General features: G+C 70.4%; 58 protein-coding genes, 2 pseudogenes and 3 riboswitches (1 of these 63 cut by a window edge). Of the genes and pseudogenes, 31 read left to right on the top strand and 29 right to left on the bottom strand.

The genetic code is table 11. The features are described 5' to 3' along the window. The 15 genes and pseudogenes from NUM_RS03655 to NUM_RS03585 form a co-directional block, all read left to right on the top strand. Positions 1-87: the end of a hypothetical protein gene (locus NUM_RS03655; protein WP_207123099.1), read on the top strand. Its footprint begins 306 nt before the window's first position; the window shows 87 of its 393 coding nt (coding positions 307-393); its start codon lies beyond the left edge, outside the window; the stop codon is at positions 85-87. Then, entirely contained in the window at positions 84-410 is a 327-nt protein-coding gene (locus NUM_RS03650; RefSeq protein WP_207123098.1) for a hypothetical protein, read from the top strand. Before NUM_RS03655 ends, NUM_RS03650 begins: the two co-directional genes overlap by 4 nt. A 594-nt stretch (positions 411-1,004) precedes the next feature. Next, positions 1,005-1,790: a hypothetical protein gene (locus tag NUM_RS03645; RefSeq protein WP_207123097.1), complete on the top strand. Its 786-nt coding sequence runs from the start codon at positions 1,005-1,007 to the stop codon at positions 1,788-1,790. A gap of 257 nt (positions 1,791-2,047) precedes the next feature. Beyond that, positions 2,048-2,827, top strand: coding sequence for a hypothetical protein (locus NUM_RS03640; RefSeq protein WP_207123096.1), 780 nt, complete (start codon positions 2,048-2,050; stop codon positions 2,825-2,827). Positions 2,828-3,023: 196 nt separating this feature from the next. After that, a complete protein-coding gene (locus tag NUM_RS03635) occupies positions 3,024-4,034 on the top strand; it encodes a DUF4192 domain-containing protein (RefSeq protein WP_207123095.1) in 1,011 nt (336 codons plus the stop codon). A gap of 362 nt (positions 4,035-4,396) precedes the next feature. Beyond that, the gene (locus NUM_RS03630; RefSeq protein ID WP_207123094.1) at positions 4,397-5,044 is read left to right on the top strand and encodes a hypothetical protein; all 648 of its coding nucleotides are present in this window, start codon (positions 4,397-4,399) and stop codon (positions 5,042-5,044) included. 158 nt (positions 5,045-5,202) lie between these two features. Further along, a complete protein-coding gene (locus tag NUM_RS03625) occupies positions 5,203-6,240 on the top strand; it encodes a DUF4192 domain-containing protein (protein ID WP_207123093.1) in 1,038 nt (345 codons plus the stop codon). A gap of 339 nt (positions 6,241-6,579) precedes the next feature. Next, on the top strand, positions 6,580-7,242 hold the full coding sequence (locus NUM_RS03620) for a hypothetical protein (RefSeq protein WP_207123092.1): 663 nt from the start codon (positions 6,580-6,582) through the stop codon (positions 7,240-7,242). A gap of 187 nt (positions 7,243-7,429) precedes the next feature. Beyond that, positions 7,430-8,047, top strand: a complete 618-nt coding sequence (locus NUM_RS03615; RefSeq protein WP_207123091.1) for a hypothetical protein — start codon at positions 7,430-7,432, stop codon at positions 8,045-8,047. Positions 8,048-8,125: 78 nt separating this feature from the next. Then, entirely contained in the window at positions 8,126-8,980 is an 855-nt protein-coding gene (locus NUM_RS03610; RefSeq protein WP_207123090.1) for a hypothetical protein, read from the top strand. A 41-nt stretch (positions 8,981-9,021) separates the two neighbouring features. Continuing rightward, complete coding sequence (locus NUM_RS03605; RefSeq protein WP_207123089.1) at positions 9,022-9,384, top strand: DUF5983 family protein; 363 nt, start codon at positions 9,022-9,024, stop codon at positions 9,382-9,384. Between the two features lie 148 nt (positions 9,385-9,532). After that, positions 9,533-10,323: pseudogene (locus NUM_RS03600) on the top strand (GP88 family protein). Next, positions 10,320-10,877, top strand: coding sequence for a tRNA lysidine(34) synthetase (locus NUM_RS03595; RefSeq protein WP_207123087.1), 558 nt, complete (start codon positions 10,320-10,322; stop codon positions 10,875-10,877). Before NUM_RS03600 ends, NUM_RS03595 begins: the two are co-directional and overlap by 4 nt. Next, complete coding sequence (locus NUM_RS03590; protein ID WP_207123086.1) at positions 10,870-11,769, top strand: helix-turn-helix domain-containing protein; 900 nt, start codon at positions 10,870-10,872, stop codon at positions 11,767-11,769. The genes NUM_RS03595 and NUM_RS03590 overlap by 8 nt, the downstream gene beginning before the upstream one ends. Positions 11,770-12,272: 503 nt before the next feature. Continuing rightward, positions 12,273-12,488: a hypothetical protein gene (locus NUM_RS03585; protein ID WP_207123085.1), complete on the top strand. Its 216-nt coding sequence runs from the start codon at positions 12,273-12,275 to the stop codon at positions 12,486-12,488. A 1,197-nt stretch (positions 12,489-13,685) separates the two neighbouring features. On the opposite strand, the gene NUM_RS03580 is transcribed toward NUM_RS03585, so the two are convergent. Then, on the bottom strand, positions 13,686-14,396 hold the full coding sequence (locus tag NUM_RS03580) for a hypothetical protein (protein WP_207123084.1): 711 nt from the start codon (positions 14,394-14,396) through the stop codon (positions 13,686-13,688). Between the two features lie 435 nt (positions 14,397-14,831). Further along, positions 14,832-15,149, bottom strand: coding sequence for a hypothetical protein (locus tag NUM_RS03575; RefSeq protein WP_207123083.1), 318 nt, complete (start codon positions 15,147-15,149; stop codon positions 14,832-14,834). 482 nt (positions 15,150-15,631) lie between these two features. Here NUM_RS03575 and NUM_RS03570 point away from each other — a divergent pair, with 482 nt between their 5' ends. Beyond that, positions 15,632-15,823 (top strand): hypothetical protein, encoded by a 192-nt coding sequence (locus NUM_RS03570; protein WP_207123082.1) that lies wholly within the window; start codon positions 15,632-15,634, stop codon positions 15,821-15,823. Positions 15,824-16,085: 262 nt separating this feature from the next. Here the strand turns inward: NUM_RS03570 and NUM_RS03565 are convergent, their stop codons facing one another. Together NUM_RS03565 and NUM_RS03560 are read right to left on the bottom strand one after the other, a co-directional pair. Then, a complete protein-coding gene (locus NUM_RS03565) occupies positions 16,086-16,373 on the bottom strand; it encodes a hypothetical protein (RefSeq protein ID WP_207123081.1) in 288 nt (95 codons plus the stop codon). Positions 16,374-16,467: 94 nt separating this feature from the next. After that, a complete protein-coding gene (locus NUM_RS03560) occupies positions 16,468-16,665 on the bottom strand; it encodes a hypothetical protein (protein WP_207123080.1) in 198 nt (65 codons plus the stop codon). Positions 16,666-16,873: 208 nt separating this feature from the next. On the opposite strand from NUM_RS03560, the gene NUM_RS03555 reads away from it, so the two are divergent. Further along, a complete protein-coding gene (locus NUM_RS03555) occupies positions 16,874-17,233 on the top strand; it encodes a DUF6283 family protein (RefSeq protein ID WP_225918305.1) in 360 nt (119 codons plus the stop codon). 685 nt (positions 17,234-17,918) lie between these two features. On the opposite strand, the gene NUM_RS03550 is transcribed toward NUM_RS03555, so the two are convergent. Together NUM_RS03550 and NUM_RS03545 are read right to left on the bottom strand one after the other, a co-directional pair. Then, on the bottom strand, positions 17,919-18,602 hold the full coding sequence (locus tag NUM_RS03550) for a hypothetical protein (RefSeq protein ID WP_207123078.1): 684 nt from the start codon (positions 18,600-18,602) through the stop codon (positions 17,919-17,921). A 183-nt stretch (positions 18,603-18,785) separates the two neighbouring features. Then, positions 18,786-19,742 carry a hypothetical protein gene (locus tag NUM_RS03545; protein WP_207123077.1) on the bottom strand — a complete coding sequence of 319 codons (957 nt, stop codon included), beginning with the start codon at positions 19,740-19,742 and terminating at the stop codon, positions 18,786-18,788. A gap of 400 nt (positions 19,743-20,142) precedes the next feature. Here NUM_RS03545 and NUM_RS03540 point away from each other — a divergent pair, with 400 nt between their 5' ends. Then, a complete protein-coding gene (locus NUM_RS03540) occupies positions 20,143-20,388 on the top strand; it encodes a hypothetical protein (RefSeq protein ID WP_207123076.1) in 246 nt (81 codons plus the stop codon). Positions 20,389-21,262: 874 nt separating this feature from the next. Here NUM_RS03540 and NUM_RS03535 read toward each other — a convergent pair. The 3 genes from NUM_RS03535 to NUM_RS03525 form a co-directional block, all read right to left on the bottom strand. After that, positions 21,263-22,090, bottom strand: coding sequence for an MBL fold metallo-hydrolase (locus NUM_RS03535; RefSeq protein WP_207123075.1), 828 nt, complete (start codon positions 22,088-22,090; stop codon positions 21,263-21,265). Positions 22,091-22,519: 429 nt separating this feature from the next. Then, positions 22,520-22,984: an HAD hydrolase family protein gene (locus tag NUM_RS03530; protein WP_207123074.1), complete on the bottom strand. Its 465-nt coding sequence runs from the start codon at positions 22,982-22,984 to the stop codon at positions 22,520-22,522. Between the two features lie 17 nt (positions 22,985-23,001). Continuing rightward, positions 23,002-24,186 (bottom strand): MFS transporter, encoded by a 1,185-nt coding sequence (locus NUM_RS03525; RefSeq protein WP_207123073.1) that lies wholly within the window; start codon positions 24,184-24,186, stop codon positions 23,002-23,004. Between the two features lie 110 nt (positions 24,187-24,296). Between NUM_RS03525 and NUM_RS03520 the strand changes: the two genes are divergently transcribed. Then, on the top strand, positions 24,297-25,040 hold the full coding sequence (locus NUM_RS03520; RefSeq protein WP_207123072.1) for a hypothetical protein: 744 nt from the start codon (positions 24,297-24,299) through the stop codon (positions 25,038-25,040). Positions 25,041-25,048: 8 nt separating this feature from the next. Here NUM_RS03520 and NUM_RS03515 read toward each other — a convergent pair whose 3' ends face one another. The 3 genes from NUM_RS03515 to NUM_RS03505 all read right to left on the bottom strand — a co-directional run bounded on the left by NUM_RS03515 (position 25,049) and on the right by NUM_RS03505 (position 28,623). Continuing rightward, positions 25,049-26,566: a MutS-related protein gene (locus NUM_RS03515; protein WP_207123071.1), complete on the bottom strand. Its 1,518-nt coding sequence runs from the start codon at positions 26,564-26,566 to the stop codon at positions 25,049-25,051. Next, positions 26,563-28,170, bottom strand: coding sequence for a MutS-related protein (locus NUM_RS03510; protein ID WP_207123070.1), 1,608 nt, complete (start codon positions 28,168-28,170; stop codon positions 26,563-26,565). The genes NUM_RS03515 and NUM_RS03510 overlap by 4 nt, the downstream gene beginning before the upstream one ends. 108 nt (positions 28,171-28,278) lie before the next feature. Next, a complete protein-coding gene (locus NUM_RS03505) occupies positions 28,279-28,623 on the bottom strand; it encodes a hypothetical protein (protein WP_207123069.1) in 345 nt (114 codons plus the stop codon). 252 nt (positions 28,624-28,875) lie between these two features. Here NUM_RS03505 and NUM_RS03500 point away from each other — a divergent pair, with 252 nt between their 5' ends. Genes NUM_RS03500 through NUM_RS03480 form a run of 5 tightly spaced genes read left to right on the top strand, consistent with a single transcriptional unit; the run spans position 28,876 to position 34,351 of the window. Then, positions 28,876-29,415, top strand: a complete 540-nt coding sequence (locus NUM_RS03500) for an NUDIX hydrolase (protein WP_207123068.1) — start codon at positions 28,876-28,878, stop codon at positions 29,413-29,415. After that, complete coding sequence (gene eno, locus NUM_RS03495) at positions 29,412-30,677, top strand: phosphopyruvate hydratase (protein WP_207123067.1); 1,266 nt, start codon at positions 29,412-29,414, stop codon at positions 30,675-30,677. Before NUM_RS03500 ends, eno begins: the two co-directional genes overlap by 4 nt. A 3-nt stretch (positions 30,678-30,680) precedes the next feature. Then, positions 30,681-32,327 (top strand): energy-dependent translational throttle protein EttA, encoded by a 1,647-nt coding sequence (gene ettA, locus NUM_RS03490; RefSeq protein ID WP_207123066.1) that lies wholly within the window; start codon positions 30,681-30,683, stop codon positions 32,325-32,327. A gap of 13 nt (positions 32,328-32,340) precedes the next feature. Then, positions 32,341-34,107, top strand: coding sequence for a dynamin family protein (locus tag NUM_RS03485; RefSeq protein WP_207123065.1), 1,767 nt, complete (start codon positions 32,341-32,343; stop codon positions 34,105-34,107). Continuing rightward, complete coding sequence (locus NUM_RS03480) at positions 34,085-34,351, top strand: hypothetical protein (RefSeq protein ID WP_207123064.1); 267 nt, start codon at positions 34,085-34,087, stop codon at positions 34,349-34,351. The genes NUM_RS03485 and NUM_RS03480 overlap by 23 nt, the downstream gene beginning before the upstream one ends. 95 nt (positions 34,352-34,446) lie before the next feature. Here NUM_RS03480 and NUM_RS03475 read toward each other — a convergent pair whose 3' ends face one another. The 7 genes from NUM_RS03475 to NUM_RS03445 all read right to left on the bottom strand — a co-directional run bounded on the left by NUM_RS03475 (position 34,447) and on the right by NUM_RS03445 (position 40,174). Next, on the bottom strand, positions 34,447-34,902 hold the full coding sequence (locus tag NUM_RS03475; protein WP_207123063.1) for a hypothetical protein: 456 nt from the start codon (positions 34,900-34,902) through the stop codon (positions 34,447-34,449). Between the two features lie 20 nt (positions 34,903-34,922). Continuing rightward, positions 34,923-36,152 (bottom strand): DUF58 domain-containing protein, encoded by a 1,230-nt coding sequence (locus NUM_RS03470; RefSeq protein WP_207123062.1) that lies wholly within the window; start codon positions 36,150-36,152, stop codon positions 34,923-34,925. A gap of 185 nt (positions 36,153-36,337) precedes the next feature. Then, positions 36,338-37,318: an AAA family ATPase gene (locus NUM_RS03465; RefSeq protein ID WP_370466920.1), complete on the bottom strand. Its 981-nt coding sequence runs from the start codon at positions 37,316-37,318 to the stop codon at positions 36,338-36,340. Then, positions 37,306-37,758 carry a hypothetical protein gene (locus NUM_RS03460; protein WP_207123061.1) on the bottom strand — a complete coding sequence of 151 codons (453 nt, stop codon included), beginning with the start codon at positions 37,756-37,758 and terminating at the stop codon, positions 37,306-37,308. The genes NUM_RS03465 and NUM_RS03460 overlap by 13 nt, the downstream gene beginning before the upstream one ends. Next, the gene (locus NUM_RS03455) at positions 37,748-38,626 is read right to left on the bottom strand and encodes a DUF4129 domain-containing protein (protein WP_207123060.1); all 879 of its coding nucleotides are present in this window, start codon (positions 38,624-38,626) and stop codon (positions 37,748-37,750) included. Before NUM_RS03455 ends, NUM_RS03460 begins: the two co-directional genes overlap by 11 nt. Next, positions 38,610-38,828, bottom strand: coding sequence for a hypothetical protein (locus NUM_RS03450; RefSeq protein WP_207123059.1), 219 nt, complete (start codon positions 38,826-38,828; stop codon positions 38,610-38,612). The genes NUM_RS03455 and NUM_RS03450 overlap by 17 nt, the downstream gene beginning before the upstream one ends. Beyond that, entirely contained in the window at positions 38,828-40,174 is a 1,347-nt protein-coding gene (locus NUM_RS03445) for a hypothetical protein (protein ID WP_207123058.1), read from the bottom strand. Before NUM_RS03445 ends, NUM_RS03450 begins: the two co-directional genes overlap by 1 nt. Positions 40,175-40,485: 311 nt before the next feature. Then, positions 40,486-40,548, top strand: a riboswitch (Fluoride riboswitch). Between the two features lie 96 nt (positions 40,549-40,644). Between NUM_RS03445 and NUM_RS03440 the strand changes: the two genes are divergently transcribed. The 7 genes from NUM_RS03440 (at position 40,645) to NUM_RS03410 (ending at position 48,479) form a co-directional block, all read left to right on the top strand. Beyond that, positions 40,645-41,607 (top strand): respiratory chain complex I subunit 1 family protein, encoded by a 963-nt coding sequence (locus NUM_RS03440; protein WP_207123057.1) that lies wholly within the window; start codon positions 40,645-40,647, stop codon positions 41,605-41,607. Then, on the top strand, positions 41,607-42,272 hold the full coding sequence (locus NUM_RS03435) for a hypothetical protein (RefSeq protein WP_207123056.1): 666 nt from the start codon (positions 41,607-41,609) through the stop codon (positions 42,270-42,272). Before NUM_RS03440 ends, NUM_RS03435 begins: the two co-directional genes overlap by 1 nt. A gap of 4 nt (positions 42,273-42,276) precedes the next feature. After that, on the top strand, positions 42,277-43,740 hold the full coding sequence (locus tag NUM_RS03430; protein ID WP_207123055.1) for a proton-conducting transporter transmembrane domain-containing protein: 1,464 nt from the start codon (positions 42,277-42,279) through the stop codon (positions 43,738-43,740). Next, positions 43,737-45,233 (top strand): hydrogenase large subunit, encoded by a 1,497-nt coding sequence (locus tag NUM_RS03425; RefSeq protein ID WP_207123054.1) that lies wholly within the window; start codon positions 43,737-43,739, stop codon positions 45,231-45,233. Before NUM_RS03430 ends, NUM_RS03425 begins: the two co-directional genes overlap by 4 nt. After that, positions 45,233-46,012: an NADH-quinone oxidoreductase subunit B family protein gene (locus NUM_RS03420; protein ID WP_207123053.1), complete on the top strand. Its 780-nt coding sequence runs from the start codon at positions 45,233-45,235 to the stop codon at positions 46,010-46,012. The genes NUM_RS03425 and NUM_RS03420 overlap by 1 nt, the downstream gene beginning before the upstream one ends. Next, positions 46,009-48,042 (top strand): proton-conducting transporter transmembrane domain-containing protein, encoded by a 2,034-nt coding sequence (locus NUM_RS03415; protein WP_207123052.1) that lies wholly within the window; start codon positions 46,009-46,011, stop codon positions 48,040-48,042. The genes NUM_RS03420 and NUM_RS03415 overlap by 4 nt, the downstream gene beginning before the upstream one ends. Positions 48,043-48,143: 101 nt before the next feature. Next, complete coding sequence (locus tag NUM_RS03410) at positions 48,144-48,479, top strand: DUF190 domain-containing protein (protein WP_207123051.1); 336 nt, start codon at positions 48,144-48,146, stop codon at positions 48,477-48,479. Positions 48,480-48,539: 60 nt separating this feature from the next. On the opposite strand, the gene NUM_RS03405 is transcribed toward NUM_RS03410, so the two are convergent. From NUM_RS03405 to NUM_RS03360, 10 genes and pseudogenes are all read right to left on the bottom strand, one after another. Further along, positions 48,540-49,073, bottom strand: a complete 534-nt coding sequence (locus tag NUM_RS03405; RefSeq protein WP_207123050.1) for a hypothetical protein — start codon at positions 49,071-49,073, stop codon at positions 48,540-48,542. Then, positions 49,070-49,354 (bottom strand): DUF211 domain-containing protein, encoded by a 285-nt coding sequence (locus NUM_RS03400; RefSeq protein ID WP_207123049.1) that lies wholly within the window; start codon positions 49,352-49,354, stop codon positions 49,070-49,072. Before NUM_RS03400 ends, NUM_RS03405 begins: the two co-directional genes overlap by 4 nt. Before the next feature lie 82 nt (positions 49,355-49,436). Continuing rightward, positions 49,437-49,901: an NUDIX hydrolase gene (locus NUM_RS03395; RefSeq protein ID WP_207123048.1), complete on the bottom strand. Its 465-nt coding sequence runs from the start codon at positions 49,899-49,901 to the stop codon at positions 49,437-49,439. Between the two features lie 19 nt (positions 49,902-49,920). After that, a riboswitch (Fluoride riboswitch) is annotated at positions 49,921-49,981 on the bottom strand. 386 nt (positions 49,982-50,367) lie between these two features. Beyond that, the gene (locus NUM_RS03390) at positions 50,368-50,859 is read right to left on the bottom strand and encodes an NUDIX domain-containing protein (RefSeq protein WP_207123047.1); all 492 of its coding nucleotides are present in this window, start codon (positions 50,857-50,859) and stop codon (positions 50,368-50,370) included. 67 nt (positions 50,860-50,926) lie between these two features. Beyond that, positions 50,927-52,892: pseudogene (gene acs, locus NUM_RS03385) on the bottom strand (acetate--CoA ligase). A 50-nt stretch (positions 52,893-52,942) separates the two neighbouring features. Then, positions 52,943-53,116, bottom strand: a complete 174-nt coding sequence (locus NUM_RS03380; protein ID WP_207123046.1) for a hypothetical protein — start codon at positions 53,114-53,116, stop codon at positions 52,943-52,945. 104 nt (positions 53,117-53,220) lie between these two features. Beyond that, positions 53,221-53,284: riboswitch (Fluoride riboswitch) on the bottom strand. Positions 53,285-53,406: 122 nt separating this feature from the next. Next, a complete protein-coding gene (locus tag NUM_RS03375) occupies positions 53,407-53,928 on the bottom strand; it encodes an ABC transporter ATP-binding protein (protein WP_207123045.1) in 522 nt (173 codons plus the stop codon). Between the two features lie 42 nt (positions 53,929-53,970). Then, a complete protein-coding gene (locus tag NUM_RS03370; protein WP_207123044.1) occupies positions 53,971-54,534 on the bottom strand; it encodes a cysteine hydrolase family protein in 564 nt (187 codons plus the stop codon). 11 nt (positions 54,535-54,545) lie between these two features. Beyond that, positions 54,546-55,118: an NADPH-dependent FMN reductase gene (locus NUM_RS03365; protein ID WP_207123043.1), complete on the bottom strand. Its 573-nt coding sequence runs from the start codon at positions 55,116-55,118 to the stop codon at positions 54,546-54,548. A gap of 732 nt (positions 55,119-55,850) precedes the next feature. Then, on the bottom strand, positions 55,851-56,489 hold the full coding sequence (locus tag NUM_RS03360; protein WP_207123042.1) for a TetR/AcrR family transcriptional regulator: 639 nt from the start codon (positions 56,487-56,489) through the stop codon (positions 55,851-55,853). Positions 56,490-56,548: the final 59 nt, after the last annotated feature.

Here is a 56,548-nt window from a genome sequence, read left to right as displayed (position 1 = left end):
GCCGAGGCGGCCCGCCTCGACTCGACCATCCCGCACACCCACCAGGCCGTCGACGACGGCCGGGGCAGAAAGGAGAGCCACCGGTGAACAGCTGTACACCGAGCGGCATCTACTACCGGAGCGGCTTCGAAGACGACTGCTCCACCGATGCCATCCCTGACAAGTACCCCCTCACGATCAACAGCCCGGACGGCGAAGAGTTGGCCGTCGACGTGCACCGCACCTGCGGCGGCCGGTACCCGCTCGGCGGGCCGACAGCAGAGTACAACCGCCACCACGCCGCCATGATCCGCGACGCGCTCAACCGGCGCCCAGGCACAGCCACCGCCTGCCCGCCACACGACGCTGCCAGCCTGGCCGGTGCGGCGCTCCACACATCTCCCGCGATCAACGTTGACAGGCGGCGGTAGCCATGCATGTCGACGGCACCCCCCTGCGGCACAACGAGTATCCACACCAGGCGGGAACGCTCTATGGCTGTCTCCTGTGTGAGATCAACTGCTACTGCGATGCGCTGAATCGAGGACACGCAGAGCGTGCCCCTCGCGTCGTGTGCGTGCACTGTGCCGAGAACCACGCCCGTCGCAACGACCCATGACCAGAGCCGCGGCGTAGGCCGCAGCAGAAGGGCCTGGGCTCTGAGGTCGAACTCGCCAAGGAGACCGCACCAGCACCCCACACTGCGAGCCCGACCAACGACCCGATCCACCACCGTCCACACGCGGGTGATCGCGCCGACCTGGCTGATCGATCAGAAATCGCTACGCCTCATTGCCAGTCGCACAACGGATCTGCCGCCTCGCGCAGACAACCGTGCAAAGCCGCGACGTGGAAGCCGAAGGCGTCCAGCTTGCCGAGCATCCGTCGCGGACTGTTCGCCATACCCGGCTCCAGCACACGACCTGCGCTGTGTCGCCCCGTTGTGCGCTAGCTGAACCCAGAGACAGTCCTCAATGGACGGATGCTGCGCGCAAATCAATCCGGCCCTTCGCGGAGGGAAATCCATGCCCATCTTCATGCGCTGCTGCGCCCGGCCACGAGCCCCGCCCAGCAGACCGCGCAGCCATCACAGCCGGCGCCGTCCGGCGCCGGAACCTCAATCCCAGAAGTCTTCAACGCAAAGGACACCCTTGATGGACAACATCAGCACGTCTGAGTCTGCCAGCACTGCGAGCGTCGAGCGCCCAGTACCCGCGGCGGTGCAGGTCGCCGTCGGCGACTGCGCCGCGGGATGTGTCGCCGTACTCGACGGCGAGCAGATCGTGGTGGTCGGCTCGCCCGACAACGGCCAGGTTCCCGTGGTCACCGCCGGCAGCCTGCAGCAGCTCGCCGCAGCCACCCTGGTCTACACCGATCGCAACCAGGACCAGAACCCGTCGCACGCCACGGCGATCGCGCAGCTCTACGACCTGGTCCGGTCCGACCGCGGGCGTCAGGCGCGGCTGTCTGAGCAGCTGAGCGACTTGCGTGACGAGTTCGCCCGCTACCAGCGACGCAGCGAGGCGAACCTCGACTCGATCCGGCAGGCCGCCATCGACCACTACAAAACTGGCGACTCGATCTGCACCGAGGGACTGCAGGAGTTCCTGCGTGACCACGGCATGCAGCCGATACGACACCGGGTGAGGTTCACCGTGGTCGGCAGCTACCTGGTGGAAGGCGACGCCGACGCAGACAGCATCCAAGACGACGCCGTCTACGTGGAGATCGATCTGTCCAACGTCGACGACGTCGTCGACAACAGCCTCACCATCGACGATCGCACCATCAGCGTCACCGATGACGCCTAGCAGTAGATCCGCCTCGCCGGCAGCCAGACGAGGCACAGCCAGTCGGCTCACAACCTGTCGCCGCCACTGCTGATGGCCTCACCACGCCGCGCGAACGGGTTCATCCGCGAGCGGCGCGTGGCGGCTCAGCTTCTCGCGATGGCCGGGGCCCGCACGGGCGTCCCGGCCATCGCCGTCTTCCCCTCTCGCTCCACCGATCGGTGGGCGAGCCAACGCAGCCCGTCGCCCGGCGGGCGCTCCAGAAAGGAATGACACGCATGACCGACCAGCCCCGTATCAACGGGCATGCCAGCGCTGCGATCCCCGAGGACACCCTGATCGCAGTCGCGCTGCTCGAACAGTTCCAGATCACCCCCAACGACGATCGTCTCCAGATCGGGATCTTCACCACCACCACCGGCTCACTGGAGCTCAGGAGCCGGCGGCTTCGGCTGCCCGACCTCGACCTGGCTGCCGGCCAGCGGCTGGCCCGCATCATCAACACGGTCACCGACGACGGCCACACCATCCGCGAACAGGCTCAGCAGGAAGCGGAAGCACCGGTGCTGGCCTGGTGGATGGCGGGCGGCTACGCAGACCGCCCGCGGCTGGTGGTGGCCGTCACGCCCACCGGGGTCTGGTACGACGCTGCCGCAGACCACGCAGACGGCGATCCGACCATCTGCCGCTACAACGGCGGCGAACCGTCCGGCATTGACGCGATTGTCGAGTGCCTGCGGGAGCTGGCCTTCCCGGTCACGCTGCAGCACCAGACCACGGATGCCTGGGTGGCGTCGGAGACCCGCATGTGTAGCTGCTGGCATCCCTTCGCCGCTCACCGACTTGACGGCCCCGAGCACGGCTGCGACCAGGACTGCGACTGCCGCAGGTTCGCCTCCACCGAGGACCATCTGCCGGGCCGGTGGGTCCTGGACACCCCCGAGATGCTGGCCACGCTGAAGCTTGCCGACAGCTGCGCCACGGCCGCCCACCACACGAGCCCGGACGGCCAGCACTGGCACTGGGTGCCCGACTTCCTCACCCGACTCGACGTCTGACAACGGCGCCACACCGATGACCGGGCGCCGTGACACCCACGCCAGCCGGTCCTGTCCCGGCGCGGGGCCCGTCTTGACACCGGGTATCGCGCGCTGCCTGAACCCCACTGACTAGAACCGACAGACGACCCTGCGAACGCGGGCACCAGCCACCATGCGGCCGGTGCCCGCGTTCGCGTCGTCAGGAAGGACGGCCATGACCGACCACGACCGCCAACGCCCCCAGCCAGTGCGTCTGAGCACTCCGGATGCGCTGCTTACGGCGATCCCCTACCTGCTCGGCTACCACCCCTGCGAACGGCTGGTCGCCCTGCTGCTCAAGGACAACCACGTCGAGCTGATCCTCTCCTACCAGCTCGATACGCCCGACATTGCCACTCACCTGGTCGAGTGCGCACGACGCCATCACGCCTCGGCCGTGGCCCTGGCGCTGTTCAGCGACCTGGACTCGGCGACCACCCTGCTGCGCTGGACCGCGCACGCGGCACGCGCCGCGGGCATCCGGCCGCTGGGGCAGCTGCAGATCCAGAACGGCCGCTACCAGGTCCTCGACCCCCACGACGGCGAAGACTGCGGCTGGCAGCACTTCGGGCCCGACACCGCGATCCAAGCCACGATGGTCACCCACGGCCTCGTCGCACACGCCCACCGCGCCGACCTGGACACGCAGTTCACCGCCGTGACCGGCGCCGCCCGCGACGCAATCCGCCACACCACCATGGTGATCAACCAGCGCTGGCAGCACCGATCGCGCCGCGACGCGGACAAGACCCGCCACGCCCTGCGCGCGATCGGCCAGCGCTACCTCGCCACCATCGACCGCCAAGTGTGCGCCGACCCCACCAGGACCATCACCCTGCCCGACAACCACGTCGCGCAGCTGGGCATCTGCCTGCGCGATGTCGCTGTGCGCGACGCGGCGATCGAGTACCTCGACACCAACCTCGCCGCCTACCAACGACTCTGGGCGCAGATGATGCGCCGCGTCGACCACGACGACCTTCCCGCCTGCGCCACGATCTGCGCGTACGCCTTCTGGCGCAACGGCGATTGGTTGAACGCGCGCTTCGCGATCACCCACGCGCTGGATGCCGACCCGAACTACCGGCTGGCCCAGCTGTTGCGGACCGCGCTCGACGCGCAGATACCACCAGACGACCGAGCGCTCAAGCCCGCCCACGCCACCCCGCACAGCCCTGAGCGCTGAGCGCTGAGCGCTGAGCGCTGAGAGGCCACGCCGGGTGCGGCTCTGCCTTCATCGCCCCCGATGACATCCGAGTCGCCGAACCGTCCACCGCGCCGTTGCTGCCCAGGCGGGCCAGCGCTGCATTCCCAGTTCCCGACGTGGACACCCGCCCACCCCTGGCGCGGCGGGTGTCCGCGTTCCCCGCTGCTGAAAGGATTCTGATGTTGCCAAGACTTGGTGAAGCACACTGCGACTGCGGCTGCGTCAGCCACGCACGAGCGCCGCGCACCCGCTACACCGACGCGGAGTGTTCCTGTCGACTGACCTGCGGCTCACAACCGGCGAGTCTGCTGATCCCCGATTGGGGGCTGCCACGGTATGCGATGTTCCTCGACGCGGCCGGCGTCCTGATCACCGTCGCCATCGACACCGACGGCCAGCCGGACTGGCCCACCGCAGGCGAGATCCATTACACCCACGCACTCGCCCCGGCTCGGCGGGTGCTGGCGCACCTGCTGGAAGCTGTCGCGCTGCTGACCCCGCCGGCCGGCAGCAGGATGGCGGCAGCCGACGCATGGCTGATACGTGGCCTGATCGATGTCATCGCCACCAAGATCCGCCACGGCGAAGACCTGGAACATGGCGACGCCGCCCCGCACCGCCAACTCGACACCGGCAGGGACCTGTGCCCCAGCGACTGCCCACTGCGCCGCGACAACCGGCTGGCGCCCAGCTGCCGATGCCGGCTCGGCTGCATCCTGCACGGGGTGGCGTTGGTCAGCGGCAGGCAGGTCTGGGTTCCTGACGGCGGCGTCCTGCATGGCCTGGGCACCACCGTGGACGGGCAGATCGACTGGGACAGCCACCACACCGTCCTGATCAGCCCGCCACCGTCTCCACTGCGCGACGAGCTGACCGCGACCCTGACGGCCCTGTCCACACTCCACGACCGGCCGTCCCGGCCCGCGCCGCTCGACCAGGTCATCGGTCACCTGCACCAGGCGCTCACCGAACAGCTCCGGCAGCACTGAACCCGCCTCCGATGGCCGGGACGCCCACCGCGCCCCGGCCATCGCCGTACGCACATCATCGGGCCGGCCGGAGACACCGGACGCCTGCCACCTTCCGGCACCCCACGAGCAACCACCGATATCGATCCTGCGAACGCGGGCATCGGCCACCTCAGCCGGTGCCCGCGTTCGCGCATGTTGGAGAGGACATCATGGCCGACCACACCCGCGTCACCCTGCCGCTTGCCGTCGCCATCCCGGACGGGATGCTGACCCTGATCGCGTACCTGACCGGCTACCACCCGTCCGGGCGACTGGCGGCGCTTCTGGCCGACGAGCACGGCGACTGGGCGATCGCCACCTACGAGCTCGACGATCCGCAGCTGCTGCCGCATCTGATCGGCTGCGCGCACCGCCGCCGACTGCCCCTGATCTTTCTCGCCTCCTACAGCCCCCTGGACGCCGCGGCAGACCATATCCGCGCCGTGGGCGCCGGCGTGCGTGGCGAGGGCCTGACTGTCGTCGGGCAGGTGCAGGTCAACCGGGGCCACTACCGGTCGCTGGATGGCGTGCGGGATGTCTGGGGAGACTGGCAGCGCGCCGAGCCCGACACTCTGGTCGCGGCCGAGATGGTCGTCCAAGGACGAGCCGTGCTGGCCGACCGCGAACAGCTGGCCGCCCAGTACGCGCCCGCCACCGGGCCGGCCCGCGACCGCATGACCGCGGCCGCCGCCATCGCCCAGCGCTTCTGGGACCAGCAACACCGCCACGACCAGGCCACCGCCCGCCGCGCGCTGCGCGCGATCAGCCTGCGCCACCTGGACCAGATCGACGACCACCTGCGATCCGAGCCCACCCAGGCACTCGGCCTCGACGACATGGATGTCGCGCTGCTGGGCATCGGGCTGCGCGATGAGACCGTCCTGAACGCCGCCTTGCTGCGCGCCGACCGCGACCGGGGCTACCGGCAGGTGTGGGCCCAGATCGCGCGTCGCGTCGACCACGCCGACCTCCCCGCGCCCGCGACCATCGCGGCGTTCACCTGCTGGCGTTGCGGCAACGCCGAGACCGCCGCCATCGCCTTGCACCACGCGCTGACCGCAGACCCCGCCTACCCGCTCGCCCGGCTGCTGCACGCCGGGGTGACCGCCGGCCCGCCCGCCCCGAGCTGGGCCCACCTGACGCGCCCCAGCGCCGCTGACATCGACCCGCACTGATCACCACCACGTGGCCCACACCAGACACGACCCGCCGCGCCGCCGGCGCTCGGGGGCCCGGTCGCGTTCTGCGCGGCCGCCACCAGCCGCTGTTCGTGACCGCCGGGACACCCACCCGGTGCCCCGACGGTCGCTTCCTACCCCCCGAGCGTCGATCTGCCGATCGGCGCCGTCCACTGCCCGCCGCCCGGCGGACATCAAGAAAGGACAACTCTGTTGAGCAAGGAAGCCCGCATCAACGGCCACACCCACCCGCAGCCACCTGCGGAACAGCTGCTGCGCATCGCGATCGAGGAAACGTGGCCCACCATCCCCATCGACGGCATCGCCCGGGTCGGGGTGTTCACCTCCACCACCGTGGCCGGCGCGGTGCTGTTGACCGGGGCGCAGCTTGGCCTGCCGGATGACGCCACGGTGCCCGACCAGCGGCTCGCACGGTTCGTCAACACTGTCGCCGACGCCGACCGGCCGACCATCCGCGAACAGTTCCTGCAGCAGGTGCCCGGCACGCTGTTGGCGTGGTGGCTCACGATCGGGTTTCCCGGCGGGGCACGGCTGCTACTGGCCGCCACCCCGGACGGAGTCTGGTTCGATGTCGCCGCGACCGGGCACGACACCGAGGCGGTCATCGGTTGCGCCGATCGTGCCCCGGACGGGTTTGACGAGATCGTCGGGTTCGTGCAGGAGATGGCCTGCCCGGTGACGCTGCAGCATCACACACCCGCCGCATGGCAGGCCGACGAGTTGCGGATGTGCGGCTGCTGGCACCCATTCGCCGAACACTGGCTCGACCGGACCGATCATCCCTGCACGCAGAACTGCGGCTGCCGGTCGTTCGCCTCCACCGACGATGCGCTTACCGGCCGGTGGATCCGTGACACCCCCGCCGCGTTGGGCGCGCTTGGCCTCGACGGAAGCTGCGCCACGGCCGACCACCACACCGGGCCCGACGGGCGGCGCTGGCACTGGGTGCCCGACTTCCTCACCCGCGCAGGCCATTGAGGCCTGCCACGGCCAGCTCGCCCGGTCGCCACGGGCTCCGCACCACCAGATGATCCCGAGCCGCTGTTCGCGGGCATCGGCCACGTCGGCCGGTGCCCGCGCTCGCCGCCCAAGTCCCACCCGACGGGTGGGAACGCTACCGCGCCGAGAACACCACAGCCCGCGACTGAAGGAGAGGAGCGAGGGCATGCTCATCGCGCACGTCAACAACCACGCCGGCACTATCACCATCTGGCACAGCTGGACCGACCACTACGGCGGCACACACCGCGTGCAGGTCGAATCCTGGCACCACGCGAGGCAGGGCTGCAGCAGCCTTGCCGGTCGCGGCTACCGGGTGATCGGCACCCTCGGAAACGACTATGCCCTGTCGCCCGACCACGACCGGGCCGGCGAGGGTGTCCGGCGCGCCCACACCAGCCACGACCCGTCCTGCCCCGGCTGCGACGGCACGGCCAACACCCGGGACGGGGCCGCCCCGCGCGCAGAACCAGCCAGTACCGGCCACCGCGACCTGCCTGCGGTGCCCGGCGTGGCGAACCCCGACGAGGTGCCCGGCCACCAGCGGTGCGAGGCACCGGGCGGCGGTCGGGTCATCAACCAGCACACCACCGACATCGGCGATTACTGCCCTTGGTCTGACGTGGCGGTGTCGGCCGGCTACCCGGCCGAGCGCTGTCCGGCCCGCTGCAAAGCCTCGGTGGTGACTTACGCGGATCCGAAGGCCACCGCAATCGACGACCACCACACCAGCCGGACGGGGGGACTCGACCCCACCGCCCGCGACAACCCACCCCGGCACTAAACGGCCGGTGCGCACCTGCACAGGTCGGCCGGTGCGCCACCCCGCGAACCCGTGGCCCTGAATCGACAAGGAGACCCGTTGTACACCGCGCTGATCCACCGACCCGGCTGCCTACCCGACACCACCGAGCCGCCACCGGAGTTCGACACACCCGCTGAAGCCTGGCACTACATCGCCGAACAACGGGCCGCAGAAGACCGCGACCTCGCAGAACCCTGCGACACCGCCTGTGGCGCAGACACCGAGCACAGCTCCACCTACCAACAACTGGCGCACTGTGCGAATCGGCCCGCCCCGACCGCGGGCTGGGACGGCACCGGAACCATCCACGGCCCCACACCCGGCGCCGACACCCTGGGCGATGTCGGCTGGTGCTACACCGTGGAGGCCGTCACCGCACCACCAGACTGCCAGGCACCCGGCCACGATCACCGCGCCCACGACGCCAACGGCACCCCGACCACCGGACCGTCGCGTTGCCCGCAATGCCGCGCCCTGTGTCACTTCGACGAGCGGGTCGGTGACTACCAGCACGACGGGCCCACCATCCCGGACTGTTTCCTGATCCGACGCCACCCGGCGGCCGTTCCCTGCCTGCGGCCCGGCACCGATCTGGACACCACGCCCAGCTCGACCGGCTTGCCACGGAACGCTGCGGCTCCGACCCACGCGGAGCAACCGCTGCGGCGCATCCGCTGGACACGCAGCTACCTGGTGCGGCTACGGCAGGACTACCTCGCGGCCATCCCGAACACGCTGGCCGAGGCCATGCGAGCAGGTACCGACCCGACCTCGCCCGACATCGATGACTACGTCTGCGGCAACGGGAAACTGATCAGCGAAACCTGGCAGAACGTCGACGACGACGAACTGTCCTACGGCGGCGAATTCCTTGCCGACGGCGTCGACACCCCCGGTGAGCAGGCGCCATGAGACACCGCAAACGAGCCTCCCGAACCAGATCCCTGTCCACCGTGCAGCGTGTCGTCGGCTGGTGCATGTCGCTGGGTGTCTTGGTGCGGTCTCTGACCCGCCATGGCCCCCGCACCGGACCCAGGGTTCGGCGGCTGCTGGACCTGTCGACCCAGCACATCCCGCCGCACATCCTGGAGGACGGATTGCACACCGTATCCGGACTGGTCGCCTACTCGACGCGCTACGGCTGGCTGATGTGGATACCGGCAGACCCCGCGGCACGAGCCGCCGAACAGATCGACCCGCCGCCAGCCGCACTGGTGGCCATCCAACGATATGCCCGCCGATACAGCTGCGACTTCGTCCTGTTCGACGCCGACGCCGACACCGACCCGCATCTCCCTTTGTACCCGCAGGGCTGATCGCTTCCCTCGATCGGCTGCTGCCCGGCCCCCCGATTGCGGCGACATCCGCGATCGGGCGTGCCGGGCCGAATCCGGGGCCGGCCACGCGCCGCCCGCCGCGCTGGCCGGCCCCTTTTCATGCCCACACAACGGAAGGAACTGCTGGATGAGCGCATCCTCCACGCCGTGCAGGCCGCGGCTGCTGACGCAAAACTCCCGACTGCGGCCCCACGGCATCTTCAACTGGACCCTGCCCGCTTGGGCCGGCCGGCTACCCGACGGCCGTACCTACAACACCTGCCCATCGGCGGGGGTGTGCCGACACATCTGTTACGCCCTACACGGCACCTACCGCATCCCGACCGTCAAGGCCCGCCACCAGGCGAACCTGCGGCTGGTCCTCAACGAGTCCGACGCGTTCGCCACCGCCATGGCCGCCGACCTCGAACTACCGGTCCTGCAGGGCAAGTGGGTGCGCATCCACGACGCCGGCGACTTCTTCACCGACGACTACACCCGCACCTGGCTCCAGCTGATCCGGACCCACCCGGCTGTGCGCTTCTACGCCTACACCAAGGAAGTCGACCGCTTCCGGCGACTCGTCGAACCCGACCCGCCCACCAACTTCCGCTGGGTCTACTCCTACGGCGGCACCCAAGACCACACGCTGAACCCCGAAGCCGACCGGGTCGCCGACGTGTTCCCCACCACCGAGGACGCGAAGGACGCCGGCTACCACTCCCAAGCCGACTGCGACCTGCTCGCCGTCACCGGCCTGCCTCGGTCGGAGTGACCGCCAACCGCATCCCCGCCGTCCTGCGCCTGCAGGGCGGCAGCAGCCTGCGCACCTGGCAGCAGCAGCACAACGCGGCCACCGCACGCCGGCGCCGTCACCGCAGCGCGCCCGCCGGGATCCGCTGCACCCACGCCGCCTCCCACGACAGGAGCATCACATGACCAGCCCTGAACTCGAACCTGTTGACACCGCCGAGCGCCGCCACTCAGCCGGCACCGCCGCCGCCGGCCGCATGCCGGTGGACTTGACCGCCTACGACGTCATCCTCATCAACTCCTCCGGCGGCAAGGACTCTCAAACCCTGCTGCACCACATCGCCACCCAAGCACACCAGCAGGCGGTGGCTGATCGGGTCACGGTGCTGCACTGCGCGCTCTGGCACGTCGAATGGCCCGACACCGCCGAGTTGGCGCAGTCCCAGGCTGAGTACTACGGGCTGCGCTACGAGCAACGCCGCCGAGACCAGGGCCCGCTGCTGGACCAGGTCCGGCGTCGGGGGAAGTGGCCGTCGGCGGCGGCCCGCTACTGCACCTCCGACCAGAAACGCGGGCCGGCCCGCAAGCTGATCACCCAACTGGTCACCGAACTCGGCCCGCTCGGTCGGCCCGCGCAGGTACTCAACTGCCTGGGACTGCGGGCCGTGTCGCCGGTTCAGCCTGCCCCCGCAGGTGCCGCAACTGTCCAGAGCGTTGGAAAGGAACCACGCTGTGCTTGACCAGTACGACCCGATGCTGATGCAACGGATGCTCGCTGTCCGTCTGCGGCAGCTGCGGTACAAGACCGGCCTGTCGCAGCGGCAGATCGCTTTGCGAACCGAGTGGTCGATCAACAAGGTCAACCGGATCGAGAACGCCGACAGCACGATCTCGATCACCGACCTCAACGCCCTGCTGGGCCTCTATCAGCTCACCGACCCACAGGAAGACGAGAAGCTGCGCGACTGGGCCCGCCGTGCTCGACAGCCGGGCTGGATCCGCCCCAACGCGGCCAGCGTCGACCTACGCACCTGCCGTCACCTCGCCTACCAGACCAGCGCCAGCCGCATCCTGATGCTCGACACCCTGCTGATCCCCGACCTGCTGCGCACCGACGACTTCAACCGTCACGTCCGCCGCGCGACGACAGGCGAGGCACCGCTGACCGACGAGCAACACCGTCTCTACAGCCAGATCGACACCGCACGACGGGCACAGCTTGCGAAGCGGGCCGACCGCGAGCTGCGGGTCGTGATCGACGAGGCGGTGCTGCTACGCCCGTTCGGCAGCATCGACACCACCATCAACCAACTGCAGCATCTGCGGCGCCTCACCGAGACCGGAACCCTGCAGATGCAGGTGGTCCCCTGGGACGGATGGATAGCCCACCGAGGCCAGCCACGCTTCGAGCTCCTGGAGTTCGACCACCCCGACGCCCCGCCCATCGTCGTGTCGCACCTAACCGGGTACCCACCCGAGAGCCTCTACGACCCAGCCGAGGTCGAACACTTCCGTGCCGTCGCCTCGCGCCTAGCGGACGCAGCGAGCTCTCCCGACCAAGCGACCGTGATCCTAGGCCGGGCGATCGACCGCCTCCGCAACGGGCCGATCAGCCTCCTTGACACCCAATAGACGCCCTCCGCAACCGACCACGCCCTGCCGGCGTCTTGGACAGCAGACCCAGTCCGAGACGCCGGCAAGGCCACACAACCGTCCCCTCGACGGCGCCGGCGAGCGCGATGCGGCCCTTTTCTCGTGCCCGCGCCCGGCCCCTGCCCCGACGCACCAAAACCGATCTGGCAGCGAACTCTGGTCTTGGCCGACACCGGTTGCGCACGAGACTCGACACCAGCCATTCGGTCACTGGGTCGATGTTCGCGCGTGTCGACACCCGCCTGCGTGCCGGCTCGTTACCACGACGGAACCCAGCCCGCCCGGTCAGGAGGCGCCGTGCACTCCGAGAGCTGCCCAGCACGCCGCCGGCGACACGCCGCACGGCTGGCCGAGCTGGCCACCTCGCCGCAGTTGGCGCCTGCCTGCCGTGCTCGGGCGCTGCGCATGCCGCGCACTGGGCGCTCCGCGACGGCGCCGGCGACGCCGCCTTCGCCGCGCTGGCCCGCGAGCATGACGTCGGCGTGGACGAGATGCTTGAGGAGCCGTCCGGTCAGCAGACGCAGACCGGGCTGCTGGCCTTGCAGACCGCCGCGGGTTGCCCCGACCCGTCCCGGGCCGCCCGGCTCGCTCTGACGGCCGCCGGCGCGTTCTGCAACGCCGCGCGCGCCGACGGGATCGACCTACCCGCGCCGGCTGACCGCCACGCCGCTGTCGCTGTCGCTGTCGCTTCGGCGTGAGCACCGCGGTGAGTGAGGGCAGACAGCCCGCAGACAGGAAGGAGAGAATTCGTCATGACCAGGCAGGAGGACGCCCGAGCCGCCGACCCGCCCGAGGTTGCTGCAGCCCTCGAATCCGCCGGATACGAGGTCGTGCCGAGCACGGCCGACCCCGACGGCGCACTCCAGGTGCGGCTGCCTGGCCGCCGGGCGTTGTTGCGGCGACGCCGCGCGACCAAGATCCGCGCTCTGGCCAGTCTGGTCGCGCCAATGGGATGGCTGATCCTGCCCCCTGGCCTTGTTCCACCTGGCAGCGGCGACTGGGTCCTGCTCATCCACCCCGCGGATATCATGGGCAGCCCAGCGGAGGTCCTGGTGGGACGGGACATGGGCGCATGGGCGGCGTCAGGAAGCCGGAGGCCCTACCGGCGGTGGCACGGCCCTTCGTCTCGTCCAGAACGTGGCCACCAGCACGGCGACTCCACGTCTTAGCCCTGATCCTGCTGCGACAGCAGCGGCCACCCGACCAGACGCCCGCCCCGCACCGGGCCGTGCGGGGCGTCCTATCGGGCCACCGCGGGTCAGTCTTGGTCGGTGATCCCAATCCGCCCGGTGCGTGTCGACACGCAGGCCATCGGCGTCGTAGCCGGGTGCGCCGCCGGGCTTCGGTGATGACGCGGTCGATCCTGGCATCGAACCCGTCGCGCAGCTTCTGCCAGATTCCACAGGCGTGCTCGCGGGTGTGGTCCGCCACCGGTTCCCGGTCAGCGTGATGGGGCGGCACGCCGCGCGGCGGGAGCCGGGGCGCTGGTGTTGCGCTGGGCCTCGGCGTAGGGTTCGCCGGTCGCTGCCTGGCGAGCTCGGGCGGCTCGGGTGGCGGCACGGCAGCAGAACCGCTGCTCATGGTCGGCGAGGTCGAGCGTGCCGCGGCCGTAGCCGCTTATCACACGACACCCTCTCCGTCAGCACACGAGGTAGGCCAGTGCGTTCCTCGTGCGCCAGACAGTCGAACCGCGATCCGACGACCGGCCTTCTCCGCCAGACTTGAACGAGAACCACACCGTACTGGCAAGACACGACTACCTGATTCGACCGAACGGCCGATCGGCGGCCTGGCCGGAAGCAGTGCGCGCCGCGGAGCGCGACGAGGCGCATTTCTCGTGCCCGCACCACGCCGTCCCCGGCCCCGCGCGCGAGCAGCCCACCCGGCCCGCAGTACTACAGGTTGCCTGTGCCTACCGGCCGGATGCGCCGGGATTCGAGCAGGCGGTTGAGCTCGCGCACGACCAGATACTCGTCGGGGCCGAACAGCAGCGCAGCGTCCTGATCCCCGCCGCTGTGGGCGGTCTGCTTCTTGACGGCCTGGTCGAGCAGCGGGCGCAGCTCGCTGCCGTGGCGGTAGGTGTGGATCGTGCGCGGCCGGCTCAAGACGACCTCGTAGCCGCTGTAGTCATCGCCGACGTCCACAACCGCGTGCGCGAACTCGACCAGGCCGGACAGGGCGCCGCGGCGGGTTCCGGGACTGACCCAGTCCGGGTCACCCGGCTTGTCGCCGGTCACGGTGCGGCGGGCGGTCGGTGTGGCCAGGAAAGGACAGGCGACGGCTGCATACAGCATGCAGGCGTAGTGGCCGGGAACCTCGTAGGTGGAGAACTCGCCGGCGGGCTCGGCGCCGCGCTTCAACGCGTACGCGATCCACTTCGAGCTCTGCCCATCCATCACATGCCACACGGTGGCGTCTGGGTCCATCGGCTGGCCGCACACCGAACACCGGTGGGTCAGCGCGCACAGCAGCTGCCGCTCGCCGGAGGCCTCGGTGAACTGCGGAACACCCTGCCGCCAGCGGGTGATCGCCGGTACCGGGATACCGCGGGCATCGCGCGGACGTGCCGCCACTGCGGCAGGCATCGCAACATCGCTGACCAGCACCCGACCATCGTGCCCGTTCATCACCGGCGCGGCGACCCGCAGGCGCAGCCTGGGGCAACATCGACGACCTGCAGCCGCCCTTGGTGTGCCCCATCGTTTCGACAGCTCGGAGCCTCGGGCCAGCACCGTCCGGTGCAACGATCCACGAGACGCCCCCGTTCGGTAGCTATTGCGGCACTGTCGGTAGTATTGATGTGCGCAGGTGGGCCGATGGGGGTGTGTCGGTAGCCGGCGTGTGTTGGGGAATCGTCGGGCGGTCTGGGGGGTCTGCGCGACGGAAGACTCCACGTCCAGCCCGGTTGGCCGGCGCACCGTGCGCCCGCCAGCCGGGCTGCGCCCTTCGCTCGCCGCGACATCGCCGCCGGGCGGGTGCGGCCCCGACCAGTGCGGGCAGCGAGAGCGGACGGAACTGTTGCGCGCCAGTGGTCGTGCCGGTCAGGTAGTGCTGGGGTCGACGGCGGCGGACAGTTCCTGGGAGGAGCGGCGGGAGGCGTCGGCTGCGGCGTCGAACCTGCCGGCGGCGCCGGCATTGACCGGCCGGTACGCCGTCGCGATCTCGTCGAGGATCTCGCCGAGGGTGTCCATGGTGACCCGCAGGTAGTGCACCAGCGCGTCGTTCGGATCGAGCACCACATCCTCACGCAGCATCGAGCGCAGCACCCGCGCATCCATCATCAACTTCGCCCCGGCGGCGTCCGGATCCAGATCGGCCATCCGCCCAGCGTCCCGCACCGCCGCCACCCGACCCGGCACGACCTCTTCTTCGGGCCCGGTTCTTCGGGCCCGGAAAGCTCAGCCCTCCGGCGCGCCCACCCGGGGGGCCTGCTGCCGCCGGGTGACCAGAAAGGTCCCCGCCGGCCGCAGCCGGCAGGGACCTGAGGGAAGCCGGTGGTCGAACAGAACCTCCCACTCCTGCTCGACGACTTCCTGGGCGCGACAAGCCAGAGCCCCCCAGCGATGACTGCCGCGTAGCGCCAGACGCTAGCCGAGCCACGTCAGATGACGCCATTACTGCCCGCACAGATCACTATGTCGTGGTAGAACAGCGGCGCTGGTCCGGCGTGGTCGCCTACCTGACGGCGTAGCGTCCGACCCGGCGCTGCACATCCCCCCGTGCTGCACCGCCCGGTGGGCCCGGCGCACTACTCGCGCCGGGCCCACCCCCACCGGCCGGACCGATCTACCCTCGGCCGAGGGATCGCGGCCAGCACGACCCGCCCCTTACCGTCAACGGTGTGGACGAGCACTCGGCGGTCTGGCACAGCATCGACGGAGACTGGAGCGTGTCCGCGATCAGCGCACGCGACGGTCAGTTCTACCGGGTCGGCCATCGCGGCGAGATGCTGGCCGAACTCGACTCCTTCATCGAGCTGGCCCACCTGGTGCCGTTGCACCTGCTTGTCGCAGAAGGTCATGACGCCCGGTAGCCCATCTGTCAGCCCCGGTATCACGGACTCGATGTCTGGCATGGAGAGCCTGGCCGGCGCTAGCGTCCCGGCTCATGACGGGTGACGTTTGGATTCTCCACGGTGATGATCCCGGGTGGTGCGGTCGCATCGCGAGCTCTGTCGGAAGCGGGGCTGCTGGAGACATCAGTGAAGACCTTCGGGGCACCCATCGGTCCTTCGGAACCCCACGAGCGAGCCTAAGCGTCGTCTCCACAGATCGATGGGCGCGCAGCGTCGAGACTCAGCGCGCGACGCTGATCGAGAGTCTCCAGCGTCGCCGCGCGCGCCGCCAGCCGTCCCGGTCCGGGCCGAGCGCCCGGAACCACAACAGCCGCGTGGTCGCGGTTTTGATCAGTGCCTCCGCGACTCGGCCGTCCGCGTCTGGGTGCAGCGCCAGCTCCGCGTGTTTGCCGTCGGCCGACAACACCGCCGTGCGTGGATCGGCCCGCGGGTCACGTTCGGCGATCTGCAGGCTTCCACCCAGCGCGGTGAAGTCATCGATAGCGCTGCGCTGCGTCAACGTGGTCATGCAATCCTCTCCAACCAGCAGCCGCACCGCGGCCGATGTCCCACCACCGACAGTGGCGCGGCGGTACCGTTTGCGCCGGGCGCTCCTCTATCCGTTAGCCCTCCCGGACGAGCAGATGCACTGGCACCCAGTGGCCCAACTCGGCGAAGGCGTTGACCTCGGCCACCAACCGGCCATGCCATTTGAGCTGGAAGAACTCGCTGCCCTCGTGGTCGCCGCGAATCCATCCCGGTAGCAAGTGCACCGTCCACGCCGCGTCCAGGCTGCGCCACTCGGTCGCCGTGTCCGCCATGACTGGCAGGCTACGGAGCGCCCCGCACGGTGAACATCGGTCGCGCGGACGATACGACGCTTCGCCGGTTCGCACCGCCTTGGTTCGGGAACGGCAGGTGCGAGCCGTAGATGTGGAGCGCACCGAAACTGATCACCTCTGCGCCGCAGGCGTGAACCGCGTGAAGGAGGGGTTGGCGAGTTGATCTGCTGTTCGCGATGATGGTGCGGTGACGGTCGGACCTCCCGCACCACGCCCGTGCGCCTCGTGCCCGTACCGGCGTGATGTGCCGTCCGGCGTGTGGGCGGCATCGAACTATGACCGGCTGCGCGCCTACGACGCGCCGACCGGGCAGCAGCCGCCAAGGCTGTTCCTGTGCCACCAGAACGAGCGCGACAGCGCCCAGGCACGTATCTGCGCGGGCTGGGCTGGCTGCCACGACGCCGCGAATCTGCTGGCACTGCGGGTCGCGTTGGTCCTCGACGACATCACGGCCGCGGCCTATGAGGCCACCGTCGACTACCGGTCCCCGGTGCCGCTGTTCGACTCCGGTGCCCAGGCCGCCGACCACGGCGAACAGCAGCTTTAGCACCCCGGGCAGGCAGCGGTCGACGCCATCGCCAAGATTCTTCGTCGTCGCCGGGACGTCGACGCCGACTCGCATGACGAGCAGCCCACACCGGCTGTGCGCGAGGCTCGCGCTCTCCCCGTGGAACACGGGCGCCAGCGACAGTAGGAGCGTGCGATCGCAGGTCCACGCCCGTTCACGTGGCATGGGCTGGCGGAATGGAGCCGGCGAAGCGCATGTGGAGTGCCCGAGGCACGCAGAGATCGAGGAGGGGGAGCGGGTGGCCCGGTACGTGCTGCTCGCGGCATCCTCGTCGCGCTGCGCGTCGCCGTCCACGGACTGCCGCTGCCGGGCGGGCTGTCTGCTGTCATCGGTGCCGGCCACCAAGTCCCGGCCTACCGCACACATAAGTGCGGACCGCACCACGGCATGCCGAGCACGGACTCCCGCCGCACCAACCCCACCCGACCGCCAACGCTCACTGACCGTAGCCAGCAGCACCGCGCTCAACCGCGCCACCAGTACTGTGCCCATGGCGTCGTTCTGAATCGCTCGCGCAGCGGTCAGCGTCAGCACCACCCTGGCCGGGCTCCAATAACCCGCCGACTCGACAAACCGGCCAACCAACACCGCCAACGGCCACCGATCGGCCAGGCCAACCGCCGAGCTGAGATGGAGGATCAAGGGGCGTTTGATGAGGTGGGCGCTACGCGTATGGGCAGTCATAGACACCGTGCGGAATGGGTGTCCCGGTAGGGCGATCTTGGCGCCTGCTCATCCGGTCGGCTTCGTGGGCTGCGTGCAGCAGCTGGGTTGTGGTGGCCGGGACCGCGGCCAGGAGCACCGCGCCGAGGTGGTGGCACATTGTCCGGTGGTCGAGCGCGCGGAGTGGCTCGCCTGCGAGGGTGGCCAGGTCTGCCGTGCGCCAGCACAGCGGGCCGGCCACCGCTTGCAACTGCGAGTACCGGTGCCATCGTCCGGCCAGCATCCCTTTGATCGTGCTCATCGACAGCCCGACGAACGGGAAGCTCTGCAGGTCGAAGCCGCGGTTTAGCATCAGGCCACCGAGGACGGCCGGGAACGGGTCGGTGCCTGTCGGATCGGCGGGCATCCGAGGCTGCGGTATCTCGCCCTCGCGGGGGAGGGTGAGAAGAAGCTCGCGAAGCGTAGCCATCTGCTCATGGTTGCAGTGGGTCACGCGGTGGGCGAATGTGTGGAGGGCACGGGTGTCCCGGTCCGGCGGCAGCAGGGACCCTGGTACCGGATGGCCTGCGACCACGAGTACGTCGGCCGTGGGCAGGCCGAGTTGTGCGGCGACTGCCTCCAACCGCGGCACGTCGTAGTCGCGGCCGCTGTTCAGCAGGCCACGCAGAACCTCCGCGCGCATCATGGCTAGCACCGTAGAGCAGGCAGCAGGGGCGACGGTCCGGCGAGTGCGTCGGTCTGCCGTGACGGGTTCGGCCCTGCAAGCGGTGCGGCACGCCGTGCGGGCCTCGCTGGTGATCTTGTGCTCTCTGCTGGCCAACACATAGGACCGGCAGCGCCGCCGGAGGTTGGACATGATGCTGCGGCCTCATATCGACACGGCCGGCGGCGGGGCGGTAAGTGTGTCCAGCCCGATCTGGTACCAGGTGTTGTTGATGAACACGTGCAGGTTCGGGCCGCGGCACTGGTAGCCGCGCCCGGCTATCTCGATGCCGTTCGGGCGCACGATGCGGCGCGGTGCCCCCGCCGCCGCTACTCGCCTGGTGTCGAGGTGCATGGGCGTGGCCTGGTCGTACTCGGCCTGCTGCCCGCCGATCAGCGCACCGCGCGTACCGTCGATCAGCAGCCCGTCGGCGAAATGGTGCGGTGCCGGGCCCCGGTCGGTCACCGTGTCGCCTCGCATCGCCAGAAGGTGGAAGCCGGTGTACGGGCAGCAGTAGGCGTCCTCGCCGTCGACGTTGAGCGTGTAGCAGTCGACGATCGATGGGAGGCTCGAGCCTCCGGGGTAGAGCCACTCCGAGTCGAGGCTCGAACTGAATCGTGCCAGGCCGTGCCCCTCTGGACCTCGGCCGCCGAGTGCCTCGTCGAAGTACCCGACCCATACCTTGCCTGACGGTGTGGTCAGCAGCGACTCGATGGCGTCACCGAGCTGTCCGACACCGGTGCGCTGCCCCTGCCAGTTCCAGATCTCGGCGTTGAGCGGTTGGCGCCGGGCGCGGGCCGCCACCAGCAGCAGCTGGTCGCCCGGAAGCGGCTGCACGAAACGCACCCGCAACTGTGTCTGGATCTCGGCGACGGCACCGAGTCCTGCTTCGGTGTAGGAGGCCACCTGTTTTCGCCGCGAGTCGATTGAGTGTGGCCAGACGGCGTAGGCGGCGCCCTCCGGTCCGACGCCGACCGCGTCGGGAACGGTGCGCCACTCCAGCCGGTTGGTCGGCGCCAGGTGACGGGGATGCTGCAGCGCCACCATGGGCAGCGCGAGGACCTCCCGTCTGCGTTGCAGGCTGCGCTGGTCGTAATCGTCGCCGGTCATCGCCAGCATCATGCCCGGCACGCGGCGTCAAAGGGGGACACCGATTAGGGCGGCTCTGATCCGTTGGGTCCGAGGTCGCGGACCTGACGGAGTGGATGAGGGGGGCAGTGGGTGCAGGCGTCGTGGAGACCTGGTCGCGCGGCGTGCCCGAGACCACGCGCCGCAATGCGGCGCCGATCCGGTTGGTACCGCCGTGCTACGCAGCCCGCTCGGCACGAGGTGACGATGCTCGCGGTCGGTGGCGGATCAGCCGCGGCGTCCGATCCAGTGGCTGTCTGCCAGCCCTGCGCCCGTGGGCGCTGGAGTGTCTCGGTCAGGCAGCGGACCGTTTCCCTCTGATACCGGCTTGCTCGGGCCGAGATCAGCCGCCCGGTTGATGGAGCCTCGCACACTTTCCGGGCAAGCTGTGGTCGTGAGCTGGTGGGAGCCGCCCGACGAAGACTCGATCCGTGCGAAGGTCGTGGTGGCCCTCGGGTCGCTGGCCATGGGCGTCGGGGGCGGGATCTACACCTGCCTCCATGTGTCGCTGCTGTTGGGACTGACACTTCTCATCGCCGGCTGCCTGATCGGCATTGTCGGGGTAGCGAGCCTGATTCGGCGCGTCGCGCTTGGAGATGCACTCGCTCGACGGAAAAGTAGCGGCGCCGACGAGGAATGATGGTCCTCTCGCGCCGTCTCTGCGCCGTAGGGCTGGGTTGGTGGTGCCGGTGGATGTGCACATCCGCCGGGCGAACCCGCGCACCGCGGAGACTGGCGGTAGCCGGATTCTGCGGCTACTCGTACCGCGACCAGCCTGACGGCCAAGGGCGGGCGGATGAGGGCTTTGTTCGTGTGTCCGGCAGGATCTGGATCGTGGGTTCGTCACGGTGCAGCGGTGATGCCGAGCGCGTCGCCGAAGCGGGCGCCGCCCTGCCAAGCAACTCGGCGAAGGAGCCGCCGTTGACCGGCTGTTACGAACGGGAGGCAGCCTCAACCGGGCCGCGGTCTAGAGCCTCCGTGCGCGGTGCGGTCCACGCGGCTAGCACATAGTCGACCGGCAGAGCTCCGCCTTGTCCGTCTAGTTCGTTGCGGTACACGTGCCTTGCGCCGGAGGATCCGGCATCGGCTCGCCGGGCGGAGTCCGGCAGGGTCTCGCCCATGGAGCAGGCCCCCCTGATGGTTCAGCGCCCCGCTTGTGGCAGTCGGCGATCGACTTTGACGTATGGGCTTTCACGACGCACCACCGACACCACCGACGAGTCATGGCAGCTGACACGATGGCTGCTCGCCACGGAGCCGTCGCGATGGCAGTGGAGGACCTTGCGGGATGTGCTGGTCGTTGGATGAGCTGGTGCCGTCACGCCAGGGCAGGTATTGGCGGATCCGGCTCCTGCGGCCCCAGGCACCCGACCACCAAGACTGGACCAGCCGCGTGGGTGGGAGCGAGCTCGGCGATCTGGCCGCGCCCTTTGTGCAGCCACACTGTCTTGATCGCTGGCCGGTGCGCAGATCAGGACTCGGATCGCTTGCGATGGCACGTCCGGCGCCGGAGGTCAGGTGTTGCCGTCGAAGTCGCCGCGTACCCAGCCGATGTAGCGCTCGCCGGACTTGGCCACCTTCCTGTCGGCCTGCGGTCCGATGACCCGACCACCCAGATCCAGCAGTGTCTCGAAACGATAGCCCGCGAGCCGGTCGACAATGCGCCCGACCACCGCGGCCGACAGCGGAATCCGGTTCGGGTAGGACCGCAGGAACGTGACCCAGTCCGGATCGGCGACGCCGGCGATCGTGTCGCCGGACAGCAGGGCGCCCTCGCCGCCCGCGCCGTGTTGCCAGTGCGCCGCCGCGCTGCCGGGGAAGTGACCGCCGAGTTGGAGCAGAGTCAGCCCAGGAAGGATCTCGGCGTTGCCGGACCATTGGGTGATCACCGGGTCGGCACGCTGCACCCAGCGCCGATCCGCGGCGTTCACCCACACCGGCACCGACCCGAACAGGTGGCTCCACGACACCTGCGCGCCGAACATGTGCGGATGGCTCGCGGCGATCGCCGTCACGCCGCCCAGTTCGCGGACCCGATCGGCCGTGCGTTCGTCCAGGTGGTTGGGTGGATCCCACAACAGATTCCCCGCCTCGGTACGCACCAGGTAGCTCCACTGCCCGATCGCGACCTCCGGCTCGCGGTGCAAGCCGTGAATGCTGGGCTCTATCTCCCGCACTTCCAGTTCGTACGGCTGCGCGGACAGCTCGGCCTGGCTGATCCAGCGCTGGCCGGATCGCGGTACATACTGCCGCTCGTCGGCGCAGATGACGCACGTCCCGGCAGGCGGCTGGTCGGTGTCGGGGTGCTCGACCCCGCAGGTTGCGCAGCTCCAGACCGTCATGTCTATGTCTCCTTCGTGGTCTCGACGGTGCACGCACCGCCTCGTCGACCAAGGTAGGAGTTGAAGAATACTTTAAGTCAAGCATGTGGTGGACCGGATCTGGCTGGTCGGACGTTCGCCTCATGGGTCAGATCGAAGTTGACCATCACGCAGGCGTGCACGGTCTGGTCGTGTGTCGGGCCAGCGCAGAATGGCCCGACGTCACCCCTGCGCCGGGCCGGCAGCCCCACTCCTGCTTCTGACCGACCCCTGGGACCGAAGCAAGAGCCAGGCCGCACGATGGCGTGGCCCGGTCCGGATCCAGCGGACGGATGCTGCTGCGCTCAGCAGCTTGGTCACCGCCTGGCCAGCCTGCCGATCCCGCTCGACTGGCTCGGCCTCGGCATGCCGTTCGCCGCGGGTGTGGCGATGCGCAGCCTGGCGTCGACGTCAGTGGCGCAGGGTGCTGGTGAGGGCGCGTGGTTCGGTGAGGAGGTCGAGGGCGGTCAGGATCGAGCCGCAGACCAGGTCGGCGGCGGCGAGGGTGCGCGGGCTGGCACCTTCCGGGCCGAGCACGGCGATACCCAGGCCGACTGTGCGCAGCATCAGTTCATCGTTGGCGCCGTTGCCGATTGCCACACAGGAGTCGCCGCCGAGCCGCTGTAACGCGGCGACCTTGGCGACGCCGTCGGTGACCCGTTCGGCTGGCACGTCCAACGCTGCGGAGATCTCGTCGGCGGTGCCGTAGGTGTCTGCGGTGAGCAGGTGGACGTCGAAGGTCTCGCGCAGCCGGGCGATGCGTGCGGCAACGCCGGGAATCAGCACACCACGGTTGGTGATGGTGCCGTTGACATCCAGTACCAGGTGGTCAAGGACCAGCGCACTGCCGCCCGGGACATCGATGGTGATGGACATGGTGGTTGCCTTCCTGATCAGACCGCTGTACGGCGCAGCCTCGAGGTCAGTAGGAACATAGGGATGGCGGCAAGCTGCGCGACGATGGTGAGCGTGACGAGGCCGGTGACGGAGGTGTCGTAGAGCAGGCCGAGCAGCAGACTGCCGGCGAACCAGAACACCCCGAATCCGGTGTCGAACAGCCCGAACGCGAACGCGCGGCGGCGGGGATCGACGAGCCCGGTGACGACGGCCTTGACGATCGACTCTTGCGCGGCCATCCCGATACCCCAGCAGATCACCCCGAGTACCACCAGCGGGGCGGTACCGAGGAACACCAGCGGGCCAAACGCCGCGGTGAGCAGAGTGGCGCCCACCAGCGTGGGCATGCCGTACCGGTCGAACAGTCGGCCGAGTGCCAGCGCGGCGAGTGCTTCGGCGGCCATCGCCGCTGCGTAAAGCACGGGGATCAGGTCCGGGCCGACCACGTGGTCGGTGTCCAGGCGGAAAGCGATGAGCGGGTAGTCGGCGTAGCCGAGTCCGACCAGCCCCATCGCGAGCAGGAAACACCAGAACGCTGGCGGAATCCGGGTCCGTGCCGTCGGCGCCGGCGCATTCTCCAGCTCGGCGGGCTGCGGGTATCGGCGCCAGGCGCGGGCGAGTACCGCAATGCACAGCAGGGCCGGGATCGCGAGCAGCGCGAAGGACAGGCGGTACCCGCCGTGCAGCCACAGCACCAGGGCCACCGCAAGCGGGCCGAGCATCCCGCCGACCGCGTCGAGAGCCTCGCGGACCCCGAAAACCCAGCCGCGGCCGACGGTGGTGGCGGCGTGCGCGAGCATCGCGTCGCGCGGTGGGTTACGGATCGCGCGGCCGGTGCGTTCGGTGGCGATCAGCGCCGCGGCGGTCGGCCAGCTGCCGGCCAGAGCAAGCAGCGGCACCGCCGCCATCTGCACGAGGTAGCCGATCAGGGTGATCGGCCAGTACCGGCCGGTGCGGTCGGCGGCCCAGCCGAACACGAACCGCAGTGCGTAGCCGAGCAATTCGCCGAAGCCGGCCACCCCGGCCACGACCAGCGCGCTGGCGCCGAGGGTGGCGAGGTAGGGTCCGCTGATGGAGCGGGCGCCCTCGTGGGTCAGGTCGGAGAACAGGCTCACGACCCCGATCAGGAGGACGAACTGCATGGCGACGGGGCGTGCGGCGGTTCGGTTCGGTGTGCTCATCAGACTCCTCACGGGGACTGGAGACTCCTCACGGGACCTGGTCGTTCCGCCGGCATGCCGATTCCGGCCTGTTACGGTCGACAGATCGGGCCGGTCGGATGCAGCGGAGGATGCCGATGCTCACCGTGGTCGACGATCGCACCGGCGTAGCGGTGACGGTGGGGGAGCGACCGAGCCGGCTGGTCCGGCTCGCGGTGCTCCTGCCGCCTGACGACCACGAGATTTCCGGGCAGGCACTGCGTGTGCTGCTGATCGCCGATCTGGCGCGGCGGGTGCTGGAGGGGCTGCACGGTAGTCAGGTGCGGACCACGGTGGTTGGCTCGGCCGTGGCACTCGAACAGGCGGCAGAGCGGCTGCGGGCGCTGTGGATCGTGCCGCCCGACGAGGTGCGGTCCGGGCTGGACGACCCTGCGGGGCACCCGGAACTGGTGGTCACGGCAGCCGGCGAGCGCGGCGGTGAGATTCCCGGCGAGCTGCCGGTCCTGCTTGCAGGCCCGATCACCGGGCACGACGCGGACGACACCGACCCGACGGCGGTGCGGTTGGCCATGCTGAACGTGCCGCGGACCGAGCCTGCGACGCTCGACGGCGAACAACTCACTGCCGCCGCCCGCCGGCTCGATCGCTGGCGCGCGGAGGTGGCGGCCGCCGCCCGGCAGCCGTCGGCGCCGATCCCGGCGGCGGTGATGACGCGCATCCGGGCCGCTTGTGACGACGACCTCGACGCGACCGGCCTGCTGCAGGCGCTGGACGAGATGGACGACGAGGTCCCGGCCGGGGCCCGGCTGGAGACGCTGCTGTACGTCGACCGGATCGTCGCCCTCGATCTGGCGCGCGGGCTGACGGCCGGCTGACCCGCCGGTCACTGTGCTGCCACATCCGTGCCGGTGCCGAAGATCTGCTCGTAGAGATCCTCGCCGTAGCTGGTGGACAGCGGTTCGGCCGGCATCACCCGGAAGCTGCGGCGGCCGTCGGCGAGCCGTTCGGCGCGCAGGAACACCGCGGTCTCGGCGTGCCGGTCGTTCAGGCTGCGGGCCAGGTCGTACAGGTGAGTGACGAACACAATGCGGACGCCGGCCTCGGTCAGCGCGCCGATGATCTGGCGGCCGATCTCGGATCCCTCGAACTCGTTGGTGGCGGCGAACGACTCGTTGCACAGCAGAAGACAGTACCGGCCGATGCGGTCGGCGATGCCGCTCATCCGCTTGAGTTCCTCGTCGAACTTGCCGCTTTCCATCGTGGCGTCCTCCTCCCGCTTGTAGTGGGTGAAGACGGCGGGCACGACGCTCGCGGCGAACCGGCGCGCCGGAACCACGCAGCCGGCCTGCATCAGCAACTGGGCCAGGCCAACGCTGCGCAGGAAGGTGGACTTGCCGCCCTGGTTGGCACCGGTGACCATGATCAGCGATGTACCGTCGGCGGCCAGGTCGTTGCCGACCACGGTGTCGTCGGTACGCAGCCGCAACGCCACGTCGTACAGCCCCTCGGCGGTCAGCGTGCGGCTCGCCGCCTCCGCCGGTTCGGGGAAGCACACCGGGGCCTGCTTCGCGCTCAGCGCCTCGTGTAGGTTGACCGCGCCGAGGTAGAACGCGAGTTCGGCGCGAAGCAACCGGAAGAAGCTCAGGATGTGGTCGGCGGAGTGGCCGAGCGCGTTGGCGACCAGGTTGACGCCTCGGCCGCGCAGCTCGGTCAGCGCGCGGGCGCCGGCCTCGTCGCGCTCGGGCACGGTGAAGCTGTACTCCTCGGGCCGGTCGCCGAGAATGCGGCGCCACCAGCCGGGCCGTTCGTCCAGCGGTCGCCGCAGGATGTAGTCGCTACCGGACAGGGCCATACCCAGCCGGGCGCTGATCAGCACGCCGTTGCGGAACCGCAGCCGCTTGAGATGTTCGTCGACCTGGGCGAAGTACTCGTCGGAGAGTTCCCGCGCCAGGGTGTCGAACAGTGCGGTGAACCCGTCGGAGCCGAACCGGGCGTGCTGGTCGTCGCGGATGCGGCGCAACTGCCGAAGATGCTCCATGAACATCTGCATCACCTGCAGCGACCGGTGCAGCGTGTACTCCGGGTTGCGGGTGGACAGGATGCCGAAGTAGAACTTCTTCTCGCCGGCGGAGGCGTCCATCGCGACGTCGTAGATCTCGCGCACCACGTCGGGGTGGGCAAGGCAGTCGCGCAGCACGCCCTGCCGGTAGCGGATGGTGTCGGGATCGTCGGGGCCAGTGAGGATCGCGAGCCGGGCGATCGCTTGCAGGTAGTCGTCGCCGGCGGCCATCGCGTCGAACACCGGGTCCAGCCCCAGATCGTCAATCAAATCGTCGGCGTTGTCGGGCGGTTCGCGGTCGGTGTCGAAGTCGCGGTCACGGTACATCAGCAGCGCTTTCATGACCCGATCCGCCCCTTCAGCTGCTCGTATGTCAGGCCGTACTTGTCGGCGATGGCCATGGCGTAGGAGCGGCCGTCGGCCGGGCGGCGGATGACCTTGTAGGTGCGCACCGCGGGGTTGTCGGCCTCGACGGTGCTGACCATGCTCACGATGGCGTCGTTGAGCGAGGCGAGCTCGTCGACGAACGTGACGTACACGCCGAGTACGTCAAGCTCGGTGAGCCGCTCCAGTACGCGTTTACCGAGGAACAGCGAGTCCTCCAGGGTGGTGGAGGTGAACGCCTCGTTGAGCACCACGACGCTGGAGGCGGTGGCGTGGGTGAGGATCTCGCGGATGCGGACCAGGTCGTCGGCGAGCTTGCCGCGCAGGTCGGCCAGGTTCTCCCGTCGTTCGAAGTGCGTGAACAGCCGGTCGGGCAGCAGCAGCCGGGCCGAACGTCCCGGTACCGGCAGGCCCAGGCTGGCCAGGTGGTGCAGCTGGCCGAAGGTGCGGGCCAGGGTGGTCTTACCGCCCTGGTTGGGCCCGGACACCACCAGGATCCGCTCGCGGTCTTCGAGGTGGAAGTCGTTGCACACCACCGGTTCCTTGGCCCGTACCAGCGTGTCGGCAAGCGCCAGGTCGAATGTGTCGGTGGCGTGCACTGCCTTGTCGGTCTCGGCGATTTCCGGGAAGCAGAACGATAGGCCTACGCTGGTGAACGTCTTCATGTGGTCCAGGTAGGCGAGGTAGAACTGGATCTCGCGGTCGAACCGGCCAACCGTCGTCTCCACGTACCCCTGTCGGTGATCGCAGAGCCGTTGCAGCGCCTCGAACTCCGCCGGATACAGCCGGACGACCAGGTCGAGCACCTGTGCCTCGACGTGGTTGAGGTCGTCGTCGTTGCGGTACCGGACGAGGTAGTTGCGGGCCTCGCCGCGGGCGAACTTGTCGAAGGTCGCGGCGATCTCGGTGCTGTAGTCCGGCTGGTCGGCGTAGCGCAGTACCGCGACGTGGCTGCCCTTGATCTGCATGGTGTAGCGCACCTGGTCCAGCCCGTCCTGCACCGCCCGCGCCTCGTCGCGCAGTTCGGTGAACGCGGCGGACGCGACGTAACCGCGCACGTGCTCGCGGACCGCGTCCAACCCGGCCGAATTGATATCCACTGTGGACAGTGCGGTATCGAATGCCGCGACGGTGTCGCAGTAGCAGCAGATCGCGTAGAGGAACCAGGCCTGCTGCTGCAGTCGTTCGTATCGCTTCTTCGCGTGCTCCAGGCACTCGCGCATCCGTTCCATGCCGTGGGCGAAGTCCCGCACCGCATCGATGATCTCGCGGCGTTGCAGGTCGCGGAACACCTCGTGCCGGTACTCGACCTCGGCGCGGTCGTGCAACGCGATCGCGAAAAACGGTGCCAGATGGTATCCGTCACGGCCGATGAGCACCGAGTCGACGATCTGGTCGAGATTGAGATCGGTGAAGAAGTCCGGCTCGGAAACCGCCGACGGCGCCTCGATCGGCGTCGCGAACAGCACGCTCACCGCCACCGAGGACCGGTCGGCGGTTACCGCCAGACCGGCCGGGCGGCCGGAGGAGACGTGCTCGTCCTGGTCTGTCGCGCGTGTCATCGGCGCCTCGCTTTCGGCCCACAGGTCATCGACTGACCAGGGACCGTTGGCGAGGAAACCCCCGCGGTTGACGGCGAGCCCCACCACCGTCCTACCTTTGTCGACAGCCTACTTCCGATCTTCGCGCCGCGCGAAAGGTGTGTGACCGGAGCGACCGAACAGGCGGCGCAGGACATCCTCGCCGCGGGTACGCGACGGCACGTCCACCCAGATCCGCCACGGCCGCCGCCGCTGCACCGCGGTACCCGTCGCCGGTGCGGCGCACGCCGGCACGCCCGCCTCGCGCAACGCGAGCAGCAGCCTGGCGATCCACCGGCCGGGCGTGCCCGGTGCCAGGTCAAGGAGGGGGACCCAGGACTGCGCCTGCAGGCCGTTGCCGACGGCGCCGAACGGGGGTCGGGACAGCTGCGCCTGCGGCGCGAGCACCATGTGCCGAACACTGCTTGCGGACACGGCGGGCTCCCTGCGAGTGCTCGCAGAGACCATCAGCCGGGCCGGCAGAGGGCGGGTCCCATCGCCGGGCGCCGCGTGCGGCGGCGCCACCCCACCAGTGTGGCGCCGTCCCAGGCGGCCTGCAACAGGCCGTGAAGATCGACTGCCGCGCATCGATGCGGTAGCCTTGTCGCTACGAACGGCGGAGGGGCTCGCCGTCAACCGCGGAGAACCCGCCAACGGTCCCTGTCTCGACAGAGATAGGGGCTTTGTGTGTCCATAGCCGACCAACGGATCGATCCTGCCGGTACGACCACGCGATCGGTGCTGCGCTGCTCGGTCATCCTGTTTCGCCTCGACGCCGTCCTGCTGTTGCACCGCAGCCGTGACGGGGTGGACGACTGGGTGCTGCCCGGAGGGACACCGCGGCGGGGCGAGAGCGCTGGTGGCTGCGCCCGCCGTGAGCTGTGGGAGGAGACCGGGCTGCGCGCCGCGGTGGCCCGAGTCGCGTTCGTGCTCGACAGCGTCGACCACGACCGGGACGAGTCGATCACCGACATCGTGTTCACCGCCACCGAGTGGGACCGCCAAGCCGAGCCGCACGGCGGCGAGCCCGGGGCGCGGCCCCAGTTCGTGCCGCTGACCGAGATCGGTGACCTGCATCTTCGGCCGCCGGTGGGTGGCCACCTGCGTGCACTGCACCGGTACGGCGACGGCCAGACCGCGTCCTATCTGGGCAACCTGTGGCGTCCGGCTCCAAACGATGACGTCCAACCGCAGACATCGGCGACCGTGAGGGAGTCCCCGGCATGAGCACCTTGACCATCACCGGCCTGTCCGCGCTGGAGATCCTCGACTCGCGCGGCCGGCCCACGCTGTCGGTGACGCTGACCGCGCAGGACGGTTCGCGGCATGTGGCCGGCGTGCCGTCCGGCAAGTCGACCGGCGCGAACGAGGCGGTGGAGCGCCGGGACGGGGTCGCCGACCACTACGCCGGGCAGGGCGTCGAGGAGGTCGTCGCCACCGTCGAGGGCGAGATCGCCAGTCATCTGGTCGGCCACGGCTGGGACGGCATCTGGGAGATCGACACGACGCTGTGCGGGGTGGACGGCACCCCGAACCTGAGCCGGCTCGGCGCCAACGCCGTGGTCGGCGTGTCGATGGCCGCGGCCCGGGCGTTCGCGCACGCCTCCGGGCAGCCGCTGTGGCGGTGGCTGGCCCGCGACGGCGTCGCGCCCCGGCTGCCGGTACCGCACTTCAACATCCTCAACGGCGGCGCGCACGCGCCGAACCAGCTGGAGTTCCAGGAGTTCATGGTGGCGCCGATCGGCGCACCCGACCTGCCCTCTGCGGTACGAGCCGGCGCCGACGTGTACGCGGCGCTGCGCGCGCTGCTGGTCGAGGACGGGCTGGACACCGGTCTGGGCGACGAGGGCGGCTTCGCGCCGGACGTCGACGTCGAGACCGCGCTGAGGATGCTGACCAAGGCGATCGACCGGGCCGGCTACGAGGCAGGACGCCGGGGTGTCGCGATAGCGCTGGACCCGGCCGCGACCGGCTTCCGCGGCCATGACGGCCGATACCTGGTGGGCGACGAGCGGCTGAGCGCCGGAGACCTGATCGACTGGTACACCGAACTGGTCGAGTGGTACCCGATCTGGAGCATCGAGGACGGGCTGGCAGAGGACGACTGGGATGGCTGGGCAACGCTCACCCAACGACTCGGCGACCGGGTGCAGATCATGGGCGACGACATCTTCGTCACCAACCCGCAGATCATCACCGAGGCGATCGAGCGCAAGGTCGGCAACTCGTCACTGATCAAGGTCAACCAGATCGGTACGGTCAGCCGCACCCTGGAGGCTATGGCGGTGTGCCGCGACGCCGGGTACACCCAGATGATCTCCCACCGCTCCGGCGAGACCCCGGACAGCTTCATCGCCGATCTCGCCGTCGGCAGCGGCTGCGGGCAGCTCAAATCCGGGGCGCCGGCGCGCGGCGAGCGGGTCGCCAAGTACAACCGGCTGCTGGAGATCGCTGCGGCCAACCCGGACCTGCCGTACGGGCTGGGATGAGCGATGCCGTGGGCAGCCCGGCTGCGGCACGCCCGGGTCGACCACGCGGGCCGGGCGGTGCTGGCCGATGTCGACCTGACCGTCGAGCAGGGGGCCCGGATCGGCGTGGTCGGCGCCAACGGGGCCGGCAAGTCGACCCTGCTCGGCCTGCTTGCCGGTGCCAGGCGGCCGACCGCGGGGACCGCCGAGCGCGCTGCGGATCTCACCGTCGGGCTGCTGCCACAGGAGCCATGGCTCGCCGAGGACGAGACGGTCGGCGAGGCGATTCGCGCCGGCGCCCGGGACACCCTCGACGCGCTCGACCGGTACCAGCGACTATCCGCGCGGCTGCGCGACGATTACTCCGACGAACTGCTCGCCGAGCTGGGACAGGTGCAAGACGAGCTGGACCGCACCGGGGCGTGGGATCTGGAGTCGCGGCTGGAGCAGGCGCGACAGGCGCTGCGCTGCCCGCCGGCGGACACGCCGATCGCGGGGCTGTCTGGCGGCGAGCGGCGCCGTACCGCGCTGTGCGCGCTGCTGGTGCGCCAGCCGGATCTGTTGTTGCTGGACGAGCCGACCAACCATCTCGACGTCGACAGCGTCGGCTGGCTGCAGGACCATCTCACCGGGTTCCCGGGCACGCTGGTGTTCGTCACGCACGACCGATACCTGCTGGACCGGCTCGCGCAGCGCACCGTCGAGGTGGAACGGGGGCGGGTGCGAAGCTATCCCGGCGGCTACGGCCGCTACCTGACTGCGAAGCTGGCCCAGCTGGCGATCGACGGGCGCCGCGACGCCGAGCAGCACGATCAGCTCGAAGGCGAACTGCGGTGGCTGCACACCGACCTGGGCGAGCGGCACGCGTGGGCGCGCTCGCGGCTCGCGGACTACGACCAGATGTCGCGGCGGTCCCACCCGACCGGCTACGACCGGCTGCGGATCCCGCCGGGGCCGCGGCTGGGCACGCTGGTGATCGAGGCGGACCGGATCGGCAAGCGCATCGACGACCGGGTGCTGTTCGACGAGGTGAGCTTCTCGGTGCCGCGCAACGGGATCGTCGGGGTGCTCGGGCCCAACGGGGCCGGCAAGACGACCCTGTTCCGGATACTGGCCGGCGAGATGGCGCCCGATCGCGGCACGATCCGGATCGGTGACACGGTCCGGTTGGCCTACGTCGACCAGGATCGGCTCGGCGTACGTGCTGGGCTGACCGCCTGGGAACTGGTCTCCGGTGGACAGCAGGCGCTGCGGCTCGGCGGGGCGGAGGTGCCGTCGCGGGCGTACCTCGCCGCGTTCGGCTTCCGCGGCGCGGACCAGCAGAAGCCGGTGGCGTCCTGCTCGGGCGGCGAACGCAACCGGCTCAACCTTGCGCTCACCCTCAAACTGGGCGGCAACGTGCTGCTGCTCGACGAGCCCACCAACGACCTGGACATCGGCACGCTCGCGGCGCTGGAGGACGCCCTGCTCGGCTTCGCTGGCTGCGCCCTGGTCAGCGCGCACGACCGGTGGTTCCTCGACCGCGTCTGCACGCACGTACTGGCCTGGGAGGGCGACGGGCGATGGCGGTGGTTCCCCGGCAGCCCGGCCGACTACGCCGCTGACCGGCGCAACCGGGACGGTACCGCCGCGCCGGAACCGGAAACGCACCGGCGGCTGACCCGGCGCTAGAGGAGGTGGACCGATGGCCGACACGTCGCTCGGGGACCGGCTGGGACCGGTGCTGGACGGGCTGACCGCGCTCGCCGACGGGCCAGACGCCGCCGAGCTCGCCGAGCTGCGTGGACGGCTGGCCGCGCAACGGTTCCGGCTGCTGGTGGTCGGTGAGGCCAAGCGGGGCAAGAGCACCCTGATCAACGCGCTGCTCGGCCGGCCGCTGCTGCCCTCCGGCGTCACCCCGGTCACCGCGCTGCCCACCGAGCTGCGATACGGGCAGACCGAGCAACTCGTGGTGTCCTATCTGGACGGAACGAGTGCACACCGGCCGCTGGCCGATCTGCCCCGGTTCGTCACCGAGCAGCACAATCCCGGTAACGTCCTGGAGGTCGCCCGGGTAACCGCTTACCTGCCCGCCCCGGCTCTGGCTGACGGGGTCGAGATCGTGGACACCCCTGGCACCGGATCGGTGTTCGCGCACAACACCACCGAGGCGACGGCCGTACTGTCCACCATGGATGCCGCGGTCCTGGTGCTGTCGGCCGACCCGCCGCTGTCCGGCAGCGAGCGCGACCTGCTCCAGCGGGTACACGAGCGTTCGGTGGCGTTGTTCGTGGCGCTCAACAAGGTGGAGCGGCTGAGAGCCGACGAGCGCGACGAGGCGCTGGAGTTCGTCCGCAAGCACCTGGCCGACGCGGTGGCCGGCGACCCGATCGCCGTCTACCCGCTGTCGGCCCGCGACGCGTTGACCGCGCGCGCCGGACGCGACGCGGCGGGACTGGCCGACAGCGGGCTGCCGGCGCTGGAACGCGACCTGTACGGCTACCTTGACACGCACCGGATCGCGGACCTGCACCGCTCACTCGCCCGACACGCCGACCGCATCGCCGCCCAGCTGACCGACGCCGCCGCGCTGACCCTGCGCTCGGCGGAACTGACCACCCGGCAGGACGGTGACCGGGTTGCGCGGTTCCGTCGGCAGGTCTCGGCGCTGGACCACCATGCGGCCGATGCGGCGGCGATTGTGACAGCAGGCACCGAGTTGGTGCTGGCCACGCTGAACCGGGCGGCACCGCAGGACACCCTCGAGGCCACCCGCACCCTGCGCGCCGACCTGACCGGCTGGTGGGAGGGCCGGGAGGTGACCGCGCTGCCGCCGGCCCGCTATGAGGACGCCGGCCGGGAGTACCTGGTCGAGCAGATCCGGTCCGTCGTGGACGGCTGGCGCATCCAGTGGGAGAACACGGCCACCGCGGAGCTTCGTGAGTTGGACGAGCGGCTGACCGCGGCGTTGGAGGAGCGGCTCGCCGCGGTCCGAGACACCGCGCGCGACGAGCTGGGACTGTCGCTGGCGCTGCCGATGCCGGCCGAGTCGCTGTTGCCGCAGGTCGATGTCGACCTGGCGTTCGGCGCCGAGGTGGGCATGACCGTCGCCGTCGGAGACACCGTACGGCGGCATCTGATGCCGGGTCAGCTGGGCCGGACGATGGCCCGCCGGCACCTGCTGGACGAGCTGGACATCCTGGTGGGCAAGCAGTTCGGCCGAACCCGCTCGGCCTTGCAGGACGCGATCACCACCGCCAGCCGACAACTGCGAGCGCTCGCGCGCCGCCGCGCCGAGGACGCGGTGTCCGGCCTGGTTGCCGCGCTGGATGCAGCCAACGCGATGGCCGAGGCGTCCGATGCGGACGACCAGCGCCGCGCCCTGCTCGACCGCATCGAGCGGTTGCGTGCGCTGCGCGCCGAACTGGTCCGGATCGTGGAGGTATCCGATGTCGCGAGTGGACGCCGATGAGGTGTTGCTGCTCTGGCGCGCGCTGCGCGCCTTCCGCAGCGGGAAGCGCCCGGAGTGCGCGCCGCGCGGCCGGCCGGCACACAGCGCGTGCCCGTTGTTTGCGGGGTGCCCGCGGTGGTCGCAGCCCGACGACTACCGCGCCGCACTCGACGAGTCGGCCGAGGCGACCGAACGCAGGCGGGCGAGCTGGCCGTGTTCCCGGCTGATGGACCTGCTCGGCCCGGACACCACCACGATCCGCTGAACCAACGCCGGATCTGACAGACTGCCAGATCCGCCGGCCCGACCGGTCGCTCCGTTCGGCTGCCAGGTCGCGGTTTCTTCGAGTCGTCGGTCCGATCACGGCCGTCGCTCGCCGCCCGGACCGTCGCGGCCCGATCCGGATGGCGCGGCCAGCGCCACGGCCAGACCGGCGCACAGCACACCGGCGATCAGCGGCCAGGCGCGTCCAGCGGTCAGGGCACCGAGCACCGCCGCGCCCAGCTCGGCGAGTACCGCGGCTGCCAGGGCCGCGACCACCGGGACCCGCGAGCCCGGCAACCAGCTCGGCGGGCGATCCAGCGCGAGCACGTAGCAGGTCAGCAGAACCGCGAGCGCCGCCCAGATCGGTAGCGCCGGCGACCCGGTCAGGGCGCGTACCGTCGCCGCGGCGACCAGCAGCACCACGCCCAGGCCGCCGGCCTGCCGCCAGCGCGGGGCGACCAGTGCGCAGCCGACGGCGAGCAGCGCGATCACCGGCGCGATCGGCGCACCGCCGGGCAGCGTCAGCAAGCCTGCGACCAGCGCAGCGACCACCGCTGGCCACCCGCCGCGAATCACCTCGTCCCCCGCGCGCTCAGCGCGGCGAGCGCCGCGGACAGTTCACCGTCGGGCCACCGCACCACCCGGATGCCGGCGGCGGCGAGCTCGGCGCGCTGCGCACCGCGTTCCAGCCGCCACAGCCGATGCGCCAGATCGCCGAGCGTACGGTCGGGGCGGGCCGGCACGGTCGTCTCGTCGAGCACGTCGACCACGATCACCCGGGCGCCGCGCCGGGACAGGTCCACCGCGGTGTGCCGGGCCCGCCCGTCGGTCAGCGGGGAGAACAGCACCACCACCGATCGCGGCGGCAGCATCGTACGGGGCACCCGTCGAAGGTCCGGCGTCACCTCGCTCAGCGGCCACCGGCGTACCTCCAGCACCGCGGCGACCAACCGGTCGAGCTGCCGGATGCCGGCCTCCGGGCGTAGCCAGCGCGGGATCCCGGCCAGCACGATCAGGCCGACCCGGTCGCGGGAGCGCGCCGCGGCCCGCGCCACTGCGACCGCGCCGCGCACTGACCGGTCCACCGTGGACCGGCCGGGTGGGCCGAGCTCGGCGAAGGCGTCCACGCCCACAACGATGTCGCTGGCGCGCTCGGCGGCCCGTTCGGTCAGGTACAGGCCGCGACCGCGGGCGCTCGCGGCCCGGTTGATCTCGCGCAGCGCCTCGCCGGGTTGGTACTCCCGCAGTCCCAGGAACTCGGTGCCGGACCCGGCCACCAGGCTGGGGTGTTCGCCCAGCCGGGGGATCGAGTACGCCGACCGCGGCGCGCGCCGCAGCCGAGGTGGCCGGGGGAGCACGACGAGCTCGGGTGCCGGCACCGAGCAGCGTCCGGTGCGGACGCCGAGCCGGTCGGCAACGGTGAGCGTGATGGCGCAGCGCAGCTCGCCCCACCGGTGCGGCGTCACGTCGAACGCCAGCCCGTCGGTGGTGTCGTGTACCCGGGCGCGGACCGGACCGGACGCCGACAGCGCCGGCGCAAGCAGCGTGGCCCCGGCCGGCAGCCGGATCCGTACCGTCAGGGTGACCGTGTCGCCCTCCAGACAGCGCCGGGACGGCCACCGCGCGTCGACCGGCAGCCCGGCCGGAAGCCGGTTGTGTACGGCGAACGCGAGCAGCACCAGCGGCCCGGCCGCAAACGCTGCCAGCGCGCCGCGACCGGTCAGGTACCCGGCGACCAGCGACGCCGCGGCGAGCAGTCCAAGCGTGTACGCGCGGGGCGACCGGGACCACCGCAGCTGCACCGCCGATCCCGCGCGTACGCCTGCCGGGCTCTCCGCCGCCCCGCCGCCGGCCCTGCCCGGGCGCACGGCCGTTTCGCCGCCGGCACCTGTCGCGGCCCTACCGCCGATCCCTGCCGGGTGGGCGACCGGGCTGCTGCCGGCGCCGGCGGGGCTCGCGGCCGACGCAGCGCCGGCATCGGCCGGGTTCACGGCCGGGCCTGCGCGAGCTCGGCCGGCCCACCCGGTACCGGTGTCGCCACGACGACCTCAGCGACGATCTGGTCGGTGTCGATGTCGCGGGCCCAGACCTCCGGCCGCAACACCAGCCGGTGCGCCAGCGCCGGTACCGCGAGCGCCTTCACGTCGTCGGGCAGCACATAGTCGCGGCCGGCCAGCAGCGCGCGCCCCCGGGCCAGTCCCAGTAGGGCCAGCCCGCCGCGGGTACTGGCGCCGACCGCGAGCTGCGGATGCCGCCGGGTGGCGTCGACCAGCGCGACGATGTAGCCGAGTACGTCACGGCCGACCTCCACGCCGCCCAGCGTGGCGCGCGCCGCGAGCACGCCCGCGGCGTCGGTGACCGGCCTCGGTCGCTGTGGCCGGCGATGCGTGGCGCGGGCGTCGAGCAGTTCCAGCTCGTCGTCGACCGACAGGTACCCGATCCGCAGCCGCAGCAGGAAGCGGTCGAGTTGTGCCTCCGGCAGCGGATAGGTGCCCTCGGACTCGATCGGGTTCTCGGTGGCGAGCACCACGAACGGGTCCGGCAGCCGGTGTGCCGTGCCGTCCGCGGTCACCTGCTGCTCAGCCATCGCCTCCAGCAGCGCGGCCTGGGTCTTGGCCGGCGCCCGGTTGATCTCGTCGGCGAGCACCAGGTTGGCGAACAGCGGGCCGGGCCGGAACCGCAGCCGGTTGTCGGTCGGGTCGAGGTAGGGGCCGCCGGTGATGTCGGCGGGCAGCAGGTCGGGCGTGAACTGCACCCGGCCGAACTCCAACCCCAGTACGGTGGCGAAGCTCGACGCGATGAGTGTCTTACCCAGCCCGGGCAGATCCTCGATCAGCACGTGCCCGTCGGCGAGAATGCCGAGCAGGACCATCTCCAGCGCGTCGCGCTTGCCCACGACCACGGTGGCCAGCTCGCCGAGTACCGACTCGCCCCAGGCGCGCGCCTCTGCCAGGTTCACGGTTCGCACTCCTCCAGCGCTCGAAGCAATCGGTCCAGTCCGTCCCGGTCCACCGTGGGCGCGTCGTGCAGCAGCGCCCAGCCCTCGGCGCCGAGCAGCCGCCGTACCGGTTCCGGGTCGCCGTCGAGGTCGACGCCGCGCTGCGCCAGCGCCGCCGCGGCGACCCGGCGAAGCTGCGGGCGTAGCCCGTACGCGAGTCCGCGCCGGTCGCCGGACAGTGCCCAACCGAGCCGGTTGGCCAGCCGATCGACCGGGGTCAGCGTGTTTGCGGCCGGGGCCGGCGGTGGCCCCGTACTGCGGTCTGTGCGGCCGGCAGCCACCAGCCGCAGCGCCAGCACCAGGACGGTGACCGCAGTGGTCACCGTGGCGGCCGTCCAGCCCGCGACCACCGCCGCCAGTATGGCGACGGCCGCGCCGACCAGCCCGGTCAGTGCCGGTTCAGGACGCATCCCGCACCACCTCCGAGCCCGGCAGCGCGGCCGCGATCTCGTCGAGCGCGTCGCGCGCGGCGGCGACCTGCTCGGCGCCGAACGGATGCGAGCTGAACCGCGCTTCGGCAAACAGTGCGGTGAGCCGACCCGCGGCGGGACCGGGCAGCCGGCCGTCCGCGACCACCCGGCGCAGCAACTCGCCCGGGGTGTCGGCTGGATCCAGCCGGGTGCCGGAGTCGGCCAGCGTGGCGCTCATCGCCCGGTAGCAGGCGACGACCGTGGCCCGCGGACCGCCGGGCGCCGCATCGAGTGCGCGGCGACCCTCCCGCACGGCCGCGGCCACGCGTTGCGCCTGGCCGGGTTCGCGCCGGTCGCCGCCGTGCCGGTGAGCCCACCAGCGCCACGGCAGCGCCACGACCACCAGGACCGCACCAGCTGCCAGCGGCTGCCACCACCAGTCGGGCAGGTGCGGCCAGTGCGGGTGGCCACCGCTTGCCGCCGCGGCCGATACGTCCGGCAGCAGCCGGGCGCCGAACACCAACCAGGCCGGCACCGACAGCGCGGCGAGCGCCACCAGCAACGCCACGAACCGGGCCCATCGCGGCGAGGTCGGTTCCGGCACTGGTACCGGTTCCTGCTCCTCGCCGCGCCGGCGGCGGCGCGGCCGAAACAGCCGTGCCACCGCCACCAGCAGCAGCAGCGTCACCAGCCCGGCGACGACGGCGGACACCACGCTGGCCGGGCCGGCCAGCGACGCCGGTGCCCGGGCGACGAATCCGGCCCGCCAGCCGGTCGGCATCGAGGTCGCGCCACCTGCGGCGCCGATCACGGCCAACGACACCGCGCCCGCGCGCAGCCAGGCCCGCCGTTCAGTCCGCGTCGTCATGGTGCCTCCACGGCGGTTCGGCGGGCAGCGTGCCCCGATAGATCGCCACCACCCAGCCGCCGTACTCCAGCTTGAACAGCGCGGCGGCGGGTGTCCGACGGCCGCGCAGCCGGTCGGCGAGCGCCATCGCCCGGCGCCGGGCGATCGGCCCGACGCCGAAGCGCACGATGCGGTCCGGAGGTTGCGGACCCTTCGCCGCCATCACCGCTGCGCCCTGCCGGCGACGCAGTACGCGATCCGCGAAGCTGCGCCTTGCATAGCGGGGCCGCCGAGATCGACCTCGCCGTCGAGCAGCCCAGCCGCGCGGCGCCACGCGTCACGCTCGGCGCCGACCGGCTCGTACCGGGAATCCCACTGCCGTCGCCGAACCGCCTCGGCCAGCTCCCAGCCGGTCGCCGCCAAGCGGGTCGCGGCTACCCGCGCCGGAGTGGAGTCGGCCGGCCAGTCGCGGGCATGCCGGGCGCACAGGCCGTGCGCCCGCCACCAGGCCCGAGCGAGGTCTGGGTCCGCGTCGAGGGCGACAAGCAGCTCCCGGTACCGGCGCTGCTGCACCGCGGCCACCTCACACACCCGACACCGGCGTACCGAGTCGAACCGGGCCAGCTGCCGGGTCAGGCGTCGCCGGTCGGCCGGCCGCTGCCAGACTCGCCGTGGCGGCGGGCCCGACTCGGCGAGGAAGGTCCGGGCCCGCGCGTTGGTACGATCGCGCTGGTCGGCGAGGATCGCCGCGACGTTGCGTCCCCCGGTGCCGGCCAGGTCGTGCAGGTGCCGCGGGCACAGTGCCAGGTCGTACGTGCCGTCGCGCGCCTCGGCGTCGCCAGCCAGCCAGTCGAGGCAGCGCCACACCGACCGGGCCACGTGCCGGCAGACCGGGCAGCCGCCGGCGGCCAGATCGGTACGGACCAGCCGGGCCACGTCGTGCCGCGCGGCGGACTCCTGCGCCGCGAGTACGGGTCGGGCAAGCGTGCGGCGCAACCGGTCCCGGGCCGCCGCATCCGGGTCGGTGCCGCCCAACAGCGCCAGCGCCGGCCCGGTGCGTTCCCGCAGCGTCCGCATCAGATGCCGGGCCGCCGCCGGGCCTACCCGGTTCATCAGCGCCCGCAGGTGCGGCAGGCACGGTGCTCCGGCATCGCGCAGCGCGGCCCGGACCTCGGTGTCCCCGGCCCAGCGTGCGATCCGGGACAGCGCACGGCCGGTCGCAGCGGCGACGTCGAGGCAGATCGGGCAGCGTAGCGCCGGGCCGGCCGGCTGGCCGACGAGCCGCGCAGCGTGGGCGAGAACCGGGCCGTACACCCCGGGCAGCAGCCAGCTCGCGGTCGGCTCAGCGAGAAGCAGCCGGTGGTGGGCGGCGCAGAAGCCGATGCCCGCCACTACTCGCTGCATCGTCTCCGGCTGGGTGTGCGACTCGCTGACGAAGGTGGTCACCCACTGCCGGGCGGCCCGGGTCGCGGACCGGCAGACCAGGCAGCTGGGTTCGGTGAGTTCGCGCAGCAGCGCGCGGCGCTCGGCGATGCCGGCCGCGGACGCCTTCGCTGGTCGCCTGGTCACGGCGACCCGATCGGAGGTCCGGATGCCATCGGTGTCTCCTACCCGTGTCAGGTAGGGACCGTTGGCGATGCTTCGCGGTTGTCGGCGAGCCCCTCCGCCGGCCGCACCGCACGACGACCGGCCCGATGTCGGGGCGGCCGAACCGTGCGAATCCGGCTCCGGTACCAGGCTACCCGATCATGGCGGCAGCACGCGGGCGGCGACCGGTGCGGCGCAACCGGCACGACCGCGGCCGCGGCGAATTGCCCTAATTCGACTCGGAGGAGTCGACCGGTCGAATAGCTTGCGTTGCGTAGGGGCGTTGGGCAGACTGGTGATCAGGCGATGGGGCTCGCCGAAACCGCGGGACATCCGCTGATGGCCTCTACCAGATCTGGTGGAGGTAGCGTGCCCGTTTTCGCTGAAGAGACTGAGGAGGATGCCGGCAGCGCCGGCAACCACTTGGCGCCCCACCCCCTGGGGGTGGGGCGATGAGTCTGCTGCTCCCGATCCCCGCCGTTCAGGCGCTGCAGCCGCTGACGATCCTGGTCGCGGCACCCGGTATCAGTGGCGTGATCGCCAAGCTGGAGGCGCGGCTGCAGGGGCGTCGTGGGCCACGGATCCTGCAGCCCTACTACGACCTGGCGAAGCTGTTCGCGAAGGAGTCGCTCGCGCCGGCCGGGGTGAACGCCTGGTTTCTCGCAGCGCCGATCGTGGCCATGGCCTGCTACCTGACGGTGCCGCTGCTGATCCCCGTGCTGACCACCTTCGGCCTGCCCTGGGGGTACATGGGCGACATCCTCGGCGGCGGGTTCGTGCTGTCGCTGGGCAGCTTCGTCGTAGCGGTGGCCGCGTTGCAGACCGGCGGCCCGTACGCGCAGCTGGGCGCGAGCCGGTCGAAGACGTTCGCCGCGATCACCGAGCCGGTCGTGCTGTTCGTGGTGTTCTCGGTGGCGCTGGTGACCGGAACCGACCTGCCGTACGCGCTGGCCGCCACTGTGCGCTCGTCGGCGAGCCAGATCGTGCGCCCGGCGCACCTGCTCGCCGCCGGTGCGCTGTTCCTGGTCATCCTGTACGAGACGGGCCGGATCCCGGTCGAGACGCACACCGGCACCAACGAGTTCGGCATGATCGAGGAGGCTCGCTCGTTCGAGCACTCCGGACCCTACCTGGCGCTGCTGAAGTGGGGCTCGGCCTGCAAGCAACTGGTGCTGTACACGCTGCTGATCAACGTGTTCCTGGCGCCGTGGGGGCTCGCGTCCAGCGCGGCGATCGGCTCCGTGGCGCTGGCGATCGTGACGCTGGTCGGCAAGGCGCTGGTGGTCGGCGCCGCAGTGGCGGTCATCGACGACTCGTTCGCCAAGCTGCGCCTGTTCAAGATCACCGACTTCGTCTCGGCCGCCTTCCTGTTGTCGGTCGTTGCCGTCTTCACGCTGTACCTCGGGGGTGGCTGATGCAACCGGTACCGGGCGTGTTCGAGGGCAGCGCCAACGTGGTCGCCGTGCTGGTGCTGCTGGCCGAGTTCGGGATGCTGCGCCAAGCGGTGCTGCGCGACCAGGTCCGGCTCTATGCGCTGCAGTCGCTGGTGGTCTCGGCGCTCGCGGCGATCGTCGCGGCCGGCCGGGACGTACCGGAGCTGTACGCGCTGGCCGGGCTGTCGCTGGCGCTCAAGGTGGTCATCGTGCCGCTGGTGGTGACCCGGCTGCTGCGCGACACCAGCGAGGAGATCGCTGGCAGCGGCACGTTGGGCGTGGCGACCTCGGTACTGGTGTCGATCGTCGTGGCAGGGTTCGGCTTCTTCGCGGTCGGCGCGCTGGGCATCCACAGCCGGGTGCTGCCGACCACGGCGCTGTCGCTGTCGATCGCGGTGGTCCTTGTCGCGTTCGTGCTGATGATCGTGCGCCGCGACGTGGTCTCCCAGGCGATCGGGTTCTTCTCGCTGGAGAACGGCGTGTCGTTGGCGAGCCTGGTGGTGGCCGCCGGGCTGCCGCTGATCCTGGAGGTGGCGTTCCTGTTCGACCTGCTGGTCGCGGTGGTGGTGTTCGGCGTGTTGATGCGCGTGCACCACGGTCGCACCTCGTCGCTGTCCACCAGCGCGCTGACCCGGTTGCGGGGGTGAGATCGTGCACATCGTCCTGCTGGCTCTGCTGATCGTTCCGGTGGTGGCCGCCGGCCTGTCAGTTGCGCCGTACCGGATCGCGCGGGTGGCGACGGTGGTGGCCGGTGCGGCCAGCTTCGTGCTCGCGGTGTGCCTGGTGCCTACCGTCGCCGGCCACACGATCCGGTTCGGGTTCCTGCGGGTCGACGCGATCTCGATGGTGTTCCTGCTCGCCACCTCGTTCGTTTATGCGACCGTCGCGGTCTACGCGATCGGCTACCTTCGCGATGAGCAGGACGAGCCGCACTTCGACCGGTACTCCCGCCGGTTCTTCTTGGGGTTCAACGTGTTCGCCGCGTCGATGCTGTGGGCGCCGGCGGTGGACGGCCTCGCACTGTTGTGGATCGCCATCGAGATCACCACCGTGGTCTCCGCGCTGCTGGTCGCGATCGACCGCACCGATGGGGCCACCGAGGCGTCCTGGAAGTACGTGCTGATCGCCTCGGCTGGGCTGGGTATCGCGCTGCTGGCCACGATCTTCCTGTACTACGCCGGGGCGAGCGTGCTCGGCCAGTCGTACGACCTGTCGTTCTCGCCGCTGTTGGCCGCGGCCGGGCGGCTGCCGGACACGGCGGTGCGGCTGTCGTTCGTGCTCGCGGTGCTCGGGTTCGGCACGAAGGTCGGCCTGGTACCGGTGCACACCTGGCTGCCCGACGCGCACGCGGAGGCGCCGACGCCGGTCTCCGCGCTGCTGTCCGGTGCGCTGCTGGCCACCAGTTTCTATGCGGTGCTGCGGTACTTCCAGGTGGCCAGTGCTGCGCTGGGGCACACCTTCCCGCAGATGGTGCTGCTGGTGTTCGGGGTCGCCTCGCTGCTGCTCGCCTCGCTGTACCTGCTGCAGCAGCGCAACATCAAGCGGATGCTGGCGTACTCGTCGATCGAGCACATGGGAATCCTCGCGATCGCGGTCAGCTTCGGCGCGCCGCTGGCGCTGGCTGGCGCGATGCTGCACGTGCTCGCGCACGCGGCGGCGAAGGGCAACGCGTTCATGGGCGCCGGGACGCTGGTGCAGAAGTTCGGCACCAAGCAGATCTCCGGCATCCGCGGCGGGATGAACGTGCTGCCGTTCAGCGCACCGGCGTTCCTGCTGGTGATCCTGGCGCTGTCGGCGCTGCCGCCGTTCGGCATCTTCCGCAGCGAGTTCCTGATCGTCGCCGGCGGGCTGCGGGGCGGCAGCCACACGATGACCGCGCTGCTGGTGGTGCTCGTGACGCTGGCTTTCCTAGGCCTCGCGGTCGGAGTGACCCGGATGGTCGTCTCGCCGAGCCCGTCCGGGGCCGCCGTCGCTCGCGGCGAGCTCAACGTCTGGATGGTGGTTCCGGTGGCCATCGGCCTGGTCGCCTTGGCGGTACTGGGCATCCACCCTCCCGGCGAGCTGTCCACCCTGATCGACCGAGCCGTCGCCGAGCTGACCAGGGTGGGCCGATGAGCAACGAGGTGCTGGACACGCAGATGGACGACGACACCGTGCTGGTCGATCGACTGGCGGACCGTCTGGACGCCGGCGATCGGTTCGCTTCGCTGATGGGTACCGACACTGATGAGGGGCTGCGACTTACGGCACTGCTCGCTACCCCGGACACGATTGAACCATTCGACTGGGTGCTGCCGCCCGGCACGACCAGCTACCCGTCGCTGACGCCCCGGATCCCTGCGGCGTTTTGGTACGAGCGGGACCTGCACGACCTGTTCGGGGTCACCGCGGCCGGCCACCCGCGGCTTGATCCGCTCACCCTGCCGCTGTCGGACGACAGCGAACGACCGGTGCCGGGCCGACCCGGTGCGCCCTGGTCGATCCAGCCGGACGAGCACATCCTGCCGCGGCTGGTGGTGGGCACCGGCCTGTTCACCATCCCGCACGGGCCGGTGCGTTCCGGCGTGAGCGAGTCGGTGGAGTTCCTGGTGGAGACACCCGGCGAGGACATCCCCGAGCTGCGGGTACGGGTCTACGCCAAGCATCGCGGGATCGAGAAGCGGTTCGAGGGGATGGACGCCGCGACCGGCGTGCTACTGGCCGAACGGGTCGAGGGGATCGCGAGCGTCGCGCACGCGCTGGCGTTCGCGCACGCGGTCGAGGCGCTCGGCGGGGTGCGGCCGCCACGGCCGGCTCGGCTGATCCGCACCTTGCACGCCGAGCTGGAACGCATCGCCAACCATCTGGACGTGGCGATGCGGCTCGCGGACGCGGCCGGCCTCGCGGTGGCCACCGCCCGCTTCGGCGCGCACAAGGAGCGGGTGCTGCGGCTTGTCGGCCGGCTCTGCGGCAGCCGGTTCGGCCGCGGCGTGGTCGTGCCCGGCGGGGTCCGTGCGCTGCCGGCCTTGCGCCCCGACCGGATTCGCGCCGAGATGAGCGCACTGGCCTCCGGGATCATGCCGGACGCACAGCTGTTGATGAACACGTCGTCGTTCATCGACCGGTTGCGGCACACCGGAGTGCTCGACACCGACCTGGCCATCGACCACGGCGCGCTCGGCCCGGTAGGCCGAGCTTCCGGCCTGGCCGACGACGACCGGATCCGCCGTCCGTACGACGCCTACGACGAGCTGGTGTGGCGGCCGGCGACGCCCTGGGTCAGCTGCGACGCCCGGGCCCGGCTGCAGATCCGGTTCGACGAGATCGACGACGCCTGCACGCTCATCGATCAGATCGTCACGGAACTGTCCACCATGGATCCAGCTACCCCGCTGTGCCGCTCGGTCGGGTTCGCCGACGGCCGCGGCATCGGCTGGGCGGAGGCGCCGCAGGGCGAGGTGCTGTACGTGCTGGAAGTGTCGGACGGCCGGATCCGGCGCTGCCGGCCACGCTCGGCGTCGTTCCACAACCTCGCGGTCTTCTCGCACACGTTCAACGGCGACGTGCTCACCGACTTCGCGTTCATCGAGGCCAGCTTCGGACTGTCCATGGCGGGGGTGGCGTTGTGATGTGGGTCTTGCGAGGGCTGCGCAACGGTGTCGTGACCACGCGCTACCCGCGTCGCCCCGACGCCTACGAGTCGAGCTTCCCCGCGGCCGTGGGTGTCGTGGATCCGGCGGCGCGGCTGCCCGGCGTGGCTGGAGTGTGTCCGACCGGTGCGATCGAGGCCGACGAGGGCGGCGTCCGACTCGACCGCGGCCGGTGCATCCTGTGCGGCTCCTGCGTCCGTGCCCATCCCGAGGTGTTTTCCTGGGCCGCCGGGAGCGAGACTGCGGCGACCGACCAGGCGACGCTGGTTGTCGGCGACGAACCGGAGGACGACGACGCGCTGTCGGCGCTGCGCGCCGACCTGGCCCGCCGGGTCCGGCGGCTGCGCCGGTCGGTGCACGTCCGGCACCTGGACGCCGGCTCCGACGGCTCCGACGAGTGGGAGATCCAAGCGCTGCTCAACCCGGTGTACGACGTGCACCGGCTGGGCATCTTCTTCACCGCGAGTCCGCGACACGCCGACATCCTGATGATCACCGGCGCGGGCGCCCGCGGCATGATCGCGCCGATCGCGCGCACCCTGGAGGCGATGCCGCGGCCGGTGGTCACCATCGCCGTCGGTGCCGATGCGATCAGCGGTGGACTCGTCAGCCCGTCCTACGCCACGTCCGGCGGCGTCGGTGCGCTGCTGCCGATCGACGTGTGGGTACCGGGTTCGCCGCCGACACCCTTCACCCTGCTGCACGCGATCCTGCTCGCGCTCGGCCGGGTACCGGCAGGACGGGAGGTGACCGCATGACCGCGTTGCTGCTCGCCGGTCTCGCCGTGTTCACCGTGGCCGGGATCCTCGACCTGCTACCGGTCGTGCTACGCCGAGCGCCGTGGCTCGCCTTCGCCGGCGCGGCGGCCGGTTCGGCCTGCCTGAGCGTGGTCGGCGCCGCCGCGGTGGCCGGGCACGAGCTTCGGCTCGGCTTCGACGGCGTAGCGATCTTCGGCGCCACCTCGCTGGCCACGGATCGGTTGTCCGGACTGTTCCTGCTGCTGATGTTCGCGGTCGCCACGCCGGTGTGCCTGGTGCTGGCGAGCTGGGCCCGTCTGCCCGGCCGGCTCACCCACCGCGCCCTGGGTACCGCCACAGCGCTGGCGCTGGGCTCGTGCGCGGTGATCGTGACCGCGGACAACTCGTTCGTGTTCCTGTTCGCCTGGGAGACGCTCACCTTCGCGTTCTTCCTGATGTCCGGCTACCACCGCGGCCGCCGGGGCACGGTCACCGACAGCCTGTTCACCCTTGTGTTCGGCAAGGGCGGCGGGCAACTCGTCCTGCTGGGCTTCCTCACCCTGTACGCGACGACCGGCACGTTCGCGCTCACCGGCGCCCCGGCCGGGATCGGCCGCTCGGCGGCGTACGTGCTGCTGGTCGCCGGGTTCGCGGTCAAGGTCGGGCTGGTGCCGGGTCACGTCTGGATGCCTCCGGGCTACTCCGCGGCTCCCGGCCCAGTGCGCGCGCTGATGTCCGGTGTCGCGGTCAACGTCGGCTTCTACGGACTGTGGCGCACGCTCGGCCTGCTCGGCGCGCCACCGGCCTGGCTGCCAGTCGTGCTGTTGCTGCTCGGCGGGTTCACCGCGATCCTCGGCATCGCGCACGCCGCGGTGCAGACCCGGCTGTCCCGGGTCATCGCCTACTCCAGCGTGGAGAATGCCGGTCTGATCGTCGTTGGGTACTCGGTCGCGCTCATCGGCGCCGACCGGCACGACCCGCGGATGGTCGCGATCGGACTGCTCGCCGCGAGCCTGCAGATGGTCGCGCACGCGGTGGCCAAGTCGCTGCTGTTCACCGCCGCCGGGTCGATCGAGACCGCCTGCGGCAGCGACGAACTGGAAGACCTGCGCGGCGTGGTGCGCCGGCTGCCGTTCAGCGGCGGCGGACTCGCGGTCGGCGCCTTCACCCTGGCCGGTCTGCCGCCGAGCATCGGATTCGTCTCCGAGTGGTTCCTGCTGGAGGCGACGATGCAGCAGTTCCGGGTCGAGGGGCTGGGCTTCCGGCTCGCACTGGCCGCCGCGGGCGCGCTGATCGCGCTCACCGCCGGCTTCGCCAGCGTCGCGTTCGTGCGCATTCTCGGCCTCACCGTGTTCGGACCGCGGCGGCCCACGCCGGTGGCCGAACCGACCGAACTGCGCTGGACCGGCCGGGTCGGTCTCGCCGTGCTGGCCCTGGGCTGCCTGGGCCTGGCGGCGGTCAGCCCGCTGGGGGTACGGGTCCTGTCCCGGGGCCTGTCGCCGCTGGTTCCCGCGGTGCTGACCGGCGACGCGCTCAAGTCGCCGTGGGTGCTGCAACCGGTGTACGCCGACTTCTCGATCCTCTCGCCGTCCTGGCTGTGGATCGTGCTGCCGGCCATGGCCGGAGCGGTGGCGGTGGCCGCCATCGCGGTCAGCCGCGGCTCGTTACTGCGGGTGCGTACCGTGCCGGCGTGGCGCTCGGCCACCGAAGGGGTGGAGGGAGAGGACCAGTACACGCCCTTCGGCTACGCGCATCCGACCCGCAAGGTGCTGGCGAACCTGCTGCTGACCCGCAACAGCCTGACCACGCTGGAACGCGCCACCGGCGGCCGAACCGGCGACCGGCGCCGCGGGCCTGCCGGCGCGCACCTGGGCTACACCACCGACGTGGTGGAGGTCGTCGAACGGTTCGTGTACCGACCGCTGATGCGTCCGGTGCTGGCGCTCGCCCGCTACGGCCGAAGACTGCAGTCCGGCCGGCTGGACGCGTACCTGACGTACATGCTGATCGCCCTGGTAGCGGTGCTCGCCGTGGTGACCGCCATGGCCTGACACCACCGACTCCCGGTCCCGGCAGTGACGGACGGCTCCCCGCTGCCGGGACCGGGTCCCGACTCCGGCATCCGTACCCGAGGCACCCGCTGAGGAGAGCCATGAAACTCACCGGAACAGCGCTGCGGCTGACCATCATCATCAACGAGGACGACCACTGGCACCACAAGCCGCTGTACACCGAGATCGTGCACCGGGCGCATGCCGCCGGGCTCGCTGGCTGCTCGGTGTTCCACGGCATCGAGGGCTACGGCGCCTCGTCGCGGATCCACACCACCCGGATCCTCTCGTTGACCGAACACCTGCCCGCACTGATCATGATCATCGATCGGCCGGAGAAGATCGAGGCGTTCCTGCCCCAGGTCGAGGAACTGGTCACGCGCGGCGTCGCAATCGTCGACGAGGTCCGCGCCGTGCACCACCGCTATGACGAATGACGCACGACCCGGGCTCAACGAGACCCCTTGGCCTGGTCGTTCACCCTGGTGTCGCGGACGTCAGGTGATGTGCAGCTGGATGCCGATGAGGGTGACCGCACCGCCGCCCAGCGCCATTAGGATTCCCCACCGTGCTCTGCTGCCGGCCGTCAGGCCGGCGATCATGGTACCCAGCGCGGCGAGCGCGCCGATCGTGAAGACGATGACCAACCAGGACAGGCGCGGTAACAGCGCCCCGGCCAGCAGCGGCAGCAGCGCGCCGAGGAAGCTGGCGAGCGCGGCGATCGTCATCGAACGGACGGACTCGGCGACCGCCCGGCGGCCCAGCCGGGTGGCGACCAGCCGGCCCCGTACGGTCAGGTTGAGCTCGTGCGAGGCACGGACCAGCTCGGCGCGGCGGTCGGCGTAGTCCGCCACGGCCATGGTGAACGCGGCGGTCACCAGCGCGGCGACGCCGACCCGCAGCGCCAGGCCGTAGCCGATCGGAGCGCCGGAACCGACGATCGCGCCGGCGGCCAGCGTAAGCGCGTTCAGCAGCCCGTCGGTGAACCCGAGCACCAACGGCAGCGTCGGCACCCGTGCCGTTCGCCTCATCGCGCTCGCAGGATCCGGTCGACCAGGTAGCTGCCGGCCACGACCTCGTCGATGCTGTGCACGACCGCCCCGGTCTGCTCAATCGCTCGGTAGACCGCGTTGGCGTCGATGTCGTCACCCACGACTGTCACGTCCATCCCGACGGTCTCGATGTCGATGTCGGTCACCGTGACGTTGACCGCCTCGACGCCGGCGCACCGCTCGATCGCCTGTGCCAGTTCGACCTGGCCCGGCCGGTCAAGCACCTTGTCGACGTCGAGTCCAAGGCGGCGAATGGGCATCGTTCCTCCCTGCTGCGGCGGCCCCGGCGCGGGTCGGGGTCCGTGGGTGCCGGCCCGGCCGGCCGGCCGGGATGCTTTGAGTTCACCGGTCGACGCCGAGCTGCCACAGATCACCCAGGTACGGGGCGGTCGCCGACAGGTCGTTGGCGACCAGCTGTCGAAGCTGGTGCTCCAGCGGGGGCCGCAGGGTCAGCTCCGCCAACGCATCGACCGGAACGAAGCGCGGTATTCGGTCGTGCTCGACCGGTCGTGGCGGTGGCGGCCAGATCGGCTCGCTGACGGTGAAGACGATGTCGATGGTTCTGTTCCGGGTGCCGGGGTGGATGACCTCGAGCAGGAACGCGATGCGCGGATCGTGGATGGTCAGGCCGCACTCCTCGGCGACCTCGCGCAGCACGCAGGCGGTGAGCGTCTCACCGGGCGCGGGATTCCCGCCCGGAAGCACCCAGTCGCCTGGCCCGAGGTCGGTGCGTTGGACCAGTAACACATCCCGGCCGCGGAACACCGCAGCCGAGCAACGGACGACGATCTGGCCGGAGTCTTCCATGGCGCTGCCTCCCGGGATCGGGTGGGCAGAGGCCATCAGCGTTGTCCGCAGTTCCGGCGAGCCTCATCGCCGTGGCGGCGCACAGGAATCCCTGGTCCTGCCGGGCCAACGGTCAACGCCACCATGATCGAGCATACCGGCCGAATCCGGTGGCGTCAGCCGAGCGTGCGCCCATCCGTCCCTGGTGCCGACACTCGCGGAGTCTGGCGTGGCTCGCCCCAGCCAGTTAGCCTGATCACCAGCAGCACGCGATGAAGCCCGTGTTTCGCCGGCCCGGCTGATGGCATCTACCCGGCCCTGCGACACTGCGCGGGCTTGTCGGTGGACCAACGCTTGTTTGCGCTCAAACGCGAGGCACTGCGACGGGGCCTGATCACCACCGAGGAATCCACCGCGCACGAGGTAGTGCTCCCGGTTCTTGCCGGTGACCCGGCGCTGGCCCGTCTCTTCGGCTCCCGATGCCGGCCTAGGACCACGCCTCGAACGGTTCCACGATCCGCTGGTCGTCGAGAAACGCAACCAACAACTCAGGCAACCGCCCCGGATAGAAGCGCTGCCTGGACTCGCGTACGTCGGCCACCGGCCACCACCGATACGCCTGATCAGGGCGCCGACCCGCGAGGTGCCGGCCGCCAGTTCGAACCGCCGGGGCACTGGCATCCACGGCCACCCGCACGATCCGCTCGGCCTGCAGCCGCCGGAGATATCCTGCTCGAAACGTCGTCTGACGTGACCAGGTCGGTTCACCGACCTGGTCGCCGTCGACGACCAGGCCAGTCTCCTCGGCCAACTCGCGCCGCGCGGCATCGACCAGGCTCTCCCCGGGGCGGATGCCGCCGCCGGGCAGCTCCCAACCTGCGGCTGAGCGCAGCAACAGCACCAGCCCCTCCCGGTCTACCACCACGCAGCGCACGGCGTCGCGTTCGACCACCGGTACCTGCTCGTCGCTCGCATTCATCTCAGCTCCGCTGCCCTTTGCTTGGCCGGACCGTTTCGGCACGGATTCGGAAAACGCCTGTCCGAGATCAGTCTTCTTGCGCCGCGGTGGGCAACATATCCCTGATGATGTCCATGACGGTGCTGTCGGTCAGGGTGGTGACATCGCCCAGTTCCTGGTGGGCGGCGACATCGCGCAGCAACCGGCGCATGATCTTGCCCGAGCGCGTTTTCGGTAGTTCCGGGACGACGAGGATCTGCTCGGGCTTGGCGATCGGCCCGATCTGTGCCGTCACGTGGCCGCGCAGCGCCCGGGCGAGCTCGTCGCCGTCCCCGGCATCGTCGCCGGAGCGTGCGATGACGAACGCGACTATCGCTTGGCCGGTGGTCGGATCCGGCGCGCCGACCACGGCCGCCTCGGCGATCCGCGGGTGCGAGACAAGTGCGGACTCCACCTCCGTGGTCGAGATTCGGTGGCCCGAGACGTTCATGACGTCGTCGACCCGGCCGAGCAGCCAGATGTCGTCGTCGGCGTCCCACTTCGCGCCGTCGCCGGCGAAGTACACGCCGGGGAAGCGCGACCAGTACACCTCGCGGTAGCGCTGGTCGTCGCCCCAGATGGTGCGCATCATGCCCGGCCACGGCTCGGTCAGCACCAGGTAGCCGGCCGCGTCCCGGCGGGGCAGCGGGAGGCCGGCATCGTCGAGTATCGCGGCCTCGACCCCGGGCAGCGGCCGCATCGCCGAACCGGGTTTGGTCGCCTGCACGCCCGGCAGCGGGCTGATCAGGATGCCGCCGGTCTCGGTCTGCCACCAGGTGTCCACGATGGGGCAGTGGTCGTGGCCGATGTTGCGGCGATACCACATCCACGCCTCGGGGTTGATCGGTTCACCGACGGTGCCCAGCAGCCGCAGCGACGACAGGTCGTGCTCGGCCGGGATCTGCTCGCCCCACTTCATGCAGGTACGGATCGCGGTGGGTGCGGTGTAGAGGATCGTGATGCCGTACCGGTCGACCAGATCCCACCAACGGCCCCGGCCGGGCGTGTCGGGCGTGCCCCCGTACAGCACCGAGGTGGCGCGGTTCGCCAGCGGCCCGTACACGATGTAGGAGTGGCCGGTGACCCAACCAACGTCGGCGGTGCACCAGTACACGTCGTCGTCGGGCTTGAGGTCGAACACCGCCCAGTGCGTCCATGCCGCGAAGATCAGATAGCCGCCGGTGGCCGTGCAGGATGCCTTTCGGTTTGGCTGTGGTGCCCGAGGTGTAAAGGATGTACAACGGGTGGCTGGCAGGGAACGGATCCGGTGTGTGCGTGGTCGGCTGCCGGTCGACCAGCTTGTGCCACCACACGTCCGGGGAGTCGTCCCACCCCACCGGCTGTCCGGTGCGGCGGACCACCAGGACGGTGCGCACCTGCGGGCAGTGCGCGACCGCCCCATCCACGTTGACCTTCAGTCCGCTGGCCTGGCCTCGCCGGTACCCGCCGTCGGCGGTGATCACCACGCGCGCGTCGCAGTCGATGATTCGACTGGCCAGCGCCTCGGCGGAGAACCCGCCGAACACCACAGTGTGCGGTGCACCGATCCGGGCGCATGCGAGCATAGCCACGACTGCCTCGGGGATCATCGGCAGATAGATCGCCACCCGGTCGCCCGCCACCACCCCCAGTTCGGTGAGCGCGTTCGCGGCCTGGCAGACCTCACGCAGCAACTGCGCGTAGGTGATCGTGCGTCGATCGCCCGGCTCGCCTTCCCAGAAGTAGGCGACCTGATCGCCGTGCCCGGCGATGACGTGCCGGTCGAGGCAGTTGTACGCCACGTTGAGCTCGCCGCCGCCGAACCAGTCGGCGAACGGCGGATCCCAGTCCAGTACACGATCCCAGCGCCGATCCCAGCTCAGCCGCTCGGCGGCCGACTCCCAGAACGCCAGCCGGTCCGCGCTCGCTCGCTGATAGGCCGTCGCGTCGATGTTCGCCGTCGCCACGATGTCCTCGGGCGGCGGGAACCGGCGGGTCTCATGCAGCAGATCGGAGAGTGTCTCGTCGGTAGCCACCGAAGATCGCCTCGCTTTCACCGCGTGCCGGCCACCTGCCCGGGGCCGGGTCAGCGTTGCTCGCACACCTCGCAGTAGGTCAGCCCACCGACCGCGTTCGGGACGCGCCCGGACTCCTCGACGACGTAGATGATCTGCACCGCGCAGGTCGCCACGCAGCGATCGCACCAGAGGTCTCGTTTGGTCTGCAGGACCACGATCCGCAGCTGCGTCAGTGTGGCCATGGCTCGTCCCAGCAAGCTCGCAGCGCCACCCGCACGACCGGCGGCCGAGGCGGGCGGGCGGGGAGGCGAAGAGTCATGTTGCGCATAGCGGGCCCCCACCATCTCGCCTGGTAGAGGCCGTCAGCGGAAATCCCGCGATTGACGGCGAGCCCCATCGCCGTACCTCCACTGTCCCCCAGCCTCTGCGGCAACGCAAGAGCTCGGCGCCAGCGGACCGTGACCATCCTGAGCGCCGTCGGGTGGGCTTCCCGCGGGGTCGTCGGGAGGCGACAGCTGGCGATCGGGCGGCATCACCCAGCCAGCGGAGCTGTGGTGTCTTGTGGCGCGGGAGGTTGCCGTGCGGCGCTCAGCGCCACCTCTAGCGGTCCGTCCGCGACGACGTGACCCTGCCGCAGGCAGATGCCCCGGCTGCAGAAACGGCGCGGGTCGGATTCGTTGTGGGAGACCAGCACCAGGGTCCGTCCTGGCTCGGCGAGCATAGCTTCGATCGTTCGGTAACACTTCTCACGAAACTGTTGATCGCCCACCGCCAGCGCCTCCTCGATCAGCAGCACCGGATGCGGCACCTGGGTGAGCAAGGCGAACCCGAGGCGCATTTTCATCCCGGACGAGTAGTAGCGCACCGGGGAGTCGATGAACTCGGCGAGCTGCGAGTAGGCGACGATCGCATCGAACTGTCGCCGTATCTCTGCTGGCGCTCGGCAGGTCACGTCTCCCTCGTCGGGAATCAGCCCGCCGCTGAGCAGCCTCAGCAGCGTGCTCTTGCCTGCTCCGTTGGCTCCGACCAGCCCGACCGTGTTCGTGCACGGCATCCCGACCTCCCCGACACTGTGGTGCAAGGTGCTCTGAGAGCACTACGCACCTGTGATGAGGATGCCGGCGTCAACCAGATCCGCGATTGCCGCCTGGTCGCCGTCGGGGTGTGCGTGCACGAACGCAGAGGCACCGAGATCGACTGTGACGCGGTATCCGAGCCGTAACGCGTCGTGGGCGGTTGCAGCGACGCACACGTCGGCCGCGATACCGACCACGACCACCGCATCAACACTAGTGGCGTTCAGGCGCGCTGCGAGATCGCTGAGTCCACCAGAGCCGGGTCCGTTGCGGTGCAGGACGAACCCCGACATGCCTCCGGTTTTGCCGGGCCCTTTTGGGACAACGTCGCCGTGCATCTGCAGGCCAGGAAACAGCACGGTTTGGCCGTCAGGGTCGCCCGGCGGCAGCTGCCACGGGCCGATGTCGCGGGTGTAAAAGATGGGCCAACCTCGCTCGATGGCATTATTGATACGTGCGTTGACCTCCGCGACGAGGGGCCGTCCGTTGCGGGTCTCGGGGGCGGCGGACCGGGCAACGAAGGCATTCTGCATGTCCACCACGATCAGCGCAGTGCCCGTTGGCGCCGTGTGCTCGCCGGGCATGTGCGGTCGCATCACGGCACCGGCTGATGGACGCGGACAGATCGCAGCGCAGTCGACCAGGCGACGAGCTGGCCCAGCATGGCGGCAGCGGCTTCGGCCTGTTGAGGACGAGGAGTGACCACGCCGCTCTCGCTGAAGTCGTCCCACAGCGAGAGCGCCACTTGCCCACGAACGTCGGCGACTTGCAGCTCGGCCATGACCAGGCGGAGATGTTCCACAGCCCGGGTACCACCAGACACGCCGTATCCGACGAATCCGGCTGCCTTGTTGGTCCATTCGGCGTACACGAAGTCCAGGGCGTTCTTCAGCGCGGCGGACGTCGAGTGGTTGTATTCCGGCGTGACGAAGACGTATCCGTCGAACTGGTCGACCGTCGTCGCCCACCGGCGTGTGTGGTCGTGGCGGTACTGCGCGGCGGCCGGCGGAATGGGCTCGTCGAGCAGCGGCAGCGCGGCGTCGAGCAGGTCTACGATCGAGAACTCGGCGTCAGTCCGCCGGATCGCGATGCTGTGGATCCACTCTGCGACGTCCCGTGCCTTGCGTCCTGGGCGAGTACTTCCCACGATGATGGCGATGCGTGTCATCGAACCCTCCCGAGGTCGATGTCGGATCACTAGATGCACTGTCTTCCAAGCGTTAACTACACGCCATGTATACTTGTGACGGTACTCGCGGAGTTCCCTGGTGCCAAGGAGGGGAACCTGGTTGTCGCATCCAGGTTCGGGTGTCGCGCCGACCGCGCATTGAGGCGATCATGCAGTGCATCCGTTGGTGTCAAGGGGAAGCAGTGCCCGGGGCTATGGCGCGAGCAGCCCCCCTCACGCGTATGCGGCGCTCGCCAGGCGGAGGCCAGTTCAGGCCGGTAAGTGCGCCACCGCCGTCAACCGCAGCTCAGGTTGATCGAGCTGCGGCATGTGCCCGACCCCTTCCAGTACGGCCGGCCGCGCCGAGTCGATGCTCTCTCCAGCTTGCAGTGCGCGCGAGATGGGGAGAAGCATGTCTTGACAACCGTGTATCGACCGAATCGGCAGTCTCGGCTCTGGCAGTCGAGACGGCGCCTGGCTGGCCAGCGCCGGAGCCAGCCTGTCGGCCGCTATGGGCATTCGTCCAAGCAGCGCGCGTCGTCCAGTCGCCGCAGATGCTTGGGTAGCCGATCGGCGCGCCACACATTGGTCGACGCGGACCCTCAGGCTCGCGCTCGTGTAGACGCCGAGCCGGTCGGATCTTCCAGGGCGGGCCCGTGAGCGACAGCTGATCGTGCCAGCACAGGGAATATGGGCGCCGCCGCAGCGGGGTCGGGCACCTCTCTGCTGTGCTCAGCCAGCGAATTCCCCACCGTTCGACGTGGCGACGAACGTTGAACGGAACAAGACACTGAGATGCTCGGCGAGTCGTCGACGCGACCAACGCCGATCCTCCAGCAATGCCCCGATCAGGTCGGAAGAGACCAGCGCAAAGAGCATGTCCCGGGCCGATGACACTGTCCATGGCTCAGCGAGTTGATGCTCCTGGTTGAGTCGTTGCGCCAGGCGACGACAGTTCCGCATCTGCTCGGCGGTCACCCTGGCGTAGTGAGCGGCCGCGTCGGCATCGTGATCGCGGACACGCTGCAGAGCCCGGTCGATAGGCAGCAACCTGGAGTGATAGCTGGCCAGATGCCGAGCCCACTGGTCTAGTGCGCTAGGTGCGTCTGGCGACTCCCACACCTGGCGCAGGGATTCGGTGAGGCCCTCCTCGGCGGCAACGTAGTCGAACAGCGCCCCGACCAGCTCAGCCCTCGTCGCAAAGTGCAAGTACGCGGCTCTGCGCGTTACCCCGGCACGATCCGCCACCGCCGTCATGCTCAACGCCTCGAAACCTTGCTCCTCCAGGATTGCGCGGGTCGCAGCAAGCAGCGACTCTCGCGTACGACGGCTCCGGGCGTTCATCGGTTCCACGATCGACTTCGACGGCATTGGCACCGCTCCTCTCCCAGGGAAGCCTACCTTGTAGGTAGGAGCATTAAGTACACAGT

It is taken from the genome of Actinocatenispora comari (assembly GCF_017312725.1).
GTDB lineage: Bacteria > Actinomycetota > Actinomycetes > Mycobacteriales > Micromonosporaceae > Actinocatenispora > Actinocatenispora comari.
This window is presented reverse-complemented; position numbering and strand designations above follow the sequence as displayed.

Excerpts from the sequence above, each read along its gene's own strand:
- NUM_RS03595 (WP_207123087.1), top strand. The coding sequence starts at position 10,320 with ATGACCAGCCCTGAACTCGAACCTGTTGACACCGCCGAGCGCCGCCAC.
- NUM_RS03615 (WP_207123091.1), top strand. The coding sequence starts at position 7,430 with ATGCTCATCGCGCACGTCAACAACCACGCCGGCACTATCACCATCTGG.
- NUM_RS03525 (WP_207123073.1), bottom strand. The coding sequence starts at position 24,186 with ATGAGCACACCGAACCGAACCGCCGCACGCCCCGTCGCCATGCAGTTC.
- NUM_RS03530 (WP_207123074.1), bottom strand. The coding sequence starts at position 22,984 with ATGTCCATCACCATCGATGTCCCGGGCGGCAGTGCGCTGGTCCTTGAC.
- NUM_RS03425 (WP_207123054.1), top strand. The coding sequence starts at position 43,737 with ATGAGCAACGAGGTGCTGGACACGCAGATGGACGACGACACCGTGCTG.
- NUM_RS03370 (WP_207123044.1), bottom strand. The coding sequence starts at position 54,534 with ATGCCCGGCGAGCACACGGCGCCAACGGGCACTGCGCTGATCGTGGTG.
- NUM_RS03480 (WP_207123064.1), top strand. The coding sequence starts at position 34,085 with ATGTCGCGAGTGGACGCCGATGAGGTGTTGCTGCTCTGGCGCGCGCTG.
- eno (WP_207123067.1), top strand. The coding sequence starts at position 29,412 with ATGAGCACCTTGACCATCACCGGCCTGTCCGCGCTGGAGATCCTCGAC.
- NUM_RS03390 (WP_207123047.1), bottom strand. The coding sequence starts at position 50,859 with ATGAATGCGAGCGACGAGCAGGTACCGGTGGTCGAACGCGACGCCGTG.
- NUM_RS03415 (WP_207123052.1), top strand. The coding sequence starts at position 46,009 with ATGACCGCGTTGCTGCTCGCCGGTCTCGCCGTGTTCACCGTGGCCGGG.
- NUM_RS03405 (WP_207123050.1), bottom strand. The coding sequence starts at position 49,073 with ATGAGGCGAACGGCACGGGTGCCGACGCTGCCGTTGGTGCTCGGGTTC.
- NUM_RS03550 (WP_207123078.1), bottom strand. The coding sequence starts at position 18,602 with ATGATGCGCGCGGAGGTTCTGCGTGGCCTGCTGAACAGCGGCCGCGAC.
- NUM_RS03565 (WP_207123081.1), bottom strand. The coding sequence starts at position 16,373 with ATGACCACGTTGACGCAGCGCAGCGCTATCGATGACTTCACCGCGCTG.
- NUM_RS03630 (WP_207123094.1), top strand. The coding sequence starts at position 4,397 with ATGTTCCTCGACGCGGCCGGCGTCCTGATCACCGTCGCCATCGACACC.
- NUM_RS03375 (WP_207123045.1), bottom strand. The coding sequence starts at position 53,928 with ATGCCGTGCACGAACACGGTCGGGCTGGTCGGAGCCAACGGAGCAGGC.
- NUM_RS03520 (WP_207123072.1), top strand. The coding sequence starts at position 24,297 with ATGCCGATGCTCACCGTGGTCGACGATCGCACCGGCGTAGCGGTGACG.
- NUM_RS03535 (WP_207123075.1), bottom strand. The coding sequence starts at position 22,090 with ATGACGGTCTGGAGCTGCGCAACCTGCGGGGTCGAGCACCCCGACACC.
- NUM_RS03545 (WP_207123077.1), bottom strand. The coding sequence starts at position 19,742 with ATGATGCTGGCGATGACCGGCGACGATTACGACCAGCGCAGCCTGCAA.
- NUM_RS03365 (WP_207123043.1), bottom strand. The coding sequence starts at position 55,118 with ATGACACGCATCGCCATCATCGTGGGAAGTACTCGCCCAGGACGCAAG.
- NUM_RS03485 (WP_207123065.1), top strand. The coding sequence starts at position 32,341 with ATGGCCGACACGTCGCTCGGGGACCGGCTGGGACCGGTGCTGGACGGG.
- NUM_RS03640 (WP_207123096.1), top strand. The coding sequence starts at position 2,048 with ATGACCGACCAGCCCCGTATCAACGGGCATGCCAGCGCTGCGATCCCC.
- NUM_RS03440 (WP_207123057.1), top strand. The coding sequence starts at position 40,645 with ATGAGTCTGCTGCTCCCGATCCCCGCCGTTCAGGCGCTGCAGCCGCTG.
- NUM_RS03400 (WP_207123049.1), bottom strand. The coding sequence starts at position 49,354 with ATGCCCATTCGCCGCCTTGGACTCGACGTCGACAAGGTGCTTGACCGG.
- NUM_RS03560 (WP_207123080.1), bottom strand. The coding sequence starts at position 16,665 with ATGGCGGACACGGCGACCGAGTGGCGCAGCCTGGACGCGGCGTGGACG.
- NUM_RS03395 (WP_207123048.1), bottom strand. The coding sequence starts at position 49,901 with ATGGAAGACTCCGGCCAGATCGTCGTCCGTTGCTCGGCTGCGGTGTTC.
- NUM_RS03460 (WP_207123061.1), bottom strand. The coding sequence starts at position 37,758 with ATGCGTCCTGAACCGGCACTGACCGGGCTGGTCGGCGCGGCCGTCGCC.
- NUM_RS03435 (WP_207123056.1), top strand. The coding sequence starts at position 41,607 with ATGCAACCGGTACCGGGCGTGTTCGAGGGCAGCGCCAACGTGGTCGCC.
- ettA (WP_207123066.1), top strand. The coding sequence starts at position 30,681 with ATGCCGTGGGCAGCCCGGCTGCGGCACGCCCGGGTCGACCACGCGGGC.
- NUM_RS03380 (WP_207123046.1), bottom strand. The coding sequence starts at position 53,116 with ATGGCCACACTGACGCAGCTGCGGATCGTGGTCCTGCAGACCAAACGA.
- NUM_RS03420 (WP_207123053.1), top strand. The coding sequence starts at position 45,233 with ATGTGGGTCTTGCGAGGGCTGCGCAACGGTGTCGTGACCACGCGCTAC.
- NUM_RS03360 (WP_207123042.1), bottom strand. The coding sequence starts at position 56,489 with ATGCCGTCGAAGTCGATCGTGGAACCGATGAACGCCCGGAGCCGTCGT.
- NUM_RS03410 (WP_207123051.1), top strand. The coding sequence starts at position 48,144 with ATGAAACTCACCGGAACAGCGCTGCGGCTGACCATCATCATCAACGAG.
- NUM_RS03455 (WP_207123060.1), bottom strand. The coding sequence starts at position 38,626 with ATGACGACGCGGACTGAACGGCGGGCCTGGCTGCGCGCGGGCGCGGTG.
- NUM_RS03635 (WP_207123095.1), top strand. The coding sequence starts at position 3,024 with ATGACCGACCACGACCGCCAACGCCCCCAGCCAGTGCGTCTGAGCACT.
- NUM_RS03645 (WP_207123097.1), top strand. The coding sequence starts at position 1,005 with ATGCCCATCTTCATGCGCTGCTGCGCCCGGCCACGAGCCCCGCCCAGC.
- NUM_RS03510 (WP_207123070.1), bottom strand. The coding sequence starts at position 28,170 with ATGACACGCGCGACAGACCAGGACGAGCACGTCTCCTCCGGCCGCCCG.
- NUM_RS03450 (WP_207123059.1), bottom strand. The coding sequence starts at position 38,828 with ATGGCGGCGAAGGGTCCGCAACCTCCGGACCGCATCGTGCGCTTCGGC.
- NUM_RS03515 (WP_207123071.1), bottom strand. The coding sequence starts at position 26,566 with ATGAAAGCGCTGCTGATGTACCGTGACCGCGACTTCGACACCGACCGC.